Source organism: Neoalteromonas flava (assembly GCF_002807685.1).
GTDB classification, from domain to species: Bacteria; Pseudomonadota; Gammaproteobacteria; order Enterobacterales; family Alteromonadaceae; genus Alteromonas_E; species Alteromonas_E flava.
The window spans coordinates 1-57671 of the sequence record NZ_PEAX01000006.1 but is presented as its reverse complement, the minus strand read 5'-3'; the positions used below and the strand labels follow the sequence as shown (position 1 = coordinate 57671).

The 57671-nt window shown below is 46.8% G+C and carries 49 protein-coding genes and 3 tRNA genes (1 of these 52 running past the window's edge); 32 read left to right on the top strand and 20 right to left on the bottom strand.

The features are described 5' to 3' along the window. The 3 genes in view from CSH92_RS14045 to CSH92_RS14035 are tightly spaced (at most 37 nt apart) and all read right to left on the bottom strand, a layout consistent with a single transcriptional unit that may run on beyond the window. Positions 1-1210: the 5' portion of a CsiV family protein gene (locus tag CSH92_RS14045; protein WP_100658284.1), read on the bottom strand. Its footprint begins 386 nt before the window's first position; 1210 of the gene's 1596 nt are visible here — the first part of the coding sequence; it begins with the start codon at positions 1208-1210; its stop codon lies off the left edge, out of view. Continuing rightward, positions 1207-4704, bottom strand: a complete 3498-nt coding sequence (mfd, locus tag CSH92_RS14040) for a transcription-repair coupling factor (RefSeq protein WP_100658283.1) — start codon at positions 4702-4704, stop codon at positions 1207-1209. Before mfd ends, CSH92_RS14045 begins: the two co-directional genes overlap by 4 nt. A gap of 37 nt (positions 4705-4741) precedes the next feature. After that, positions 4742-5347: a PilZ domain-containing protein gene (locus CSH92_RS14035; RefSeq protein WP_100658282.1), complete on the bottom strand. Its 606-nt coding sequence runs from the start codon at positions 5345-5347 to the stop codon at positions 4742-4744. A gap of 119 nt (positions 5348-5466) precedes the next feature. Here CSH92_RS14035 and CSH92_RS14030 point away from each other — a divergent pair, with 119 nt between their 5' ends. Together CSH92_RS14030 and CSH92_RS14025 are read left to right on the top strand one after the other, a co-directional pair. Beyond that, a complete protein-coding gene (locus CSH92_RS14030; protein ID WP_100658281.1) occupies positions 5467-6660 on the top strand; it encodes a lipoprotein-releasing ABC transporter permease subunit in 1194 nt (397 codons plus the stop codon). 42 nt (positions 6661-6702) lie between these two features. Continuing rightward, positions 6703-7263 carry a phosphoribosyltransferase gene (locus tag CSH92_RS14025; protein ID WP_100658280.1) on the top strand — a complete coding sequence of 187 codons (561 nt, stop codon included), beginning with the start codon at positions 6703-6705 and terminating at the stop codon, positions 7261-7263. A gap of 110 nt (positions 7264-7373) precedes the next feature. Here CSH92_RS14025 and CSH92_RS14020 read toward each other — a convergent pair whose 3' ends face one another. Next, the gene (locus CSH92_RS14020; protein WP_100658279.1) at positions 7374-8018 is read right to left on the bottom strand and encodes an energy-coupling factor ABC transporter permease; all 645 of its coding nucleotides are present in this window, start codon (positions 8016-8018) and stop codon (positions 7374-7376) included. Positions 8019-8021: 3 nt separating this feature from the next. Further along, entirely contained in the window at positions 8022-8828 is an 807-nt protein-coding gene (xthA, locus tag CSH92_RS14015) for an exodeoxyribonuclease III (protein ID WP_100658278.1), read from the bottom strand. Positions 8829-9024: 196 nt separating this feature from the next. On the opposite strand from xthA, the gene CSH92_RS14010 reads away from it, so the two are divergent. Both CSH92_RS14010 and CSH92_RS14005 read left to right on the top strand, forming a co-directional pair. After that, positions 9025-9438: a DUF2750 domain-containing protein gene (locus CSH92_RS14010; RefSeq protein ID WP_100658277.1), complete on the top strand. Its 414-nt coding sequence runs from the start codon at positions 9025-9027 to the stop codon at positions 9436-9438. 6 nt (positions 9439-9444) lie between these two features. Continuing rightward, positions 9445-9846: a SufE family protein gene (locus CSH92_RS14005; protein WP_124916964.1), complete on the top strand. Its 402-nt coding sequence runs from the start codon at positions 9445-9447 to the stop codon at positions 9844-9846. Here the strand turns inward: CSH92_RS14005 and CSH92_RS14000 are convergent. Further along, complete coding sequence (locus CSH92_RS14000; RefSeq protein WP_100658275.1) at positions 9843-11087, bottom strand: glycosyltransferase family 4 protein; 1245 nt, start codon at positions 11085-11087, stop codon at positions 9843-9845. The genes CSH92_RS14005 and CSH92_RS14000 overlap by 4 nt on opposite strands. Positions 11088-11168: 81 nt before the next feature. Here CSH92_RS14000 and CSH92_RS13995 point away from each other — a divergent pair, with 81 nt between their 5' ends. Together CSH92_RS13995 and CSH92_RS13990 are read left to right on the top strand one after the other, a co-directional pair. Then, positions 11169-12227 (top strand): 2-dehydropantoate 2-reductase, encoded by a 1059-nt coding sequence (locus CSH92_RS13995; RefSeq protein WP_100658274.1) that lies wholly within the window; start codon positions 11169-11171, stop codon positions 12225-12227. Further along, positions 12227-13072, top strand: coding sequence for an HDOD domain-containing protein (locus CSH92_RS13990; protein WP_100658273.1), 846 nt, complete (start codon positions 12227-12229; stop codon positions 13070-13072). The genes CSH92_RS13995 and CSH92_RS13990 overlap by 1 nt, the downstream gene beginning before the upstream one ends. On the opposite strand, the gene CSH92_RS13985 is transcribed toward CSH92_RS13990, so the two are convergent. Further along, positions 13069-13884, bottom strand: a complete 816-nt coding sequence (locus CSH92_RS13985; RefSeq protein ID WP_100658272.1) for an acyl-CoA thioesterase — start codon at positions 13882-13884, stop codon at positions 13069-13071. The genes CSH92_RS13990 and CSH92_RS13985 overlap by 4 nt on opposite strands. A gap of 155 nt (positions 13885-14039) precedes the next feature. Between CSH92_RS13985 and CSH92_RS13980 the strand changes: the two genes are divergently transcribed. Continuing rightward, a complete protein-coding gene (locus tag CSH92_RS13980) occupies positions 14040-15362 on the top strand; it encodes a spinster family MFS transporter (protein ID WP_100658271.1) in 1323 nt (440 codons plus the stop codon). A 23-nt stretch (positions 15363-15385) separates the two neighbouring features. Here CSH92_RS13980 and CSH92_RS13975 read toward each other — a convergent pair whose 3' ends face one another. Then, complete coding sequence (locus tag CSH92_RS13975; protein ID WP_100658270.1) at positions 15386-16456, bottom strand: alkane 1-monooxygenase; 1071 nt, start codon at positions 16454-16456, stop codon at positions 15386-15388. A gap of 177 nt (positions 16457-16633) precedes the next feature. Here CSH92_RS13975 and CSH92_RS13970 point away from each other — a divergent pair, with 177 nt between their 5' ends. Beyond that, entirely contained in the window at positions 16634-17689 is a 1056-nt protein-coding gene (locus CSH92_RS13970; protein WP_164084751.1) for an AraC family transcriptional regulator, read from the top strand. 7 nt (positions 17690-17696) lie between these two features. Beyond that, positions 17697-18521, top strand: coding sequence for an alpha/beta fold hydrolase (locus CSH92_RS13965; protein WP_100658268.1), 825 nt, complete (start codon positions 17697-17699; stop codon positions 18519-18521). On the opposite strand, the gene glgC is transcribed toward CSH92_RS13965, so the two are convergent. Then, a complete protein-coding gene (gene glgC / locus CSH92_RS13960; RefSeq protein ID WP_100658267.1) occupies positions 18518-19780 on the bottom strand; it encodes a glucose-1-phosphate adenylyltransferase in 1263 nt (420 codons plus the stop codon). The two genes, CSH92_RS13965 and glgC, sit on opposite strands and share 4 nt — an antisense overlap. Positions 19781-19985: 205 nt before the next feature. Between glgC and CSH92_RS13955 the strand changes: the two genes are divergently transcribed. Genes CSH92_RS13955 through CSH92_RS13945 form a run of 3 tightly spaced genes read left to right on the top strand, consistent with a single transcriptional unit; the run spans position 19986 to position 22676 of the window. Beyond that, positions 19986-20519, top strand: a complete 534-nt coding sequence (locus CSH92_RS13955) for an SRPBCC family protein (RefSeq protein WP_100658266.1) — start codon at positions 19986-19988, stop codon at positions 20517-20519. 14 nt (positions 20520-20533) lie between these two features. Further along, positions 20534-21487, top strand: coding sequence for a fatty acid desaturase family protein (locus CSH92_RS13950; protein WP_100658265.1), 954 nt, complete (start codon positions 20534-20536; stop codon positions 21485-21487). Next, positions 21480-22676, top strand: a complete 1197-nt coding sequence (locus CSH92_RS13945; RefSeq protein WP_100658264.1) for an MFS transporter — start codon at positions 21480-21482, stop codon at positions 22674-22676. Before CSH92_RS13950 ends, CSH92_RS13945 begins: the two co-directional genes overlap by 8 nt. A 17-nt stretch (positions 22677-22693) precedes the next feature. On the opposite strand, the gene CSH92_RS13940 is transcribed toward CSH92_RS13945, so the two are convergent. Genes CSH92_RS13940 through CSH92_RS13915 form a run of 6 tightly spaced genes read right to left on the bottom strand, consistent with a single transcriptional unit; the run spans position 22694 to position 29589 of the window. Next, on the bottom strand, positions 22694-23605 hold the full coding sequence (locus CSH92_RS13940) for a hydroxymethylglutaryl-CoA lyase (protein ID WP_100658263.1): 912 nt from the start codon (positions 23603-23605) through the stop codon (positions 22694-22696). After that, positions 23595-25598: an acetyl/propionyl/methylcrotonyl-CoA carboxylase subunit alpha gene (locus tag CSH92_RS13935; RefSeq protein ID WP_100658262.1), complete on the bottom strand. Its 2004-nt coding sequence runs from the start codon at positions 25596-25598 to the stop codon at positions 23595-23597. Before CSH92_RS13935 ends, CSH92_RS13940 begins: the two co-directional genes overlap by 11 nt. Further along, a complete protein-coding gene (locus CSH92_RS13930; protein ID WP_100658455.1) occupies positions 25595-26395 on the bottom strand; it encodes an enoyl-CoA hydratase/isomerase family protein in 801 nt (266 codons plus the stop codon). Before CSH92_RS13930 ends, CSH92_RS13935 begins: the two co-directional genes overlap by 4 nt. Before the next feature lie 13 nt (positions 26396-26408). Next, positions 26409-28016, bottom strand: a complete 1608-nt coding sequence (locus tag CSH92_RS13925; RefSeq protein WP_100658261.1) for a carboxyl transferase domain-containing protein — start codon at positions 28014-28016, stop codon at positions 26409-26411. 11 nt (positions 28017-28027) lie between these two features. Then, a complete protein-coding gene (locus tag CSH92_RS13920; RefSeq protein ID WP_100658260.1) occupies positions 28028-29197 on the bottom strand; it encodes an isovaleryl-CoA dehydrogenase in 1170 nt (389 codons plus the stop codon). Further along, positions 29194-29589 carry a MerR family transcriptional regulator gene (locus CSH92_RS13915; RefSeq protein ID WP_100658259.1) on the bottom strand — a complete coding sequence of 132 codons (396 nt, stop codon included), beginning with the start codon at positions 29587-29589 and terminating at the stop codon, positions 29194-29196. The genes CSH92_RS13920 and CSH92_RS13915 overlap by 4 nt, the downstream gene beginning before the upstream one ends. 260 nt (positions 29590-29849) lie before the next feature. On the opposite strand from CSH92_RS13915, the gene CSH92_RS13910 reads away from it, so the two are divergent. The 5 genes from CSH92_RS13910 to CSH92_RS13890 all read left to right on the top strand — a co-directional run bounded on the left by CSH92_RS13910 (position 29850) and on the right by CSH92_RS13890 (position 34978). Next, positions 29850-31025: a thiolase family protein gene (locus tag CSH92_RS13910; protein ID WP_100658258.1), complete on the top strand. Its 1176-nt coding sequence runs from the start codon at positions 29850-29852 to the stop codon at positions 31023-31025. Between the two features lie 69 nt (positions 31026-31094). Further along, a complete protein-coding gene (locus tag CSH92_RS13905; RefSeq protein ID WP_100658257.1) occupies positions 31095-31955 on the top strand; it encodes an alpha/beta hydrolase family protein in 861 nt (286 codons plus the stop codon). Beyond that, positions 31948-33195 carry a kynureninase gene (gene kynU, locus CSH92_RS13900; RefSeq protein WP_100658256.1) on the top strand — a complete coding sequence of 416 codons (1248 nt, stop codon included), beginning with the start codon at positions 31948-31950 and terminating at the stop codon, positions 33193-33195. The genes CSH92_RS13905 and kynU overlap by 8 nt, the downstream gene beginning before the upstream one ends. Before the next feature lie 9 nt (positions 33196-33204). Then, a complete protein-coding gene (locus CSH92_RS13895; protein ID WP_100658255.1) occupies positions 33205-34665 on the top strand; it encodes a transporter substrate-binding domain-containing diguanylate cyclase in 1461 nt (486 codons plus the stop codon). Further along, on the top strand, positions 34625-34978 hold the full coding sequence (locus tag CSH92_RS13890) for a hypothetical protein (RefSeq protein WP_100658254.1): 354 nt from the start codon (positions 34625-34627) through the stop codon (positions 34976-34978). The genes CSH92_RS13895 and CSH92_RS13890 overlap by 41 nt, the downstream gene beginning before the upstream one ends. On the opposite strand, the gene CSH92_RS13885 is transcribed toward CSH92_RS13890, so the two are convergent. The 3 genes from CSH92_RS13885 to CSH92_RS13875 form a co-directional block, all read right to left on the bottom strand. After that, positions 34979-36634 (bottom strand): DUF342 domain-containing protein, encoded by a 1656-nt coding sequence (locus CSH92_RS13885; RefSeq protein WP_100658253.1) that lies wholly within the window; start codon positions 36632-36634, stop codon positions 34979-34981. It abuts the gene before it with no gap. Positions 36635-36711: 77 nt separating this feature from the next. Then, positions 36712-38151: an exodeoxyribonuclease I gene (sbcB, locus tag CSH92_RS13880; RefSeq protein WP_100658252.1), complete on the bottom strand. Its 1440-nt coding sequence runs from the start codon at positions 38149-38151 to the stop codon at positions 36712-36714. Between the two features lie 12 nt (positions 38152-38163). Next, on the bottom strand, positions 38164-39768 hold the full coding sequence (locus CSH92_RS13875; RefSeq protein ID WP_100658454.1) for a response regulator: 1605 nt from the start codon (positions 39766-39768) through the stop codon (positions 38164-38166). A gap of 328 nt (positions 39769-40096) precedes the next feature. On the opposite strand from CSH92_RS13875, the gene CSH92_RS13870 reads away from it, so the two are divergent. The 4 genes from CSH92_RS13870 to CSH92_RS13855 all read left to right on the top strand — a co-directional run bounded on the left by CSH92_RS13870 (position 40097) and on the right by CSH92_RS13855 (position 46151). Beyond that, positions 40097-41128 carry an isoaspartyl peptidase/L-asparaginase family protein gene (locus CSH92_RS13870; RefSeq protein WP_100658251.1) on the top strand — a complete coding sequence of 344 codons (1032 nt, stop codon included), beginning with the start codon at positions 40097-40099 and terminating at the stop codon, positions 41126-41128. 131 nt (positions 41129-41259) lie between these two features. Then, positions 41260-41682: a CBS domain-containing protein gene (locus tag CSH92_RS13865; protein ID WP_100658250.1), complete on the top strand. Its 423-nt coding sequence runs from the start codon at positions 41260-41262 to the stop codon at positions 41680-41682. 58 nt (positions 41683-41740) lie between these two features. After that, entirely contained in the window at positions 41741-45658 is a 3918-nt protein-coding gene (gene hrpA / locus CSH92_RS13860) for an ATP-dependent RNA helicase HrpA (protein WP_100658249.1), read from the top strand. 190 nt (positions 45659-45848) lie between these two features. After that, entirely contained in the window at positions 45849-46151 is a 303-nt protein-coding gene (locus CSH92_RS13855; RefSeq protein WP_100658248.1) for a PilZ domain-containing protein, read from the top strand. A gap of 15 nt (positions 46152-46166) precedes the next feature. Here CSH92_RS13855 and CSH92_RS13850 read toward each other — a convergent pair whose 3' ends face one another. Further along, entirely contained in the window at positions 46167-47354 is a 1188-nt protein-coding gene (locus CSH92_RS13850) for a class I SAM-dependent rRNA methyltransferase (RefSeq protein WP_100658247.1), read from the bottom strand. Positions 47355-47439: 85 nt separating this feature from the next. Here CSH92_RS13850 and CSH92_RS13845 point away from each other — a divergent pair, with 85 nt between their 5' ends. Continuing rightward, positions 47440-48426, top strand: coding sequence for an NAD(P)H-quinone oxidoreductase (locus CSH92_RS13845; protein ID WP_100658246.1), 987 nt, complete (start codon positions 47440-47442; stop codon positions 48424-48426). Positions 48427-48436: 10 nt separating this feature from the next. Here the strand turns inward: CSH92_RS13845 and rnhA are convergent, their stop codons facing one another. Then, entirely contained in the window at positions 48437-48898 is a 462-nt protein-coding gene (gene rnhA / locus CSH92_RS13840) for a ribonuclease HI (RefSeq protein WP_100658245.1), read from the bottom strand. A gap of 111 nt (positions 48899-49009) precedes the next feature. On the opposite strand from rnhA, the gene dnaQ reads away from it, so the two are divergent. The 10 genes from dnaQ (at position 49010) to CSH92_RS13790 (ending at position 57427) form a co-directional block, all read left to right on the top strand. Then, on the top strand, positions 49010-49720 hold the full coding sequence (gene dnaQ, locus CSH92_RS13835; RefSeq protein WP_100658244.1) for a DNA polymerase III subunit epsilon: 711 nt from the start codon (positions 49010-49012) through the stop codon (positions 49718-49720). Positions 49721-49760: 40 nt separating this feature from the next. Next, on the top strand, positions 49761-51164 hold the full coding sequence (locus CSH92_RS13830; protein WP_240612827.1) for a TIGR03503 family protein: 1404 nt from the start codon (positions 49761-49763) through the stop codon (positions 51162-51164). A gap of 169 nt (positions 51165-51333) precedes the next feature. Continuing rightward, positions 51334-51410 (top strand) — tRNA-Asp (locus CSH92_RS13825). 24 nt (positions 51411-51434) lie between these two features. Continuing rightward, a tRNA-Asp gene (locus CSH92_RS13820) sits at positions 51435-51511 on the top strand. 21 nt (positions 51512-51532) lie between these two features. Next, positions 51533-51609, top strand: a tRNA-Asp gene (locus CSH92_RS13815). Positions 51610-51748: 139 nt separating this feature from the next. After that, complete coding sequence (locus CSH92_RS13810; protein ID WP_100658243.1) at positions 51749-52141, top strand: M20/M25/M40 family metallo-hydrolase; 393 nt, start codon at positions 51749-51751, stop codon at positions 52139-52141. Between the two features lie 211 nt (positions 52142-52352). Further along, a complete protein-coding gene (locus CSH92_RS13805) occupies positions 52353-53498 on the top strand; it encodes a tyrosine-type recombinase/integrase (protein WP_100643436.1) in 1146 nt (381 codons plus the stop codon). Further along, on the top strand, positions 53495-55150 hold the full coding sequence (locus CSH92_RS13800; protein ID WP_100658242.1) for a phage integrase SAM-like domain-containing protein: 1656 nt from the start codon (positions 53495-53497) through the stop codon (positions 55148-55150). The genes CSH92_RS13805 and CSH92_RS13800 overlap by 4 nt, the downstream gene beginning before the upstream one ends. Then, entirely contained in the window at positions 55147-57015 is a 1869-nt protein-coding gene (locus CSH92_RS13795; protein WP_100658241.1) for a tyrosine-type recombinase/integrase, read from the top strand. Before CSH92_RS13800 ends, CSH92_RS13795 begins: the two co-directional genes overlap by 4 nt. Further along, a complete protein-coding gene (locus tag CSH92_RS13790) occupies positions 57008-57427 on the top strand; it encodes a TetR family transcriptional regulator (protein ID WP_100658240.1) in 420 nt (139 codons plus the stop codon). The genes CSH92_RS13795 and CSH92_RS13790 overlap by 8 nt, the downstream gene beginning before the upstream one ends. Positions 57428-57671 lie beyond the last annotated feature (244 nt).

Sequence of the window (57671 nt, the reverse complement as noted above, 5' to 3'; positions counted from 1 at the left end):
GTTGTTCAAACCAAGTGCTTAAGCTGTCTTCTGCAGGAGTACCAAATTCACCATTAATGGCACTTGGGTTTTCATTGAAAGCTTCGTCGGATGTCAGATTAACTTCAGATTTAGAACTATCGTCTGCGAATTCTGCTGGTTTATCGAACGCTTTGTTTTCTGCTTCTTGCTGTGCCTGCTTATTTGCTTGTTGCGCAGCTTCAAATAGAGGAGCATGTAGGTCTCTACCGGCGATTAAATGAATAGCTTCAGCAACATCGCGACCAAACTCAACTTCCTGACGCCACGCTGTGTGAAGGAGTACGCGATGATTGGCCAGACGATTGATATCGCGCGCGAAATCTTTCAAAGCGAAGACATCATCGGGTAATAAGTGTGCGTCATCCGCGCGAAACCAATCGATACCGCTTAATCTGCTTGGTACACGATCGCGGCGCGGTAAGGCAGTATCAAATGCATACAATTTGATGTCAGTTGCCGGAATTATTTCGCTGTCCATAATGCACAGGACATTGTCCGCTACGACAATTGGCGCATGCGGGGGCATGGCTTCAATGAATGCCTGGCGCTGTTGATTTAACTGCTGAAGTCTCGCCTCATTATCAAACGGCGTATCTGGATCTGAAGCCAGTGGCTCATCAGCTGGCGCTACTGTGTTATTTGGTTCCTCTGCAATGGCCAAATCACTAGAGTTATCAGCGTTGTTTGTGGTGTCTACATTCTCACTGTCAATCAGCGATGATTCTTCTACACTAGCCATTTGCGACGCATTGTTAGCGGCCTCATCGATGATAGCGGAAACAGCATCGTCGACCGGAAGGCTAGCAACGTTTTCGGTATCACCGTTGATTGCTTCTCCCGCATTGGCTAGTGCAGGATCGGCAGCTAGTTCAGCCTCACGTAACTGGGTTTGATAGGCTTGGTAGTCGGCTATAATGCTGTCGATTGTGGGTAAAGTATCTTCAACTGTACACGTTGGAAGCAATGGCAATAAGCGGCTGATATCTGGTGTTAATGCCTGCTCAATTAGATTGAATTGCCAATCCGCTGGAATATTTGCAACCGCATCAAATTGTTCAGCCAGCGGTTCATCATGGCTGCGTTCAAAAACGATCACTTCAATGTCAAACCACCATTCCTGCTCTTGAGCAACGGCACTGCAAATAGGCAATATAGCCAATGCTAACAAGCAAACGCTGATCAACCTCATGAGGGGCGTGATTCCTTTATAAATGATTGCAACAATGAAGATACCATATCCAGACGTTGCTGGGCATCCTCAGGTGTATTGACCAGCTTGAGGCGAGTTGGACCATCAAAACGGAACTGCTTCGACTGGGTTTGTACCAATTGGATAATGTAACCCGGATCCACAGGCGTAGTGGTAGTGAACTCGATGCTACCGGTTTGGTTACCCATTTCAATCTTGCTGATCCCAACTTGTTTAGCGAGCAGCTTGTACTCGGCAATCGCGACTAAGTTTTTTGCCGCTTGTGGCAACATACCGAAACGATCGATAAGCTCAATTTGCAGATTATCAATATCCAATTTGCTTTTGCAGCTCGCCAGCTTTTTGTAAAGTGACAAGCGTGTACTGACATCCGCAATGTAATTATCCGGGAACAGCGCTGGAATGCGCAATTCAATCTCTGTTTGTTCGGCTAGAACTGCATCAAGTGAAGGTTCTTTACCCTCTTTTAAAGCTTCTACTGCTTGTTCAAGCATGTCCATATACAGCGTGAAACCAATGGAAGCGATTTGACCGGATTGGTCGTCACCCAATAATTCACCCGCGCCTCTGATTTCTAAATCGTGCGTGGCCAACTGGAATCCAGCCCCTAAATCTTCCAAATTAGCAATCGCTTCGAGGCGTTTCGTTGCATCCCGGGTCATGCGCTTAGGATGCGGGGTTAAGAGGTACGCATACGCTTGGTGATGCGAGCGCCCGACGCGTCCGCGAAGCTGATGGAGCTGCGCCAAACCGAGATGGTCGGCACGGTCCATAATGATAGTATTGGCCGATGGCACGTCAATCCCGGTTTCGATGATAGTGGTACACACCAAAACATTAAAGCGCTGGTGATAGAAATCACTCATGACTTGCTCTAATTCGCGCTCGCGCATTTGACCGTGACCTATAGCGATGCGTGCCTCGGGTACAATTTGCGCAATTTCGTCAGCCGTTTTTTCAATACTCTCCACTTCATTGTGGAGAAAATAGACCTGACCACCACGTAAAATTTCACGCATGATGGCTTCGCGGATCACTTCTTTGTCGCGCTGCTGGACAAAGGTCTTAATCGACAGACGCTTGGCTGGAGGAGTGGCAATTATTGATAGGTCGCGCATTCCACTTAATGCCATGTTCAATGTTCTAGGGATAGGAGTGGCGGTTAGTGTTAGGATATCCACGTCGGCCCGCAGCGATTTAAATTTATCCTTTTGGCGCACGCCAAAACGGTGTTCTTCATCAATGATTACTAGCCCTAAATCATGATACTTAACATCATCTTGGATAAGCTTATGGGTTCCAACCACTATGTCGACCTTACCGTTGGCAAGCCCATTGAGCACTTCTTGACTCTTCTTAGTTCCGACAAACCGCGACATGACTTCAATGTTGAATGGCCAGTCCGCAAAGCGGTCTTTAAAGTTCTCATAATGCTGCTGTGCAAGCAGGGTAGTGGGCACCAAAATCGCCACCTGTTTGCCGTGATTTGCAGCCAAAAAAGCTGCTCGCATGGCAACTTCTGTTTTACCAAAGCCGACATCACCACACACTAATCGGTCCATGGCACTGGGAAGGCCCATATCATTGATAACAGCACTGATTGCTTGTTGTTGATCCAGGGTTTCTTCAAATGGAAAGCTGTCGGCGAAGCGTTGGTACTCCTGCCAGTCAATCTTATATGCGAAACCGGGTTTGGCCGCGCGGCGGGCGTATACATCGAGCAACTGAGCGGCGACATCACGCACTTTCTCAGCGGCCTTTTTCTTGGCTTTGCTCCAAGCATCACTGCCGAGCCCGTGTAACGGGGCTTGATCAGGATCGCCACCGCTATACCGGCTGATTAAATGTAAACTGGCAACAGGTACGTACAGTTTCGCACCTTTGGCATACTCAATAGTGAGGTACTCGGTGCTAATCCCGCCAGCATCTAGTGTTTGTAAACCAATGTATCGGCCCACACCATGATCGATATGTACGACGGGTTGCCCACTGGTTAATTCCGCTAAGTTGCGAATAACCGCTGACTCATCCGTGGCTTTTTGTTTGTCACGTCGTCGTCGTTGGCTGACTTTGTGCCCAAGTAGTTCGGTTTCGGTGATCAGGAGCAACTGACCATCGGCATTATCCAGGTAAAAACTGTTTTCAACATTACCAACCGTCAGTCCGACTGGCTCATGTTGTTGAATAAAACTATCGAGACTATCAATGCTTGTTGTGCTGATGCGCGCTTGCTTCAGGATCCCTAATAGATTCTCCTTGCGCCCCATTGTTTCCGCACAAAACAACACGCGACCGCCCGCTGCCAATACCTTCTCGAGGCGCTGACGCAATCGTTGTGCCGGTTCTTTGTGCTGAGGTTGTAGCGCGATATCATCGACTAATTGGGCGTTAAAATTTGTTCTGCCAGCTTTTTCTTCAACGTCATTGGCATTAATCTTTACTCGCGGCCAGAGCTTCAGTTGGGCAAATAATTCTTCAACTGACAGGTACAAATGCTGTGGCGCGAGCAACGGCCGTTCTGGATTGTAGCGACGTTGTTCATAGCGATGTTGGATGTCAGCCCAGACAAATTCACAGGCGTCCTGGATATCCCCATGCATGAGGATCTGGGTATTCTCGCTCAGGTAGTCAAATAACGTTGCGGTTTGCTCAAAGAAGAGTGGTAAGTAATATTCGATACCGCCCGGTAAAACTCCATTTCCTGCAGTCACCCGGTGAAAAATTGATTCTTTTGAACTTACCGCATCAAAATGGGTTAAATACTGCTCCCTAAATCGCGCGATCGCGGGTTTATCGGTAGGGAACTCACGCGCCGGTAATAGCCGAATTTCTTCGACTTTATCGGTCGAGCGTTGGTCCTCTGGATCAAATAGACGAATAGAATCGATCTCATCATCAAATAAATCGATACGAAACGGGTGTTCACTGCCCATCGGGAAAAGATCAATGATGCTGCCACGCACTGAAAACTCACTGTGACTCATTACCTGGTTGACGTGCAGATAGCCGGCTTTTTCTAGTTTGCGGCGGAATGCTTGTACGTCGACGGTTTGCCCGGTCTTAAGTAGCAGTAAGTATTGGTCTAGATAGTTGGTCGGTGCTAAGCGCTGGATTAACGTATTAATCGGCACGATGACTAGTGTGTCTGCTGCGTTAGACAGTGCGTCAAGGGTTTCAAGCCGCTGGGAAATTATATCTTGGTGCGGTGAAAACGTATCGTAAGGTAAGGTTTCCCAATCGGGAAACACGTTGATATTCACTTCTTGTGGCAAGCTAAAAAACTGGATCTCGCGTTCGAGACGAAGGGCGCTCGGCGTATCCGCTGTTACTAACAACGTAGGGCCTGAGTGTTGCATTGCTGCGCTTGCGATGGCTAATGCGGCGCTGCTTTTGGGTAGTTGGCCCCATTGCAAGAAATCGACGCTATTGGATTTTTTTTGCGGTAATGCGGGGGAAAATATCGATGCTTTCATGAATACGCAATGGGCCTTGTTACTAACAACGCGGTTACTACTGATTTTGATTGTTTTCAGATCGCTTGCGTAACTGCTGAGTTTGCAAATGCAAACTGGCGCGAACTAACAATTCCTGATCAGTTTCACGGATACGGCTATAAATAAACGCGATATGGTAACCATCTGGGTGCGGGTCGCAAGCAATAACTTCCGCGAAGCAGAAAACAGCGGCCGCTTCCTCTGGTAAAAAGATTTTGAGTTCAACACCTTGGCCCACTTCAAGTGGCTGCTGACAAATCACTTCAATACCACCACCACCAAAACGCAACGTTGCGTAACGCAGCGTTTTATCGTCTTGCTGATGAAGGATATAAGACATCATTAGATCAATTTTACGCGCTTGTGCAGTTAAAAAATCAGCCAACTCAGCAGCATGATTGCTGAGATTGCGTAAAGGACGCAGAGCCTGAGCTTCAATGCTCGAAAGTTCTCCGGCAATCTTGAAGGCATAGGGCATAGACGATTCAAGTTCGTGATGCGCGGGAATTGCTGCTTTTTCAACGGCTTTGATGTTGACGTTTAGCGTATGTTTAAGCAAAAAGAATTCATTAAACCGATCTTTTTTCTGCGCAGCTGAGAGCGTATCGAATGACTGATCCATAGTAGATTACCTTGTATGGCTTTACAGATGTTCGTATCATGCGTTTGCATTGTCGCATTAACCATAACTTTCGCAAGCAATTCAATTGCTTTATTCGAAGTTTCAAGCGTTAGGAAGCTATGTTTCATCCCGTTTTTGCATTTATTGGCCTGCGCTACTCCAAAGCTAAGCAAAGCAGCAGCTTTGTGGCATTTATTAACTTTTTTTCGGTCGCTGGTATTACCCTGGGGATCATGGCGTTAATCGTTGTGTTGTCAGTGATGAATGGTTTTGAAGGGCAGCTTAAGCAACGAATTTTAGGTGTAATGCCGCATGTGGTCGCACAGGCCCCTGCTACACAAATTACCCAGCTGGCCTTGCCTGAAGTTACTGGGGCAATGCCATATACCGAAGCCGAAGGCGTATTACAGACGCCAAATGCATTGCGTGGCGTTATGATCCAAGGGGTAGACCCAGTAAAAATGGCTCAGTATTCGATTATCGACGACAATTTGCTGGTAGGACAATTAAGCGATCTTACGCCTGGCAGTTACCACATTATTATTGGCCGCGCATTAGCATCTCAGCTTGGTATTAGGCCGGGCGAACCGCTACGTTTGTTACTCGCTGGAGCCTCGGTCTATACCCCATTTGGACGTGTACCCAGTCAACGTCTGGTCGAAGTTGTTGGCGTGTTTGATATGGGTTCGGAGTTGGATGACAAAACGCTGTATATGCATGTTAATGACCTCCAGCGTTTGAAACGGGAGACTGGTCCAGTTGCGACATCGCGGTTATTTTTGCACGACGCATTTGCCTATCAAGCAACAGCAGATGTGTTGGCGCGAGAAAGTATTGGGTATGATACTTGGAGGGCACGTCAAGGCCCTTTGTTTGACGCAGTAAAAATGGAAAAAAATATGATGTTTCTGTTGTTGCTGTTGGTTATAGCAGTCGCCGCATTCAATATCATTTCCGCGTTGGTGATGGTGGTCAATGAAAAGCAGGGCGATATTGCGATCCTAATGACGCTAGGTATGCGGCGCACCAGCGTGATGACGATTTTTCTTTTCAATGGCATGTTAAACGGCCTAAAGGGAGCCGCTCTTGGTACACTACTTGGCGTACTTTTAGTGCTTGGGTTAAACCCAATGTTTGCTGCGTTAGGGGTATCTACCGGCTACAGTTTAAGTGGTGGTCTGCCGATTGACCTGCGGTTTGAACAGGTGATAGGGGTTGCTGCTTTTGCGCTATTGCTGTGTGTACTGTCCACTTTGTATCCCGCATTTAAAGCGTTGTCAGTTGAACCGGCAAGAGCCTTACAATACGAGTAAGTTTTCACTATACTTGCGCGAATTGATTTTCTGGGGCTGCTCATGCAAAAAACCTATATTACCGCACAATCCTTACTTGAAGATTCATTTCGACTCGCGCATCAAGTCTATGAAGATGGCTTTCGGCCACAGTTTATTATCGGTATCTGGCGTGGAGGTGCTCCGATTGGTATCGCGGTACAAGAGTTTTTTGAGTTTAAGCAGACACCAACGGACCATATTGCAGTACGTACGTCGTCATATTACGGTATTGATAAGCAATCCAAGGAAATTCGTGTCCACGGTTTGCATTACCTGATTGAGAATGCCAACGCTGATGATGCCATTTTGATTGTCGATGATGTATTTGACTCAGGCCGCAGTGTAGACGCCTTGATCAAGCAAATCAAAGCACAGATGCGCCTCAATATGCCAACAGATGTGCGTATCGCCTGTCCTTGGTATAAACCCGCAAACAATAAGACTCAGTTGGTTCCTGACTATTACATTCGCGAGAGCGATGAGTGGTTAGTATTTCCGCATGAACTGGCAGGGTTGACCGAACAAGAAATCCGTGCAGGAAAAACGGAGTTAAGCAATATTATGGATGTATTGTTTGATTAGAATTGCGTTGCCTATAGTCGTTGTTCTGGGCGAACAAAAGTAATTGACTGCTGAATACCAACCACCGCTATTTAACGGTGGTTTTTTTATTTCAGTTTGCTGCAGCGCTATTATTTACCATCGATATAAAACTTATCGTGGAAAGTGTAGACCCAGTGCGGTCGATAAATCACTAATAGCGTCATCGTCATGCCGTTAAGCATGCCCTCTGGAAACAATAGTAATGGGATCAACACGAGATAATTATCTTTTACGGTTAACCAATCGTAGATCCCGTCCAGGGTATAAAATCCGCCGACTAATGCCATTTTAAGCGCTATCATCAACGCGCCGGGGAAAAAGGCGCAAACGAAGATGTAAACAAATAAATTGCGCGGCAAACGATGGAATGAAATATTGTAAATCAGATGTGTTAGCGCAATGGGTATGAGAATACCGAACAGACCATTGATGCCGAACATCGCCCAGTCTTCTAACCCGATTGCTGTTACACCGAGTAACGCCGCAGTCGCTGCAAGTATGGAGTAGCGCACGCCCAGTGTAAGTGCTAGTGCGGTTAGCCATAGAAAGTGGACTGATAAGCCATCATAGATACCAGCGCGAAAAATCCATAAAAAGAACACACTAGCACTAGCCCCAAAGACCAAATGCTGTTGTAACTTTGACTTTCCGAGCGCGGCAAAGTCTAGGTGGCGCATTGCCCAAATGATGGTCGCGGCATACGCAATTATGCCGATAATCTGCAGCAGCGACATGGGTTATGCTCCAAATGTCGCCCATATCGGGGCATGGTCAGACGGCTTTTCTATCCCGCGTAACTCGTAGTCAATGCCGGTATCTGTCAGACGTTCTAATAATGGCTTCGTCGCCAAGATAAGATCGATACGTAATCCACGATTGTCGTCGAAGCCTTTGGAGCGATAGTCAAACCAACTAAACTCTTGAGCATTCTCAGGGTTTTGTGTGCGGTAGGTATCATGCAGGCCCCAACTTAATAAGGTATTCAGCCATTCGCGTTCTTCAGGTAGAAAGCTACATTTCCCTGTACGTAACCAGCGCTTAGCATTTGCTTCACCGATCCCAATATCGTAGTCAGTATGGGATATATTCATATCACCCATGACTATCAGTGAAGACTGATTGCTACACTCGGTGGCTAGATAATCATTTAAATCTTCATAGAACTTTCGTTTTGCCGGGAACTTAGTTGCGTGGTCACGACTTTCCCCTTGTGGAAAATAGCCATTAAGTACTGTTACTTGTTGCTGATCAATTTCATAACGACCAATAATCATTCTACGCTGTGCATCAGCTGTGTCGGTTTTAAACCCGTATTCTACGGCCACTGCAGGCATTTTGGACATGAGAGCCACGCCATAGTGGCCCTTTTGGCCATGAAAAGCGACATGATAACCCATGCTTTCTATGGCTTTTACAGGGAAAGCATCATTATCGACTTTGATTTCTTGTAGGCCAATGATGTCGGGCGAGTGTTTATCAATAATTGCTTGTAGTTGATGTAAGCGGGCGCGAATGCCATTGATATTAAAAGAGATAATCTTCATTAACTGGATACTGCGTTGAATAAATCATTTACTTGAACGCTATGTTAACAAATTTCGCATAAAAAAACGTCGAATGTGGGCATTCTTTGCGGCGCGTATAGCAACTAAAATGATGCATAATTTTTGTCCAAATTTACTAGCAGTGAATTGATGCAGTCTGTACAATCACGCCACTTTTACAAAGGGAAAGTAAAACATGCAAATCGAAGGACATGACCACAAACACGATCCGTTAGCCTGTGAGGAATTTCTGCGGATTACCCGGCTTACACCGGAACAGCGTTTTGACTACTTTTTAGAACATTTGCAAAAAGTACCATCACTCTGGGGCTTGTTCGGCAAAAATGGTTGGGTCATGGTAGAAAGCGAAAATGAATTGTGTTTACCCATTTGGCCGCATCATGACTTTGTGGTGGGTTGGGAGCGCGATGACTTTCCTGAATGTGAACCCAAATCGATCCCGTTAGATGAGTTCGTCAATGTTTGGGTTGACGGCTTAAGCAACAATAATACGCTATTGCTGATTTTCCCCTGCGGCGAAGAAGAAGAGGGGATTGTGATCACGGCCAATGAATGGCTTGAATGTTGGCAAGAGCTCAACGCTAAGTAAGCTCGATTGAAACACGATAATTCTTTACTTCCATTAGCTAAACAAGTCGCGAGTTGTAATGCGTGGGACAGCATGCTGCGTCAAGTGATGCTGGCCGGCAAATCTTTGCTGGCTGATAGTCCCGCGATCCAAACTGACGCGAACAAAGTTGTGGGCTGTGAAGCCGCGGTTTGGATGGGCGTCACTAAAGCTGATAGCGGTAAACGGATTTATTCGGCTTACTCGCCGGCCAAGATTGTCCGTGGTTTGTTGGCGATTATTTTGGAGAAAGCTAACGCGCTGGCTCCCGCTGAACAGCAAACGTTTGATTATCAGGCTTATCTCGCTGAGATTGGATTACAGCGTTTTTTAAGTCCCTCGAGGCAAAACGGATTGGCGGCGGTTATCCGTCGTATTCAGCAAAGTTAGTCATCTTTAGTCGCAGCTATGGCTGCTTTCAACGCACTTTTCGCCTCTATCCATTGCCCCATGTATTGAGTACTTGCCAAATGGTGATGACGTAACATAGCACCAATAAAGTTGCGTGAGCGACGCCCAGCGAGGTCTTGTTTTGCTTGCTGGATGTATTCGACCAGCCTCTGTTGTTCACGTGCTAGGTCTGTAGCAGTTACGCGTCGCGAGAGCGCTTTAGTGTGCGCCATTTGCCAGCGCTCCTGATTGTTATAAAGCGTTGAAGCTGCCGCAATGATTGCGTCATCATCAGTACAAATCGCACCAGGCCATTCGTCAGTTGGGTCTAACCCTTCGCTCCCAACTGTTGAGGTAACACAGGGAGTGCCTGCTTGAAAAGCGTCTAAAAACTTACCTTTAATTCCAGCACCAAATCGCACAGGTGCTAGGCATACCCGAGCGTTTGCCAGCACCTCTTGCGCATCGCGTGCCCAGCCTTCTATCAAGAAACGTTTACGTGGAGAATGCAATTGAGTTGCTTTGGGGGGCGGATACGCACCATAAATTCTTAGCTTAGCGTGTGGTAATTGTTGGCTAAGGCGTGGCCAAATGTCAGTGTATAAGTAGCGCACACAATCCCAGTTTGGTTCATGCCTAAAATTACCAATAAATGCCAGGTCACTGCGCTGCTCAAAACTGGGTACTGCAGTATTTGACTGAATTGTAGGAAATAGCGGAAAGTGACACAACAACTCATCGCTAATGGCAAAGCTCTGCTGGAGGAATTGCTTTTCTGCATTCGAAACCAACAGGGTAAGATCACTGCGCAAAATACTCGCAATTTCGCGATAAAACTTATCCGTATGCAAATTGATTGTTTCACTTTCTGCTTTCAAGCCTTGATGCCTGGCACTGCGCAATGCATGCAAATCTTCAGTGTTTAAGATGCACAGGGTATGCGGACAATACTTGCGAACACGCCAAGAAAATTGCTCTTCGATCATAAACCGGTCGAAGAGGGCGATATCGGGTTCAAGTTGCTGGATTAGTTGGTCAAACGCTGGATCATTAATGGCCACATGATGCGTAGTGATGCCCAATTGCGGCAAGGATACGGCGTGTTCACTGTCAGCCGCTGCGCAAACGAAGTTCACGTCCCATTGTTGTGCCTGCAGCGCCGATAAAATATTTAACATATTGCGGCCAGCTGCTGAGGAGTTAGGCTCAGGCCAGACATAACCAATCACAACGACACGCATAAATTTGACTCTTTTTAAGGCTAGGCTTGAGAAATATATCGCGTATGATATCAATAATTTGATGCGATATTGATATTTATCATGACTTCTCAATTGGTGTTTGGCGCAGGTCTTATTGGTTGCTATTTGGGTGGATGTTTGTCGCTTGTGGCGCGCAAACAGAAAAAGCCTCACACCGTTTATCTCTATTGCCGCCAGCGTATGGGGCAGGCGTTGCAACAGGGCATGGTTTTGACCGACTACCAAGAGAACCGAGCTGAACTGTCGGACGTCTCAGTGATAACCGAACTCACATCCAACTGCACCGAACCGGTAGACATTATATGGTTAACGGTAAAGTGCACCGCGATAAATCAAGCAATCAGTGATATGGCTCCTTTCGTCGGACCTAAAACAGTCATTTTGTGTTGCCAAAATGGGCTAGGGGTTGATCATCTTTTACGTAAGGCATACCCCCATAATGAAGTGTTGCGGGTCATGGTGCCGTTCAATGTGGTTACTTTAGCTGACGGACATTTTCACCGCGGCTCACAGGGCTCGTTAACGCTTGAGTCGTCGGCTTATGACGAACGTTTAACCCGTTTATTATGCGCTCCGGATGACATAAGTTCGAATCAGGGAAAAGGCTTATTACCAATCGCTTTTACTGCTGATATGACAGCGGTTCAGTGGGCTAAGTTGCAATTGAATCTAGGAAATAGTGTGAATGCATTGGCGAATGTTCCAGTCAAAGCTATGCTTGAACAAAGAGAGTTTCGTCGCATTATTGCTGCAATGATGGAAGAGCTATTATTGGTAACCAACGCGTTAGGACTAAAACTCCCTAAAGTAGCCTCGGTAGAGGGACGTTTTATTCCGTTCATATTGCGTCTGCCGAATTGGTTGTTTAAGCGGGTGGCGAATAAAATGTTAGCGATTGACCCGACGGTTAAAACGTCAATGTGGTGGGATTTGCACAGCGGTAAGAAAACTGAAGTGGATTTTTTAAACGGAGCGGTGTTAGCGCAAGCTGAACAATTGGGCTTGGTCTGTCCGGTAAACGAAAAAATTGTCGAAATGATCCATGACGCAGAAGCTTCTGCTACGATTAATTTGACTATCAGTGCTACAGAGTTATCTCAAAAGGTTGGAATCAAATAATGAATGTTGTTGATTATGCTGCAGAAGCTGCTGACATGTTCGCACTTCCTGAAACCGTTACTGCGTTAAAAAAAGTGATTGATGATGAACAATCTACCGTTGAGGATATTGCTAGTTTAATTACCTTTGATCCGACCCTAACCGCACAGTTACTCAAACTCGCGAACAGCGCACTGTATAATTTCCCTAATCGCATTGATTCTATCGCTAAAGCGATTCAAATCATTGGGACGAAAGCCTTGTATGACCTAGCAGTCTCCTACGGTGTTGCCAAAACCTTTGCCACAGTGAGTAGCAACGTTATTGACTTAGATAAGTTTTGGGAGCAAAGCCTAAGTTGTGCATTACTCGGAAAATATATTGCTGAGCGCAAGCGGATCCCTGAGCCTGAGCGGCTTTTTGTGTCTGGTTTACTGCATAATATCGGTGAATTAGCTATGGTTCAGTCGTATCCCGACCTTGCTTCCCAGTGTTCAGCAATCAACAAAAACACCACACCACGTGTTATGCAACAAACCTTATGCGGCTTTACGTTCTCGCAGTTATCCGCCGAGATTATGAAAAACTGGGGCTTGCCTATGAGCCTGGTTAGCCTCGTTGAAAACGTGCACCACAAACTGTTCCCGGCTGAACAGGCTGATGAAAGGGTAATACAATTGGCCTATGTGTTAGCGCTCGATAATGTGCACCAAGATGTGTATGAACCCTTTGCTAATTTACAGCCCTTCTTAAATGAAGCTGTGGAATTTGATGATACACAGATAGAAACCGCTCTGGATATCACTAATCTGCAATGCATTAATATTATTTCGCTATTTAATCCAAGTAGCTTTATCGTGTATTAATCGAAAACAGCGACCGTTTGTCTGCTCAGTGCGATAAGCTCTCCGGCTGCATCCCAAATGTTTGCCTCAGTGTGTCCATAGCCTTCTCCCGCTTGCCGGGTTTCTGCCTTGTAGGCAAACCAATCAGTGGGCTGTACTGGACGATGAGGATGTAAAAACTCAATGTTCCAACTCACCGTACTGGCAGGAGCGGGCCACTTTAATTGTTGCAATAACGTTGGCGGCCAAGCATCAATTAAAGTGATTAAATGCACATCTGTAATGACTGAAGGGGCTTGCTTAAAGCGCATCCAACCATAGTAATGTGATTTCTTACCATTCATAAAAGGAACACCACCTTCTTCAATAGATAAGTCGAAATGACGCAAAAAGCGCGGTGTGACTTTAGGTATTTGTGGTATGAACTTGGCTTTTTGTGGCTCGGGAAGAGCATGTGTCAGGCCTTTGTTGACCTTTAACTTAGACGCTCGACCAACGCCAAAACAAATCAACGCAGCAAGACACACTTTGTCTTGTTGCAGAATTTGAACCTGTAACTGCGACACATTTTTACCGCTGCGCAGGGTCTTGGCGATTACTGTAAAGGCTGAATCATAAACTAATGGCCCAACAAAATTGACTGACATACTGCGTAGAACTCGATCATCTGAGACCAGTGGTTTAGCTACCGCATAGGCGATCCCTGCAGACACTCCGCCATAGACAGTTCGGCCTTGCGCCCAAGTGTCGTTTAACGCTAGTTGAACTTGATTGGTGTCACCGTCAAGTTGTTGGGTGCTATTGATAGTTTGAATAATTTCATCGATATGCATGCGCGGTCTCTGGTCGGATGAGTTGGGCTTATGGTGCTTGATACGTCATTCAAGTGCAAATAGTTTTAGTGATGATCACAAATAATTAACATTTAGTTGAGCTCTTTTGATTGTTTTCCGTACTATGAGACGTCGAAACAATAATAAGAGCCAACATGAGTAGTGCAAATAGTAACGTTACGACCCCTGCAGAGACCAATCAAGTTTCTAATGGCTACCGCAATTATGTCTTGATCATTCTTACGCTGGTTTACGCCTTTAATTTTATAGATCGGCAAATCTTGGGTATTTTAAGCCCGTTCATTAAGGCTGATTTGGGCTTGGATGATGCTCAGCTGGGCTACCTAAAAGGTATCTACTTCGCCTTACTGTATACGATTGTTGGGATCCCGATAGCATGGTTAGCAGACCGCTATAACCGGGTTAATATTGTTGCCGTATCACTAACTCTTTGGAGCGGATTCACTGCGTTGTCGGGGCTAGCGACCAATTATGCACAATTGGCTTTGGCGCGCATTGGTGTAGGGATCGGTGAAGCTGGAGGCAGTCCACCTTCACACAGTATCATCAGTGATTTATTTCCCAAGGAAAAGCGCGCTGGCGCGTTAGCCATATACTCGTTGGGTATTCCGTTTGGTATTATGGCAGCGTTCTTCGCTTCGGCATTTTTTCTCACTGGTGGTAGTGCTGACTGGCGTATTGTTATGATCAGCGTTGGGTTGCCGGGGATCGCTCTTGCTATCTTAATGAAGCTAACCATAAAAGAGCCGGTGCGCTCTCAGACGGTTTCTTCAGACGACAGCTCCCGGCCAAGTGTTAAAAAGTCTATTAAGATCCTGCTTTCCATCCCAACGTGGTGGGGTATGTGTTTGGGTATCTCATTTGCGTCCTTCGGAAATTATGCGATTTCAACATGGTTAATTGATTTCTATGTTCGCGTACATCCAGATTATCCTATTCGCGATCTTTTAATCGCGTTTGGCATTATTAATGGAACAGCATATGCACTTGGCGTCTGGTTAGGCGGCGTATTGGCTGATAAGTGGGGCAAATATGACCGCCGCGCGTACGCGCTGCTTCCCGCTATAGCATTAATTCTTGGAGTTCCTGCATTCTATTACACATTGCAAGTTGAAAGTGTAACCTTGTCATTGAGTTTGATTACGGTTTTCTTATTCACCAGCGGCTCGTACTTGGGCCCTTCTTTTGCAATGGCACAAACCTTAGCACCGGTTAACGTGCGTGCAATGTCTACAGCACTATTTTTCTTTGTGTTGAATATTATTGCTTTAGGCGGTGGGCCGACGCTAGTAGGGATCTTCAGTCAGTCAATGATACCAGAGCTGGGTGAAACCGTAGCACTAACTACAGCGTTGGAATACTTGGTATTTATGTATGTACTTTCTATTGTCGTGTTTCTTTGGACGAGTACCCAAATCCGCAAGGATTGGCAAGCGGCTGCTGATCGCGGGCATTAAATGCCCGCTCTGCTAAGTAGCGGTTACTCAGTTGGTCTCGAATAAGTGCGGTCCCATTGCGCTAGTTTGGGCCGCATGAGCGCGAACCAAAGTGGCGGGATTAGGGTAAGAAATACGGTTGCCATATACCCGCTGACCATTGCCGGGGCTTCTGGCATAGGGTTTAGCTTGTGAAAAGGCACCGCGCCGTGCGCATGGTGGTGTGAGTGTCTACACAAGTTAAACATACACCAGCTACTTATCCGGCGATTAGAATTCCACGAATGATGAGGCATAACACGTTGCTTGGGGTCGCGTAGCATGCCGTAATGTTCCATATAGTTAACGATTTCAAGTAACGCTTTAGCGATTAGTCCAGCTGCTACAGCAAATAAAAAGCCACTTATACCAAAAGCCATCCACACTGCAGCTAGCCACGTAAGGCTCATAAAGTATCCGCGTAGACAACGGTTATGCGCGCTGATTAATGCAACACCCCGGCGTTCAAGCCTGCGCTTTTCAATGTTCCATGCACTGATATTACCTTTAACGGTTGAATGAATAATATGACTGTAAACATTTCGCCCACGCGGCGCCGTGGCTGGATCAATGGCTGTTGCGACATAGCGATGATGACCATACACGTGTTCGATAGAGAAGTTAGCATCAAAGCTTAAAGCGAGGATCCAGCGCCCAATGGTCACGCTAATGCGGTCCCCCACTCGATGGACTAGTTCGTGCGCACTGATAGTGCCAACACCACCGAGCATAAATCCGCAGAAAAGCACAGCCACAACAACTTCTACACCGTTGCTTGCAACCTGATAATCGGTAATCACGGGTAGATAAATCTTTTCCTCGGCAACCACTTGCACGCCGCACAACACGATCAATAGGGCGATGGGCAAAGCAAGCCAAAGCATCCCGGTTAGTATTTGCGGATAGGCATAATTGGGGGTGCTTAGGTCATCACCAAAAAATGCGTCTCCGATGATAAAAAATAGAACGAGACTTATGTAGCCTAAAAGGACCCATGCACCGCCCAGCAGTAAACAAAGACAACCAATGGAAGCAATGAAATAGTAACTAAAAAACTTTAAATATTTAAACCCCATGCTCAGGTCTCCGCAGTTGCATTACATTGTTCAAAACTAAGTTGGTCAAAGCTTCGCAATTACCGATCGGCGCGGGGAGGGCATTTATTGACAAAGGGGAGTCATTTATTGACAGGATCTTTCTTCCACTGCATCATGACGAGACAATGCAAACTTCCTTTTCGCTTGGAACAGTTCATGGCGGTAATTGACGTAAAGCAGCAAACTTCTGTGGCGTTATATTATTTACACCAAGTCGCGGAAATCATGCGCACCCAGGGATGTTCAATCGAGCGCTGGCTGGCAGCGGAAGATCTGTGTGAAGCGGATCTGATGCGCAATGATTGCAAAATCTCGTTAGCCGCTTATCAACGACTGATTTTGTCAGCAGTGACACAATCACGCTTACCGCATTTGGGGTTATTATTGGGCGCACAATTATCCATTAATCATCACGGTGCTTTAGGGTTTGCGTTATTAAATTGTGGCAACGTTGCGCAAATTTTAAGTCTGTTTGAACGTTATCTCATTACGCGAACGCCATTATTTTCTGTTGAGGTTAAGCGTGAGTCCGAGACGACACAAATTCGACTCCATTCCATGCTCATTGATGAACAAATATTACGGCCATTAACTGAAGTATTGGTGGCAACATTAACGTCAATAATCAATGGTGTAGCGTTTAACCGAGAAAGTGCCATGGCGCAACAATTAGACTGTCGCGATCGGGTCATAACGTGTATCGATTTCTCCTATTCGCCGCCTAATTATGCAACTCGGTATGAGGCTTTGCTGCAACAGAAATGTGTCTTTGTGCAGCCGTATACCTGTATACATTTAGCGAATCATTGGCTGAACAAACCACTGCGACATATTGATCCACAGAGCCTGCAACAAGCCAAAGAGTTTTGTGAACGAGAGCGCATTAATGCACTAGTGCATATCAATTGGCAGACCAAGGTATTGATACAAGTGATAGCGACATCTGCCCAGTACCCAGACTTGAATGCCATCGCAGCGAAGTTGAATGTAACGCCAAGAACCTTGCATCGGCATTTGTTACGCGAGGGGACAAGCTTTAAGCAGATCGTGGAGCATGCTTTTTGCTCACTCGCACAACAATATTTGCAGCAACATTCATCCACAATCAAACAGGTAGCGTATCAGTTAGGTTACTCAGATGTAGCCAATTTTCGGCGTGCATTTAAGCGCTGGACTGGGCAAACACCGCAGCAATTTTTACAGCATTTATAGGCACTACATGCAGAGTCACTCTCCCGTTATACATTTCGCGCATGCCAACGGATTTCCCTCTGGCACTTATCAGAAGCTTTTTACTGAAATCGAGCGCTCGTACCCCGTTTTTGCAATTGAGAAAATGGGACATTCGTCTCGATTTCCGGTTAACGATAATTGGCGCGAACTGGCCCATGAAGTGCTTGATTATATTGCTCAACACGTTGCGCCAGACACTCCAGTTGTTGCAGTTGGACATTCATTTGGGGCGGTGGTTTCTTATTTAGCAGCGTGTATCGAACCACAACGGTTTTGTGGTTTGATCATGCTCGATCCGCCCTTGGCGAGCGGTTTCAGTCGACATCTTTTTGCCTTAGCTAAAAGAGTAGGGGTGATCGACCGAATTACGCCCGCTCAACTAGCCATTACCCGAAGGCGACGCTGGCAGCGGTCCGTGGATTTGGTGGACTACTTCGCTAATAAAGGGTTATTCAGGCATATGGATCGAGATTGTATCGCTGACTACGTTGCGGCTGTTATCGAGCAGTCCGAGCATGAACAGGTGTTAACCTTTGATCCTAATGTTGAAGCACAGGTGTTTCGTACCATTCCGCATAATCTGAATCGCTTTTCGGGTAAGCTTCAATGCCCGGGTGTCATTGTAACCGGTGAACAAACCGACGTCTGTGTCCCGTTTTTACGCAATGCGTTTATTCGGCAAAATAATCTCAAGCACTTAACCGTTCCTGGAGGCCACATGTTTCCATTGGAACGGCCATTAGAAATTGCGCAGCTAATTACGACCCTAACTGAAGAATTAGTGTCGCATGGTGAACGTGTGAGCGCTTAGAAGCCGACCGGTTGCCCGAGCATTTCGCGGGTAACTAAGACGACACCGCCGCCTGAAACACGAAATCCCCGTGCTCGATCCTGTTCGTGGTCGTATCCAATGACCATACCTTCTGGAATTACGCACCCCCGGTCGATAATCGCTTTGCGGACCTTACAGTGCCGATTTATCACGACATCAGGCAGGATCACCGCCTCTTCGATCTGACTGTACGAGTGCACCCTCACGTTAGAGAAACACAGGCTGCGGCGCAGTGTCGAGCCGGAAATAATACACCCCCCAGAGACAACCGAGTTAATGGCTTCCCCCCGTCGGTTTTCTTCTTCCCATACAAACTTAGCTGGTGGAAGTTGTTCTTGATAGGTCCAAATTGGCCATTTGCGATCGTATAAGTTTAGCGCGGGTACAGGAGAAACCAATTCCATATTAGCTTCCCAAAATGAATCGAGAGTACCTACATCTCGCCAGTAGTTTGCACCTGCATCACCAGAAGCAAACGGATACGCATACACCGGATGGTCGGCAATTATACTGGGGATAATGTCCTTACCAAAATCCCGTTGCGAACCACTTTTCTCTGCATCACGCTTTAATTCTGAAAATAGAAACTCGGTGTTAAATACATAGTTACCCATCGATGCTAAACAGTGGGTTGGATCATTGGGCAGTGGAGTGGGGTTGGCAGGCTTTTCTTCAAAACCTAAAATTCGCATGTCTTCATCGACAGATAAAACCCCAAACGCATTCGCAGCTTCTTCAACTTTTACTGGCATACAGCTGACGGTCATTTGAGCACCGCTTTCGGCATGGCGAGCAATCATGGCCCCATAATCCATGCGATAGATATGGTCACCAGATAGGATCATGACATATTTAGGTAACTCATCACGGATAATATCGATGTTTTGAAATACCGCATCAGCAGTCCCTTCATACCAACTTTCTGAGAACCGTTGAGATGCTGGTAAAATTTCTATGGATTCTCCTAATTCTTTTTTAAAGTGGCCCCAGCCTCTAACTAAATGCCGGATCAAACTGTGCGACTTATATTGCGTCACCACGCCCACACGGCGGATGCCAGAGTTAATACAATTAGATAATGGGAAATCAATAATACGAAATTTACCACCAAAATATAACGCAGGTTTGGCTCTCCAATCCGTTAGTTCATGTAACCGGGAGCCACGCCCCCCAGCCAAAATTAGAGCGTAAGTTTCTTTTGTTAAATTACTAATATAACGGGAATTGTTGCCAGCCATCGGTCAGGTTCCATGCAATTAAAGTAAAAGTAAAACTGCTTTTCTGTTCACTAATTACCCTACTCTTACTACAGCTCAATGACAAACGCTAGTTTGATGCGGTGAGTTGGATTATTGGTTGGCCTAGACTGGTCCAATCGTTGTCTTAGCATGTGTTAACAGAATGTTATACACTGGTGGTCAGATTAGTTTAAAAAGGATGGGTATGTTTGTGCTGAAACGCCTAGCCATCGGTGTAGGTATCATACTGGTAGCGCTTTATGGGGTTGGGGTGCTGTTACCTTCGACCTTCGCTATACAGCGTTCGATTATAATCGATGCGCCTGCATCGAGTATTTATGACCGAGTCGTTGACCTACGCCAATGGCAGTTGTGGGGCGTTTGGTTTAAACGTGATCCACATATGCAAGTGACTTACAGTGGGCCCGACCGTGCAGTCGGGATGCGCTCTGAGTGGCAAAGCGAGACGCAAGGCAACGGGGTTATGGTGATCACTGAACTAGAGCACGACAAACGCGTGGAATACTTGTTAACGTTCCCTGATATGGCTATGCAAAGCACTGGAACGTTGATCCTTGAGCCGGTTTCGCAGGGTATAAAGGTAACTTGGCAAGATGCTGGAGATGTCGGCGATAGTGTTGTGTATCGTTACTTCGGACTCTTCATGGATTATCTTCTAGGGCCCGATTTTGAAGATGGATTAGCAAACTTAAAAACCTTGAGTGAAAACGCACCTTAGCGCAGTACAGAAGTATGAATGATCATTTACGCGTTATTAGACAATTCAATTTTCGCCCATTTATGGTCCGCTCTGACTGGCAGGGCGCCTATCTAGTATTGGTGAATTATGCGCTGATCTTATTTGCTTTAACCCTACCTGTAGTCTGGCCACATTGGCTGGCTTACCTGTTGAGTGTGATTTTGTTGGGTAATCGACAATTAGGCTTGGGTATTCTCATGCATGATTGCGCACACTTTGCCCTGTTTAAGTCAAAACAGGCGAATATTTGGGTAGGGCGCTGGCTATGTGCGGCACCTATTTTTGCGCAGTTTGATGGCTATCAACGTTACCATTTACAGCATCATGCAAATGCGGGCACTAAGGACGATCCGGATTACCCCAATTATGCGCCGTACCCGGTATCCTCAGGCTCGTTGCGACGTAAAATTTTGCGTGACTGTTTGGGTATTACTGGATTAAAGAATTTTTTTGCCGTTTTATTAATGCATGCCGGAATACTTGAATATGATATGGCCTATAAAAACACACGGCACATGCACTGGCCTGGATTGCGAAGAGCGCTGCTTAATTTTTCGCAACAACTCTACCGCCCCGTGCTCCTTCACATTATCTTGCTAGGTGTTTGCTTAGCGCTAGATAGTGGCGTTTCTTATGCGCTATTTTGGATAGCTTACCTCACCACGTTTAGCTTGTTTTCGCGCATCAGGAATGCGGCGGAGCATGCTAGCGTGCCAGACTTATTACATAGTGACCCTCGCAAGCACGCGCGCACTGTTCATGCTGGTTGGTTGGCACGCTTAACTGTGGCACCCAATCACGTAAACTATCATATAGAACACCATTGGTTACCGCAGGTTCCGCCGTATCGCTTGGCTGCGTTGCATCGCTATTTGAAAGAACAGGGACTACTAGACGGCGCTGAAGTATTACCGAGCTACACTGCAGTGGTGAAGAAACTTGCCTGACGCAATACGCCTCGTTATTGCCCTAACCGCAAATAAATGTGCCAGCGTCTTGTTCTCGGCAAAGACGCTGTTACCCGGACTTATCCTGGGGGTCGGCTTACCGAGTTGGTTGGTGGGTTGGGTCGTACCCATTCGAGAATCTATCGCGTTATTGCCGCAGGTCGCACTCAGCGTCTATCTTCGCCAACATGGCCAACGCTACAAAGTGTGGCGCTTCGGCATGGCGTTACAAATCAGTGGTAGTGTATTGCTGGTGCTTTTATGTTGGCATTATGCAAGTTATTCGCTGCAGGGGCAGACTTGGTGGTATGCCTTAGGCTTTATGTTGCTGCTCGCCTTTTACAGTTTGGGCCGAGCGTGTTGTTCTCTGACAGTAAAAGACATAGAAGCAGATATCGTTGAGAAAGGAGAGCGCGGCGGACTCATTGGTAATGCAACTATGTTCTCTGGCATTGTTACTTTATTGGTGGCAGTTCCAATCGCGACGTTTTCGCTGTTTCAATCACATAATGCGATGTTGGTATTAGCACTCATATCTGCACTGATGCTCGGCGTGACGTTGCTCATCATGTGGCCGATCAAAACAGAAGTAGACGTTGCAGCGACGAGTGAACACAAAACAACGCAGTGGTACGAACTACTACCTAAGTTATCCAGTGCGGCTCGGCGTTTCATCATTGTGCGTTCGATTTTCGTGCATTCCGCACTGGTTGCGCCTTTTTTTGTTCTCGCCCAATCATCCCAAGATAATCGTTTGCCACTCTATTACTTGGTCGCTGAGGCACTAGCTGCTTTACTGAGCGCCAAGCTCTGGGGGCGATTAAGCGATCGCAGCGCGCGGGCAACACTTAGAGTTTCTGGCATATTCGCTGTACTCGCATGTGGTGGGCTACTCTGGCTGCAACCGCAACAGCTTTGGCTTTCAGTGGGCTTATTTTTCATCTTGTCTGTTGCTCATACCGGCGTACGCAATGGTCGTAAAACCTACACTTTGGACATCGAAGAGGGGCAATCTCGGACAGAACTGGTGGGCAGTGCAAATACCTTTATTGGTGTTGTATTGTTTGTTGTGGGAGCGGTATACGCAGCGCTGCAACCGTGGCTCGGCGACGCCATCATCGCTATTATGGCGGCTATGTTAGTTCTCGGTGTCGCTATGACTTACACCCTTGAAGCGGAAAAGGACTAAACCACGACAAGCACGCACTACTTTGCGAGTAGTGCGTTTGCGACTTTAGACTGATTATTTTTGCCAAGGGCGTTTGTGATCTGGTCTCCGACCTGTACGAGTGTGGCCAGATCAACTCCACAATTAATCCCCATGCCTTGTAGCATATAGACTACGTCTTCGCTCGCAACGTTCCCACTGGCACCTTTTGCGTAAGGGCAGCCACCAAGTCCAGCAACTGCCGCATCAATGGTAGTAACCCCCATTTGCAAAGCCACAAGTAGGTTTGCCAACGCTTGTCCATAAGTATCGTGAAAATGTACAGCCAATGCTTGCGGCGGAACGACATCTATGACCGCGTCTAGCATACGCCGAGTTTTAATCGGAGTGCCAACGCCAATGGTATCGCCCAACGAAATCTCATAGCATCCCATGGCATGCAGCTTTTGGCTAACATCGGCTACCGCCTGGGCGGAAATATCCCCCTCATAAGGGCAGCCCAATACGCAAGACACATAACCACGAACAGGAACATTATGTTGCTTGGCTGCGTCCATGACCGCAGCAAAGCGTTCAAGGCTCTCGGCGATCGAGCAATTAATGTTTTTCTGTGAGAAAGATTCAGAGGCTGCGCCGAAGATCGCAACTTCGTCGACACCACATTCGAGCGCCGCTTCAAATCCTTTTAGGTTTGGCGTCAACGCTGAATATATGACACCTGGCTTGCGCTGAATTTGAGCAAATACAGCATGACTGTCGGCCATTTGGGGCACCCACTTTGGGGATACAAAACTGCCGGTTTCGATACGCTTAAGGCCGGCGTTTGCAAGGCCCTCAACCAAGGCTAACTTATCTGTTAGTGGAATAAGGGCTTGTTCATTTTGTAATCCATCCCGCGGACCAACTTCAACAATACTGACCTCAGCCGGGTAGCTGTGTTCACTTATCATCAGGTTCAAACTCCAACAGTGCCGCGCCACCATCTACTAGCGCGCCAGCGGCGAAGAAAAACTCTTTTACTTGGCCTGTGCTTGGCGCTTTTATCGCGTGTTCCATCTTCATCGCTTCCATGATCATTAACGACGCGCCTTTTTCGACCTTTTGACCAGGCTCAACGAGCAGCGCGACGATAGTTCCGTTCATCGGGGCTGTTAATCCACCGTGAGTATCTTGCGCATCTTCAAGGCCAAGATCAGGCAATACTTGGCTAAACTGCATGGAATGGCGGTCGGTGAATAAGCGATAATTATTGTCTTGATGCGCCAGTGTCAATTGTTGCCGATGACCATCGATGTTGGCATCTAAAATTCCGTTGGAAAGTTGACCGCAGCAGGTATGAGTTTGACCATCGACCTCTATCTTCCAGGTAGGTAACGTCCGCCCAGGAATGAAGCTCGCTGTTACTTCTACATGGCTGTCATCATTTAGCTGCAGCTGCACGATTTGTTGATGCAATTCATTAGCCCGCCAACCATCTAACATGTGCGCAGCCGATACAAATTGGCTTCGCTCACGTTGCTGGTTAACTTGCATTAACAGAGTGCTTAATGCGGCATATACAACCAATTCTTTGCCAGCGCTTAAACTGGCAGAGAACAGCATGTCATAATGAGCATCTATGAAGCCGGTTGTTAGTTCTGCATTCTTAAACGGTGCTGACGCTGCGATATTATAGAGAAACTCAATATTCGTGGTTACGCCGTGAACATGGTATTCACGCAGAGCCAATGCAAGTCTGTTGAGTGCTTTGTCACGATCTTCATCCCACACGATGAGCTTAGCAATCATGGGATCATAAAATACCGACACTGTGTCGCCTTCAACTACGCCGGTATCAACCCGCACAAATGCATTTTCTTGCGGTGGTCGCAATGTTGCTAGCACACCGGTAGCAGGCAAAAACTCGTTGTTGGGATCTTCAGCGTAAATGCGAGCTTCAAATGCATGCCCTTTAATGGCAAGCTGTTCTTGCGTAAGCGGCAGCGATTCGCCACTGGCGACCCGCAATTGCCATTCTACCAAGTCTTGGCCAGTGATCATTTCCGTCACTGGATGCTCGACTTGCAGGCGGGTATTCATTTCCATGAAATAGAAACTACCATCGAAATCCAACAAAAATTCTACCGTACCCGCACCCACATAGTTGATGGCCTTAGCGGCTTTAAGTGCTGCTTCGCCCATCTCGGTGCGTAATGCGTCATCCATTCCAGGGGCAGGGGCTTCTTCGATGACTTTTTGATGGCGACGCTGCACTGAGCAATCCCGCTCGAATAAATACACGCCGTTCCCATGCTGATCACAAAAAACCTGAATTTCTACATGGCGTGGCTGAGTTAAGTATTTTTCAACTAACATGATGTCATCGTTGAAACTTGCCATAGCCTCACGTTTGGCTGCCGCTAGTCCTTCATCAAATTCTGCCGCACTATGGACTTGACGCATGCCCTTACCACCACCGCCTGCTGCGGCTTTTAATAAAACTGGATAGCCAATATCGTCAGCAGCATTGCGCAGCATCGTGGTGCTTTGATCGGTCCCGTGATAACCAGGTACCAGTGGGACGTTAGCGGTTTCCATAATGGTTTTCGCCGCAGATTTGGACCCCATCGCTTCAATTGCAGCTATTGGTGGACCGACGAAGATTATATTGTTGTCATCGCAAAGCTTTGCAAACGCTGCATTCTCCGACAAAAAGCCATAACCGGGATGTATCGCATCGGCACCCGTTTGTTTGGCCGCAGCGATGATCCGCTCACTGCGCAAGTAGCTGTCTTTTGATGCAGAGCCACCGATATGAATGGCTTCATCAGCAAGCTGAACGTGCAATGCTTGGGCGTCGGCATCAGAATAAACTGCAACGGTAGCGATGCCGAGTCGTTGCGCCGTACGAATAATACGGCAAGTAATTTCGCCGCGATTAGCGATTAATAATTTGGTTATCATGGGTTGTCCTTACGCCATGCGGGTTGGCGCTTTTGTAAGAAAGCGTTAAGGCCTTCTTGCCCTTCTTCAGAAACACGAATTTGCGCAATCAATGTGCTAGTGGCATCCATAAGATTAGCGTCAATGGGTTGATTTGCGACTTGAGCCGCTAGCGCTTTTGCAGCAGTAACCGCGGCTGGTCCGTTATTCAAAATATGCGCAACAATCTCGGCTACAGTGCTGTCTAAAGACTCATCATTGACGGCTTCGCTAATCAGACCCAAGCGCCGCGCACGTCGGGAAGAAAATACTTCGGCTGTCATAAAATACCGCTTCGCAACACGAGCACCCATTGCTTCTATTACGTAGGGCGAAATAGTTGCAGGGATAAGCCCGATTTTGACTTCACTGAGACAAAACTTACTTAATTTATTGGCAATGGCGATATCGCAGCAGGCAATAAGCCCAACTGCACCGCCAAAGGCCGCTCCCTGAACGCGTGCAATAGTTGGTACCGGCACACGGTAAAGAGCGTCAAACATCGCGGCGAGCGCTTGTGCATCTTGCTTGTTTTGTTCATAGGTGTAGCTCGCCATGCGCTGCATCCAAGCTAAATCAGCTCCGGCACAAAAGCTTTTGCCTTCGGCAGCCAACACTAATACACGAGCGGAAACGTCTTGAGAAACGGTCTCAAAACACTGATGCAATTCAGCAATCATGCTGTCGTCGAATGCGTTATGTTTTTCGGCGCGGTCTAATGTTACCGTCACTACGCCGCGATCATCTTTGACGTAGCTGACATATTGCAGTTCATTCATTTTAACGCCCATCCTACATACGGAATACGCCAAACTGCGTATCCTCAATTGGTTTGTTTAACGCAGCAGACAAAGATAATCCCAACACGCGTCGGGTATCGGCAGGGTCAATTACACCATCATCCCATAAACGCGCTGACGCATAGTAGGGGTGACCTTGTTGCTCGTAGGTATCGATAATGGGTTGTTTGAAAGCGTTTTCTTCATCGCTTGTCCAAGCTTCGCCGCTGCGTTCTTTTTGGTCGCGTTTGACCTGTGCGAGAACACCGGCCGCTTGCTCCCCTCCCATGACTGAGATACGTGCGTTTGGCCACATAAACAGGAAACGCGGGTCGTAGGCGCGACCACACATGCCATAATTACCGGCACCAAAACTGCCGCCGATCAAAACGGTTAGCTTGGGAACTTTTGCACACGCAACAGCGGTAACCATCTTGGCACCATGCTTGGCTATGCCACCGGCTTCGTATTGTTTGCCAACCATAAAACCGGTGATATTTTGTAAGAACACTAAGGGGATCTTACGCTGTGCGCAGAGCTCAATGAAGTGTGCACCTTTTTGCGCAGACTCCGAAAACAAAATGCCATTGTTCGCGACAATGCCAACGGGAAACCCATAGATCCGCGCGAAACCGCAAACCAAAGTGGTACCGTACAAGGATTTAAACTCATCAAATTCTGAAGCGTCGACAATCCGTGCGATGATTTCACGTACATCGTAAGGTTGGCGGGTATCCTTGGGAACAACGCCGTAAATCTCTTCCGGCGCATAGGCTGGTTCGCGGGCTGGTTGAATATCGATATCGACCTGCTTCTTGCGATTCAAGCGTGCGATTGCGTTACGAGCAAGCGAAAGCGCGTGATGGTCATTGTTGGCTAAATGGTCAACCACGCCTGATGTGCGGCAATGCACATCGCCACCACCGAGTTCTTCAGCACTGACGACTTCGCCAGTTGCGGCTTTAACTAATGGTGGGCCGCCGAGGAAAATGGTGCCTTGGTTTTTAACGATAATTGATTCGTCTGCCATCGCCGGAACATACGCTCCGCCGGCGGTACACGAGCCCATAACGACCGCAATTTGAGGAATGTTTTGCGCTGACAAATTTGCCTGGTTATAAAATATTCGACCAAAGTGCTCACGATCGGGAAACACATCGTCTTGTCTGGGTAGGTTTGCGCCTCCAGAGTCTACCAGATAAACACAGGGTAGGTGATTTTGTTCAGCGATGGTCTGCGCGCGTAGGTGTTTTTTGACCGTTAACGGATAATAGGTACCACCTTTAACCGTCGCATCATTGGCCACGACCATGCACTCAATACCGTTTATAAGGCCGATTCCTGCGATAACTCCAGCACTGGGTACGTAGTCTTCGTACACATCCCATGCGGCGAGTTGCCCGATTTCGAGGAAAGGAGATCCCGGATCAAGCAACACATTAATGCGCTCACGGGGTAATAATTTACCGCGCGAAAGATGACGCTGGTTGGCTTTTTCACCACCCCCTTGCTTGATCTGTTCGACTTTCGCGCGCAAGTCATCAACTTGGTGTTGCATATGCGCTTGGTTGTCAGCAAAACCCTGACTATTCACATTGATTTGACTAATGATGCGAGGCACGCGGTTTCTCCTTAGGCTGATTCTTTAAACAGTTCACGGCCTATCAACATACGACGGATCTCTGACGTACCCGCGCCGATTTCATACAGCTTAGCATCGCGTAACAAGCGTCCAGTTGGGTACTCATTGATATAGCCGTTACCACCCAGCAATTGGATTGCATCCAGCGCCATTTTGGTTGCTAATTCGGCGGAGTAAAGAATCGCACCTGCCGCGTCTTTGCGTGTTGTTTCACCGCGATCGCATGAGCGAGCTACCGCATACACATAGGCGCGAGCAGCGTTCATTTGCGTGTACATATCAGCAACTTTGCCTTGCACCAACTGAAACTCACCAATGGACTGCCCAAACTGTTTACGGTCATGAATGTAAGGTACGACGATATCCATACAAGCTTGCATAATGCCCAACGGGCCACCTGATAGAACTAAGCGTTCATAATCTAAACCACTCATTAGCACGCGTACGCCGCCACCTTCCTCGCCAAGGATATTCTCTGCGGGCACCTCACAGTCTTCAAATACCAGTTCGCAGGTATTGGAGGAGCGCATACCGAGTTTGTCGAGCTTCTGTGCTTGGCTAAATCCAGGCATATCGCGCTCTACGATAAACGCGGTAATTCCACGCGGACCAGCATTTACATCAGTCTTGGCATAGATCACGTAGGTGCTTGCGTCAGGACCGTTAGTGATCCACATTTTATTACCATTGAGGATGTAACGATCACCTTTTTTCTCAGCGCGCAATTTCATGCTCACAACGTCAGAACCCGCATTGGGTTCACTCATTGCAAGTGCGCCAATGTGCTCACCAGAAACTAATTTTGGTAGGTACTTAGCGCGCTGCTCTTCATTGCCGTTTTTATAAATTTGATTCACGCACAAGTTTGAGTGAGCGCCATAACTCAAGCCAATGCCGGCTGATGCACGACTAACTTCTTCCATTGCGATGGTGTGAGCAAGATAGCCCATATCCGAGCCACCATATTGTTCAGAAACCGTAATACCCAATAAGCCCATCTCACCTAATTTGGGCCACAATTCATTGGGAAATGCATTAGCTTCGTCTGACTTTTCAGCTAACGGAGCAATTTCACCTTGGGCAAATTGATAGACATGCTCACGTAGCATGTCGATATCTTCACCGAGACCAAAGTTTAATGTTGGGTAGGGCGTATTCATGCGATTTTTCCTCGTTCTAATTCGGTTAATTCATCGCGGCAACGACTTTCTACTTCATCCAGCTCATTCATCAACATTTGAATGTCGTCGAGCTGTTGACGCAGGGTTGCGCGCTTTTGTTCGGTCATTTTTAACATCGCCGTTAGCTGTGCGGCTGAATTTGGGTTGGAGTCATAGAGTTCAAAGAGATTTTTGACTTCGGCTAGAGAAAAGCCTAGGCGCTTCCCTCGTAATATCAACTTTAAACGTACTTTATCCTTGGTACGATATACCCTTGACTGTCCTACACGTTCAGGCTCAAGTAAAGACTGCTCTTCATAAAAGCGGATTGAGCGAGGAGTAATATCAAACAATTTCGCGAGCTCGCCAATAGTGTAGGTTCTTTCAGTCATATCGAATGGATTCCCGGTTGTTAGTAAAAGTTTACGCTGCCTCGGTAGCAATCTACCGAATGTTGCTTTTTTTAACTTGTCCTAACAGCTGTTAAACGCTAAGTTTACGTTTACGTAAACCTTAATTAACGTAAAGGTAAAGTAGCTGGCAGGCTTCGTCAACTTGATCCTCTCAGATGAGGGCAATAGAACCAAAGTCGGCTGTCAAATTTGCTGTACGAGTGCTAGCGTTAATACCTATTTTTCAAGAGGAAATTCACATGAGCCAAGATTCTGTTGTTATCGTATCCGCCAAAAGAACGGCGATGGGCGGATTTATGGGCGCGTTGTCGGCAGTGCCTGCAACCCAACTAGGCAGTCATGCCATTGCGGCAGCAGTTGCCCCCATTGATAGCAATGAGGTCGACGAGGTGATCATGGGCTGTGTATTACCCGCTGGGTTAGGGCAGTCACCAGCCCGGCAGGCGTCGTTAGGCGCCAACCTGCCACTAGCAGCAGGAGTAACTACCATTAATAAAGTGTGTGGTTCGGGGATGAAGGCAGTCATGCTAGCCCATGACTTGATCAAGGCAGGATCGGCTGCTGTTGTTGTCGCTGGCGGTATGGAAAGCATGAGCAATGCACCGTATCTTTTACCTAAAGCCCGAGCTGGCATGCGCATGGGGCATGGGCAGGTACTTGATCATATGATGTTGGATGGTCTAGAAAATGCTTATGATGGTCAGGCGATGGGATGTTTTGCTCAGGGTACTGCTGATGCTGAAGGTATTACCCGTGAGCAGATGGACGAATTTGCTCTTAGCTCATTGACTAAGGCTACTCAAGCGATAGAAGCTGGTACTTTTACTGATGAAATTGTGCCTGTCACCATCACGACGCGTAAAGGTGATATTACGATTGATACTGACGAAGGCCCTGGTGCCGCGCGTCCGGACAAAATCCCATCGTTACGACCGGCCTTTAAGAAAGATGGTACGGTTACCGCAGCGAACTCTAGCTCGATTTCTGATGGTGCAGCAGCTTTATTGGTAATGTCTGAAACTAAGGCCCACTCCCTTGGACTGCAACCACTGGCAAAAATTGTCGCCCATGCAACCAACGCCATTAAGCCAGAAGATTTCACCGTTGCCCCAGTAGGAGCTATAGAAAAAGTATTGGCGAAATCCGGTTGGCAAAAAGACGATGTCGATTTGTTTGAAATTAATGAGGCCTTTGCGATGGTGACGATGCTAGCGATCAGCAAACTGAGTTTAGATGCAAGCAAAGTTAATATCAAGGGCGGTGCGTGTGCTTTAGGACACCCTATTGGTGCTTCTGGAGCTCGGATTATAGTGACTCTATTACACGCCCTAAAGCAGCAAGGAAAACAGCGCGGTGTGGCAGCCTTGTGTATTGGTGGCGGTGAAGCCACAGCATTAGCTGTGGAACTGTGTTGATAATTGGGTTAGATATCTGTAAAAAAGGGCACCTTTGGTGCTCTTTTTTATTTTTCAGGGAATTTGTTCATGTTACGCACACGAATAATGATAAACCAAGCGGTTAAGACCATTCTTGCCTCTGCATTTTTACTATCAACACATTGTGCACTAGCGAGCGAGTCAAGCTCACAGTATTTACATGGTGTTTCATTTCAGCAAGTCACTGCACTTGCGAGTCGAGCAGCGACAACTACACTAACTTACGGTGAGGATGAGAATCAGTTTATCGAAGTTTGGGCAGCCAAACAGCGTCCAACTGTTAACGCCATGGGAGCAGGCGTTATTTTGGTGCATGGTGGCTGTTGGATGCAGGAATATGGGATTGATCATATTCGCCCCTTAGCGACACAACTCAGTGACGATGGTTTAAACGTGTTTGCGATAGAATATCGCCGTACTGGGCAGCCTGGTGGTGGTTGGCCTGGAAGTTTAAACGATGTGCGCAATGCAATAAAAAAAATTCGCGACACTTATCCGCGTAAAGCGCTAACTTTGATTGGTCATTCTGCAGGCGGGCATTTGGCCTTACTGGCTGCGACTGATGCAACTTTGCGGCTTGAAGCCGTTATTGGTTTGGCAGCAATTACCGATATTACCAGTTATAGTCAACTGGAGTCGGGATGCAGCAAAGCCGCCGTCGCGTTTATGGGGGGAAGTGCAGCAGACCAATCGAGTGCCTATGCACTGGCTGATACGCGCGATAAAAATATCATTCCGCCACTTTATCTATTAACGGGTAAGGCCGACAGCATCGTACCAGAAGCACAGAATCGTCATCCTCAATCAAAACGTTTCCACGGTGAAAACATTGGCCACTTTGATTGGATACACCCAGGCAGTGAGGCCTACCAACATCTAAGTAATACTCTGGGTCGTTTGTATGAATGATGCAGCGTGCTTGCAGACTGCTAGAGAGCATGATGCACAGGATCAGCTAGCTTATTTGCGGAAACAGTTTTTGTTGCCTACAGAGACTGTATACCTTGATGGTAATTCTCTAGGGCCGTTAACCCAAACGGCGCAAGTGCGTGCTCAAGAGGTGATTGCACAGCAATGGGGCAAGGATTTGATCACCAGCTGGAATAAGCATCAATGGATCGACCTTCCGCTTAGTGTGGGCAATAAAATCGCACCGCTGCTGGGGGCTGCGCCGGGACAGGTGATTTGTTGTGACTCGATATCGGTAAATTTGTTTAAGTTGGTGTGCGGTGCAATTTCAATGCAGCCAGACCGTAAACAAATCATCACCACTGCGGATAACTTTCCTACCGATCGTTATATGCTGCAGGGGATTACGCAATTTGCCGCGGAAAAAGGTTTGTCTATCAAGAGTGTCGACGAACAGGACATTCTGCAAAGTATTGATGGATCGGTGGCTGTAATGCTGCTCACTCAAGTTAACTATCGCAGTGGAAATCGCTTAGACATTCAGACAATCACCCAACGTGCGCATGAGCAAGGAGTTATTGTAATTTGGGATTTGGCGCACAGCGCAGGGGTTTTAGCGTTAGAGCTCGATGCCTGGGATGTCGACTTTGCTGTTGGATGTGGATACAAATATCTCAATGGGGGGCCTGGAGCACCTGCGTTCATGTATGTGGCAAAACGCCACCAAGACCGCTTTAAACAACCGCTGCAAGGTTGGATGGGGCATGCGACTCCCTTTACATTTGATCCAGACTATGTACCCGACAGCTCGATTAAGCAAAATTTAGTGGGTACCCCACAAATTCTTTCAATGAGTGTTTTAGATGCCGCGCTTGATGTGTTCCGCGGCCTCGACATGCGACAGGTTGAATCTAAGGCCCTAGCGCTGCGCGATTTATTTCTGCGCTTGCTAGAAGCGTTGGATATTGCGCAATGGTTTGAGATCCATGCAAACCAGGAAGTTCAGCACAGTGGGGCGCAGGTTGCCCTCATGCACGCTGACGCATACGCAATCTGCCAGGCGTGGATAGGTGCTGGGGTAATCGCAGATTTTCGAGCCCCGAATATATTAAGGGTAGGGTTTTCGCCTTTATTCTTGCGCTTTGAAGATATAGCGCTAGCACTTTTCGTATTACGCGATATTATGCGAGAACAGCGATATTTGGACGAGAATTTTCAAACCAAACATCAAGTTACCTAATTAGAGTTAATGAAAGAAAATTTAATTGTAGCGATTGTAACCGCCTTATGGCTATCGCTTCTCAGCCCCGCATTTGCCACGAGTGGTTCACAGTCTACTACGTTACGATATTGTGTGGATCCAAATTGGATGCCGTATGAAGCCATTCGCAATAATGTGCATATTGGGATTTCAGCGGATTATTTGCGTTTGTTAGAAGAATACTCTTCATTTCAATTTGATTTAGTCGCTACAGATAGTTGGACTCAAAGCTTAAGCTATATTGAAGAAGGAAAATGCGATCTCCTACCCATGCTAAATCGAACGCAGGGCAGGGAGCGCCTGCTGCTATTTTCTGAAACCTACTTTACTGCGTCCAACGTATTGGTGGCACCGGTTGGATCAACAGTAGTGCAAGGCTACGAAGCGATAACTGACCAATTGGTTGGTGTCGTTGAGGGGTATCGTCAAAGTGAATATTTGAGTCGCTATTACCCCCATATTGAGCAACGCCGATTCAACAATGAAGCTGAGGTATTGCAAGCTTTAGCCGATGATACAATCAGTTTAGCGGTGGGTTCGTTGCTGGCGGTGAATGCTTTGATCCAAAATAACGGACTAAACAACATTCAAGTTGTTGGTTTGGCACAGCCCCATGATCAGCTCCGCGTGGGTGTAGCGCGAAACTTAGCGCTAACTATTGGAGCAACCACGATTTCCGCAGAGCAAATTGTTGCGGAAATCGATGCGGCTATTGCAGCAATTCCCGAATCGGCTCATGTGAACATTTATCGGCAATGGAACAACGTTAAGTACATTGAGCATACAGACTACTATTTTTATGCTTGGCCGCTGGCCGTATTAATGATGGTCATTGTCGGTATGGTTTGGCGTTACCGCGTTGTTCACCAGTATACTCAGACATTGGCAATGAAAAACCAAGAGCTTGAGTGCTTGCAGAAAGCGTTATTAGAGAAAAACAAAAGCTTGGAGTTTCTTTCAATTCATGATCCGTTGACCACGTTATACAACCGCAATTTCATGTTGCAACGGGCTGAAGAGGCAATTAATACCTTCGAGCGATTTAAACAGCCGGTCAGTATAATCGTGATGGATGTGGATCACTTTAAAACCATTAACGACCGTTATGGGCATGGTGTGGGTGACCGCGTTCTAGTAGAACTAGCACAGTTAGCACAGCGCTGCCTGCGTGAAGTTGACTTAATTGCCCGCTGGGGAGGAGAAGAATTTTTGATTATGTGCATTAACAGTGATGAAGAGGCAGCGAAGGTGTTGGCTCAACGAATTACTGATGCACTACGAAAAGCCCCGCTGGCTTCGATACAAATACCATTAACCTGCAGTTTTGGCGTAGCCCAACTAAATGAAGGGGAAGACTTTTCCACGTGGTTCGATAATGCTGATCGTTGTATGTTCAGCGCAAAGCGTAATGGGCGTAATCAAATTATTGGATATCGAGATGGTTTATAAACAACACAGACATATTTTGCTTGGACTGTCGTTGTTTTTGTTGCTCGCTTGCCAACGCGAAGCTTTGCCGACCATTGGTCGCACGAACGGTGACTTTCCGATGTCCAAGTTATTAACACAACAAGACGACTGCTGGACTTTTTCGCAGCGCGTTTACTTTGACTCAAGTTTTGCCACGGGCATGAGTTTCAGCCCAGAGGATTGCCTCTCTAATGAACGCAAGATTGGGCGCAAAACGGTAGCTGAAATCGCACAGATGCATGTATCTCTGACCTATGATGGTCAATATTACATTATTAAAAATGGCTACTAATTATACCATCGGATCATAATGCCACTGATGGTCATCATACCTAACGACAGAACGAGCATACTCGCGCTCTGAGCGCCAAACACGGTTGTTTAGTTTAACGGATACCCCAGCATAAACACGTTTGAAGGCTTTTAGCATGATGCCATTGGTGTAATCATCTTTTGCTTGTTTCATTTCCAGGTTTTTTACTTCCAACCAGTTTAACAACTGCGCTTCGTTTTCAAACATTTCGATCGCCTCATCAACTTTCTTGCGCAGGCTTTTTGGGATCAATTTTGTTTTGATAAGCTCAATTTTGTCTTTGTGCTTGGAATTATTTTGACGTAGCTGTTTGAGGATTTCATCGAGTAAATCTTTGCGCTCCATCAGTTGATTGAAACCTTTGCTAAAATCGATCGCGAGATTACTCCCGGAGACAGCTCCTAAGGTGCCAGCCATTACCGCTTTCTGACCGACCACGTTGCAAGCAAACAGGTTACCATTCGGATTATCAATTTGGCCGACGATGATATCGCCTTTGCATTCTAAGCGGCTGTAGGCTACTTGGCGTCCTACCGTGATGTTTCCACCACACTTGATATCTAAACCTTGACCATGTTGCACGTGGATACTACCACTTGCCTTTAGTTCGCAGCTGAAATCACTGTGGTCGTCACTGGCTTTGCCCATAGCACCTTCAGTTATAACTATGTCACCACCGGCATGGATTGATGCAGATTCAACGAACCCATTGACGGTAATATCGCCAGTAGCAACAATCACCATTTTTTCGGTGACATCACCATTAACTAATACGGCACCATCGTAATTAATATTCCCCGTGCCCACGTTGACGCCCTGACAGATAAAGGTGTCGTCAACCGTCATAATGAAGTCTTGAAATTTGGGCATGCCAGAAATTGTGGCGACAACTAAGTTTTCATCATGATCACTAATGGCAGTGCCGTCACCCAGTTTAATGCTTTGCCATTCGCCAGTCTTAGCCTCTAACTTGTTGCCTTTAATATTAAAGCCAGAACGACCTTTCGATGGAGCCATACGACGCAGTACCTCGGTACCAGCTTTGACGCAAATAACTTCGCCTAAATTACGCATGTCTACACGCGAGGCTGACGATGTTTGTGGTCGAAGCACGCGTTCAAGGGCGTTTGGTACAAGCGGTTTGACGTGCGAAGAGCGGCCGTCGCGCGCCGGTAAGCCTTTCGCAATGATTTCTTCAACCACTTGGCCGGCTTTGGCTTCTTTGGCTTTACCAAGAGCAAGTCTGATGCGTTTTAACCCTAACCCGCGGGTGATCCCTTGGTTTTTGGCCATCTTAACGATTTGCTGTAAGCTTGGAATTTGACCGCCATAGGGAGCCGTGATCACTAGCGTTGCTGTCATCGCATCTTCTGGAATGCGAAAGTCAATTTCAGCATGTCGCTTTTCACCAATTTTAGCGGTTACTTTGTTGAAATCCTTGGACTTGAACAAATGGTTTGCCTTGTCGCAAGTGGTTTTAATCTCTGCTTCAGAAAGGTACAGTTTTGATAGCTCACTATTGTTAACAAAGGCTAATAGGGCTTTGGATTCTAGCTCTTTTTCAAACTCTGCAGGATTGAGGGTTAGCTCGACTGCATTGGCTTGCTCGTTGTAATTAAGTGAAACACCTTTCATTTGCACCAACCATTGAATTTACGTCGTTTTCTTATCGGCTAACAATCATTAAACCTTTACCATAGCATAGTCAACTGTTAAAGATTTTGCGCATAGTCTGCCAGCGCGCGTAATATGGCCATCTTGTTGCGATCATTTTCATATTCATGCGCGAGTTGTTCTAATTCCTGCATAAAGGACTCAATACTTAACCATCCCGGATGTTCACCGAGGACAAGTCGTGCTTGCCGGTGTGATTGCCACTGATTCATTTCCTCCACCGAAAGTGAAGTTGGATAATTGCGTGCGCGATAACGGAACAAGCGAGTTCGAAACTCTCGATTCGGTGCTTGTTCGGCGAGCAGCGCCAGTCCTTCTGGTGGCGTAGTAATGATCTGTTGGCACCATTGCTTCTGAGTATTGGTTAAGAAACTTTCTTGGTACAAGCTACAGTCTGGGTCAATTGTTTCAGCTGACATTTCGACATCAAACACATCGAGTAGCTTTTGCACCAATTCAGGTTGCGCCAAAATTTGCTGTAAGCGTTGTTTTGCCAAGGGAATGTCAATCTCTAAACTTTCCGCCCGCGTTTCGGTTAAGGTCGACAGCGGCGCGACAAAAGGACATCGATTAATCGCAATGGTCTTTAAGGCTGGCCGAGTTTGGTCATGCTCTAGTTCGTCGCCTTTGGTATAGAGTAATTCTCTGATTTCTGTACTCGAAAGTGAAAATAGGTTGTCTATTGGCTCGCACAAGTTAATGCAGATAACCGCATTTTTATTAGTTGGATGCAAGGCTATCGGAACCACGATAGCACAGCACCCATGCTTTGCTTTAAATCGCGAGCTGATATGAATAAGGGGTTGCTGGGCATGAACATTCAGGCGAGCTAGAACGGTATTTTTATTTCGTAAGCTGAATCCATAGTCATATAACTTGGGTTGTTGTTGTTTTATGAGTCGCGCTAATCCGATGGTTGCATTAACGTCCGATAATGCGTCATGGGCGCTGGTATGCTCGAGCTGATTTGCTTTAGCTAGGTCTTCTAATTTAAACGACGGGCTGCCATCGGCTTTCTTGGGCCATTCAATACCTTCCGGACGAAGTGCATAACATGCACGGACTAAGTCAATCAAATCCCAACGACTATTGCCATTTTGCCATTCGCGAGCGTAGGGGTCGTAAAAGTTTCGAAACAGTGAAAAGCGCGAGACTTCATCGTCAAATCGCAGACTATTGTATCCGACTACACAAGTGTTTGGTTTACTCAGCTCGGCATGCACCAGACGTATAAACTCAGCTTCACGATGACCATCACGTAGGCTTTGTTGGGGCGTAATCCCAGTGATCAAACAGGCTTGTGGGTGCGGTAAATAATCATTGGGGATTTGACAAAACCAGTTCAGTGGTTTGGCGTTTGGTTTGAGTTCAAGATCGGTTCGAATGGCGGCAAACTGACTCGGCCAATCTCTTTTTGGATCAGCACCCCAGGTTTCATAATCATGAAAGAGCAGGGTAGGTGTATGATTGGTGCTCAAACTAAATCCAAGTTAGTCTTCTGCGTTGAGGCCAAGTTGCTCGATATAGCTTTGGTGTTTCGTTGCTTGCGCAGCACCTAACTCCGCACTTTCTAATAGAGCATTCGCTTTCATGGCTTCTTGTAAATGTTCTGGTGATAAGCGTTCTGTTTTGGAAATATTGACCAACACCTTTAATAAACTCATCGCGACTTGTTTGTTTTGTGGGGAGAGTTTTAGCGCTTGTTTTAAGTTTTGGTACGCTGGTCCCATGCGGTTTTCTTTGTAGTTTACGGCAGCCATTTCTTTTAATTCTTTGGCAGTAAAACTGATTTCGCGGCGTTCTATGGATTCTTGTTTGAGATATTCATTGACTACGTTGCTGGAGAATGTGTCGCCAGCAATCTGCTTTCCAAGTCGATCGAGAATTGATAGTGACTTCTCTTTGTGCCCAAGTTCATGAAATGCTTTCATTTTATCGAGATTATCTTCTAGCGAAGCACGGTCATTAATCGAAACCTGCTCATCCATGATTTTTTCTGCGCCTTTTTTATCATCTCTAACGCATAATAGGCGAGCCTGCAGGACTGCGATTTGTTCATTATCCACCGCCATACTGCCACGCGTTTGCTTTAGCCGCTCAATATCGCGATCGGCACGCTGTAAGAATGGAATCGCTTCTTCTTTACTTAAACTGGTCGCTAAATCAATACCTGCACGCACAACATTGAGCATTAATTCAGGGGAATCATGAATTGAATTTTTGGCATATTTTGCCATGTTTTGCGTTGCTTGATATTGCCCCATTTTGTCATGATTCAAGCGCGCTAGATCCCATAACTTTTTATTGCGGTTGATGTTCCGTGGCGCTAGACGGCTCGCTTCTTTCATTTGCTCATATGCTTCCGCATATTGCTCATGTTCAATGTGATATTGGGCCAGTAAATCGTATGTGTTAAAACGTGTATCCTCGCGCTCGAGCATCTCTTCGATCAGGATATCCGCTTCTTCTTTCTTGTCCTGTTTAAGCAGGGCACGGGCGAGTCCTATAGAGACCCAGCCATACTTGTACTCTTGCAACAATTCATTGAAGTGACGCTCAGCTTCAGAAAATTCATGCAACCCTAAGAAGCAATCCCCGATAATGCGTTTAATCCGTGGATAAAGCTCTTTTAAACTGGGATCCAACAATTGCCGTTCGGCATGATAGATTGCAGCGGAAAAATCTTGATGGTCGAGGCAAAATAGGAGTTTGTGTAGTTTGCGACGGATCATCAATAGATAATTGAGTCGCTTTTCAACCTTCGCCCGGTCAAGTGGTTTTACCCAAAAATCATCAGGCTGCAACTCAATGATGCAATTAACCAACTCTTTGCTGGTTTCTGCGCTCAAGAAAACAACGGTTGTTTCTTTGTTGATATGCCCTTTGATTTTTAATTCTTCGTAAAGGTGAAACCCATCTTTGTCAGCATTGACATCGAAGGAAATCATTATGATATGAAATTGATGGTCTTCGCATAAACGCAGCGCATAAAAAGCGTTCTGAGCACTTTTTACATTGGTAATCCCAACTTCCTTGAATGCGTTCTTGATGTTGTCTTGCACCAGACTCTGGCCATCAATGATCAACGCACTCATTTCTTTGGGGTCAAGTGGCGCTGGTATCTTCTTCAATCCGTAATTCTACCTTAATTTACGTTTATGCTGGAGCTAGGATAAAGCGATGAAAATAGCGATAATTCAAGATAATAACGAGAATCGCTAGCGACGACAACCATTGAATTTTCTAGTTCCTGCAGGTTTTCTTAATCGTGCCAAATTGTCGCTACCAATCGCGCAATTTGTAATCAAGCTAACAGTGTTAAATTGCATAGAAAAGTTATCATTTTGTGCGTATGTTAGAAGCAAGTATAGATTAGCAGCTCAATGTTTCGAGCTAGTCTAAATTCGAATGGAGATATCTTTTATGTTACATGCGTTGCGTCCAATTCTGCTGGGTGGACTTACACTGATCATTAACTTATCTGTAGCGGCACATCCTGTACATGAAGTCGCAATTGCTATTCATGGCGGCGCTGGCACTATCACGCAAGCTGACCTAACTCCTGAACAAGACAGCGCTTATCGTGCCGCATTAGCGGGAGCATTAGACACTGGCTATGCGTTATTAAAAGCGGGAAAGCCCGGAGAAGATGCTGTAGTAGCGGCAATTCAGCTAATGGAGGAGTCGCCATTATTTAACGCAGGTGTTGGAGCTGTTTACACCTATGATGAGCGTCATGAGCTCGATGCCTCGATTATGCATGGTCTCATGCGTCAAGCTGGCGCAGTAGCTGCAGTCACTAACGTTAAAAGCCCAATTGCTGCAGCATTGGCGGTTATGCAACATTCTCCGCATGTAATGCTTACTGGTGAAGGCGCTGAACAATTTGCCAAAGAGCAGGGCTTAACCTTGGTGAACAATACATATTTTAATACTGAGCGTCGTTTGCAGGCGTTAAAAAAAGCAAAACTTGCTCTCACTCCCCAGGCTGGGATCCATATTGCGAGCGGAGCTGACTATAAGTTTGGAACCGTTGGAGTGGTGGTATTAGATAAGCAGGGAAATTTGGTTGCCGGCACTTCAACGGGGGGTATGACTGCCAAACGTTATGGACGCGTCGGAGATTCACCAATTATCGGCGCGGGCACCTTCGCTGACAACGCGAGCTGTGCGGTATCGGCAACGGGTCATGGCGAATACTTCATTCGCTACAACGTCGCGGCAGATATTTGCGCTCGTATGACATATCAAAACGTTAGTCTGCAACAAGCGGCTGATGCGGTTATCCATCAAGTACTAAAGCCGGCAGGCGGTGATGGTGGTGTTGTAGCGGTCGATAAGTACGGTAATGTCGCCATGCCGTTTAATACTGAAGGGATGTATCGCGCGAGTATTGATGCAATGGGAACACGTAAAATCGCGATTTATAAAGAAGATCAGAATTTAACTGATTGATGCGCAGACAAAAAATGTGGTCAAAAAGTAGTGGTTTGTTGAATAAGCATCTACGCTTAAAGTGTCTGCGATAAGTGTTTTAACTGTCGCTGCCGATAATAATAAATACGTTGTTAGAAACAGGAGTAGCAATGGAATCTTTATTGGTTTCAGATTACATGAATCGTCGCGCTGTTAAATTGACCATTGATATGCCTATTGCAGAAGCAGTGGAGCGATTGTTGACCAGCAAGCAGGCCGGTGGGCCTGTGGTTGATGGCGCGAATAAAGTCGTCGGTTTTTTATCTGAGCAGGATTGCTTAAGTAAAATGATTACATCGAGTTATTATCGCGAGCAAGTGTGTCGCGTTAAAGATGTCATGCAATCGGTGGTGCTGTCAGTGAAGCCGTATTCATCGGTGCTGGAATTAGCTGAAACAATGATAAAAGCGAAACCGAAAATTTACCCGGTGATTGATGATGATGGCTTTTTGTTAGGCAGTATTAGTCGTTCTGAAGTGTTGAATGCCATTGATGTGCAATTACGCGACGGATATAAAGCAAAAGCTAGCTAGCATTTTACGCTTCGTTCTTCTAGGATCGCGCACCTATTAAGTGATTAGCAGGTGCAGATTGAGTACACCCGATAATATCAGTATCAAACAAGCAGAGACTTTATTATCCCAGTCTCGCTTGGTTGATGCCTATCGACTCTCAAACGAATTCAAGCGTCTTCGCCGCACACTAGCGGCGCTAGAAGCCAAAGAGGTCGCGCAGGACAAGCAATGGCAAAAGTTTTGTCAGCGTTTGTCAAAGTCAGTATTCGCGGTTCAGCAGCGACAACAAGCAATCCCGACAATTAACTATCCTGACTTGCCGGTTAGCCGAGAAAAAGAGGCAATCCAAGCCGCTATAGCCAATCACCAAGTTGTGATTATTGCCGGTGAAACCGGTTCGGGTAAAACCACCCAGTTACCAAAAATGTGTCTTGAGATGGGGCTGGGCACACGCGGAATGATCGCACACACACAACCACGCCGCCTTGCAGCTCGCAGTGTTGCATCGCGCATCGCCGAGGAACTTAACTCACCTATCGGTGAGCATGTCGGATTCAAAATTCGGTTTTCCGATACTGTGAGTGACGCCAGTTATATCAAATTGATGACCGACGGGATGTTACTTGCAGAAATGCAAAACGATCGTTTCCTTAACCAATATGACGCGATAATTATCGATGAAGCGCATGAACGCAGTCTAAACATTGATTTCTTGCTGGGTTACCTCAAGCAGTTATTGGCAAAACGGCCTGAATTAAAACTAATCATCACCTCAGCAACAATTGATCCCGAGCGTTTCTCAAAGCACTTCAATGACGCTCCGATGCTTGAAATCAGTGGACGTACTTATCCTGTTGAGATTCGTTACCAGGAGGCCGCAGAAGACTCAGATATGCTTGACAACATAGTCTACGCGGTGGATGAACTGATGCGTGAACCGCCGGGTGATATTCTGATCTTTTTAAGTGGCGAACGTGACATTCGAGACGCCCAGGAAGCACTCGTAAAACAGCAGTATCGCAATACCGAAATTGTTCCGTTGTATGCACGCTTGAGCGCGAGTGAGCAAAACCGTATTTTTCAGTCGCATAGTGGTCGCCGAATTGTGTTGGCCACTAATGTGGCCGAAACTTCGCTTACCGTGCCTGGAATTAAGTATGTTGTCGATCCGGGGCTCGCACGTCTCTCGCGCTACAGTGCGCGCAGCAAAGTACAGCGACTTCCAATTGAAGCTATTTCACAAGCCTCAGCAAACCAACGTGCAGGGCGCTGTGGAAGGACTTCCGATGGGATCTGTATTCGACTTTACAGTGAAGAGGACTATCTCGGTCGTCCAGAGTTTACGGATCCGGAAATTCTGCGCACTAACCTAGCTTCGGTGATCTTGCAAATGTTGGCTTTGGGTTTGGGCGATATTAGTCGCTTTCCGTTTGTGCAAGCCCCAGATAGTCGCAATATCAAAGACGGATTTTTACTTCTTGAAGAATTACAAGCGATTGAAGACACACCAAAAGGACCAAGGCTCAGTCAGTTAGGGCATAAACTCAGTCGGCTACCGATTGACCCTCGTTACGCCAGAATGGTGCTTGCAGCAGGTGCGTTTGATGCGGTAAATGAAGTAATGATTATTGCCGCTGGATTATCTATTCAAGACCCCCGCGAGCGACCCCAAGATAAGCGGCAAAAAGCGGATGAAGCGCATAAACTCTTTTACGATGAAAGTTCTGACTTTGTCGCATTACTCAACTTGTGGTTAGCGTTTAAGACTGAACAAAAGACGCTGAGTAACAATCAATTACGTAAGTGGTGCAAAACCCATTTTATTAATTACCTGCGGATGCGCGAATGGCAAGATATTGTTAGTCAAATCAAACATTCACTGGTTAATATCGATCTGCGGATCAATTCAACGCCAGCTGACTATGACGCGATTCATCAAAGCATTGTTACCGGATTGCTTTCTCACATCGGGCAGCTTGATAAAGACAAAGCCTATAACGGTGCCCGCAACAGTAAATTTCAAATTTTCCCAGGCTCTGGTTTAGCCAAAAAATCCCCCAAGTGGGTGATGGCAGCAGAGTTGGTGGAAACATCGCGTCTTTTTGCTCGCGTGGTAGCAAAAATTCAACCGCAGTGGATTGAGCCACTGGCGCCACACTTAGTTAAATCCCATTACAGTGAGCCGCATTGGTCGAAGAAACGCGGCGCCGTGATGGCTAAACAACGTGTGACTATGTTGGGGTTACCGATCGTTGCCAATCGCACTGTTAACTACGGCAATATTGATCCGGTTGTTTCTCATGAGTTGTTTGTGCGCGAAGCATTGGTCAATGGGCATACCAACCTCAACTATGCGTTCTTGCGTGACAACCAGGCCTTGATTGATGATATTGACCAGCTTGAACAAAAAACACGCCGGCGGGATTTATTGGTGTCAGAGGACGAGCTGGTTGATTTCTATCAGCAACGCATACCGGAATACCTAGTCAGCGAGGCCAGTTTTAAAAAGTGGTACCGTCAGCAATCGGCGGATGCTGTCGACAAGCTACAATTTACCCGCGAGGCAGTTACGAAATCATTGTTAAACGCGGCAACTGTCGAACAATACCCTGAGTTTTGGCGCCAAGGCGATCTCGTATTGCCATTAAGTTATCAATTTGATCCAACGTCTCAAGAGGATGGGGTCAGCGTGTTGATCCCCTTGCCGCTGTTAAATCAAGTGCAGCCCGTGGGCTTTGACTGGCTCGTCGCCGGTTTACAAGCCGAGCTTGTGGTCGCTTTAATCAAAGGGCTGCCGAAACGTTGGCGGCGACACTTTGTGCCAGCCCCTGACTATGCCAATGCTGTTTTAGCCAAGTTCTCCGAATTGCAGATCAGGAACGAACAAGCATTAACTGTGGTGTTGAGTGAGCAATTAAAACGCATGAGTGGCGTGCAGATCGATGCCGAGCTGTTTAACGATGTCGAATTACCCACGCATTTGCGCATGCACTTCCAGGTTGTCGATACTAAAAATCAAGTGGTGGCAAAGGGCGATGACCTTGTAGCTCTGCAGCGTCAATTGCAAGGACAAGTGCAAGATACGTTAAATCACGCCGCCACACCAGAGTTTGAACGCAGTGGCTTAACGCAGTGGGATTTTGACCAGCTACCGGAAAAATTTTCCCGCAAGACAGGGCAATTTGAAGTACAAGCATACCCGGGACTAAGCGTAGGGAAGAGCGGTGTAGATATTCGTTTGTTCGATTCACGGCAGGAAGCGCAAAGCGCTCACAAAGCAGGATTGGCGGCGTTAGTTCAAGCCGTTATTCCGTCGCCAATTAAGCATTTACAGCAAAAGTTGCCGAATAAATCCAAACTAGGTCTGTATTTTAATCCTTTTGGTTCAATTGCCGCGCTTATCGATGATTGTGTCGAAGCCGCTATTAATGCAATGGTGGTTGACTTATTCAGCGCACCTGAACAGGTCAGAACTCAAGCACGGTTTGAGCAGTTGACCGAACACGCTAGAGCACAGATTAATGATGAAGTGCTGGCAATAGCGGTTCAGGTTGAGCAGGGTTTGGTGATTGCAGCTGGTGTGCAAAAACAATTAAAGGGTAAAATCGATTTTCAATTCGTCCATGCGCTAAATGATGTAAAAGGCCACCTGAATGCATTGGTTTACCCTGGTTTCGTTACTGATATTGGTATCCACCGACTAAAAGACTGGCAGCGCTATGTGCAAGCTTTGGCGCATCGGATTGACAAGCTTAAGGTTGATGTTAATCGTGACCGCATGCACATGTTGACGTTGGAAAAAGTAACTCAGCAATATCAGGCGGTACTGGAGCGTTTTAAGCGTCAACGTGATGTACCTGATGAGTTGTTAGAAACCCGTTGGTTACTCGAAGAGTTAAGGGTTTCTTTGTTCGCACAGCAACTTGGTACACGCGTTCCAATTTCTGCAAAGCGCGTTGAAAATCATTTAAAAAGCTTTTCCCTAGGATCGTGATAGGTTGGTATAGTCAGTTCGTTTGGGTTCGCATAAGCCGTAAATCAAAGCAATTTGTTGCCCTAATATAATCGCTATCGCTCGGCATTGACATTAGTTGCATAGCGGCCTATAACTTGTGAAGTGGTTATGGTCAATCAATACGTTTTGCCTAAAATGTCATGGTCAAAAACGTTCAGGAGATGCAGTAATGCTGGGATACGATGACAAGCGTAATTTTTTCCGAATGATGGTCAATTCACCTTGTGAGTTGGTGCTTGATGACGATGAGTCGAGCCGCACCATCCAAGCGATTTGTCGTGATATAAGTGCGACGGGCATGTCACTTGAAGTCGGAGAGTCTTCGATTGAACTTGGTACTAGTGTGTCCGTTTCGATTGAATCAACCAGCAGTCAAATACCTTCATTATCAGCGAAAGCAAAAGTTGTACGTTGTGTACCCGAAGGTGAGTCAAGCTGCGTTGTCGGGGTAGAAATCCTAGAAATGAAATAAGCACGCGGAGCGTGCTTAAAATACCTGACAAAGTAACCCTTTCAGGTAATAACCCTCAGGATAAGCGCCCGATGTTGCATGGTCTGGCGCTTGAGAAAGACGTTCAATAATCTTTATCTCTCGTTTGGCGTCCAACGCTGCATCCGCTACTATCTTTTGAAACAGATCCGCAGGCATTAGGCCTGAACAGCTGTAGGTAGCTAAATAACCGCCCGGTTTGACCGCATGGATGCCATATAAATTAATGTCTTTGTAGCCCCGTGCCGCTCGATTCAGGGTAGCCTTGCTATCAACAAATTTGGGTGGATCTAGAATGACAACATCAAACTGCACTGTGTTGGCGTTGAATTGTCGCAGTAAATCAAATACGTCCTGCTGCACGTATTGATTGCGGTCATCACCAAATCCGTTGATTTGCGCGTTGTATTTCGCTGTCGCTAGGGCGCTTTCTGAGACATCAACATGAGTAACGTGCTCAGCTCCAGCCTTGAGCGCATAACAGCCGAAAGTGCCGGTATAACTGAAACAGTTGAGTACCCGTTTATTTGCGCAATAGGATGCAGTAATTCTCCGATTGTCGCGCTGATCGAGATAGAAGCCCGTCTTGTGACCATGGACCAGATCCACACTGATCGCGACACCATTTTCTTCAATAGTAACAGCGTTGGGTAACGTACCCGCTAAGGTTGCTATGCGTTGCTCTAAGCCCTCCTTCTCGCGCACTGCAACGTCACTGCGTTCGTGGATGATGGCATCGGGGTAAAAGCGTTGAACTGCCCAAAGGATTTTATCGCGTTGCTTCTCGGCTCCGGCGGACAACAGCTGCAGAACCACTACATTGGCATATACATCAATGGTTACACCGGGCAACCCGTCTGATTCGCCAGCAACCAGCCGATAGGCGTTTGTCTGAGCTCGTTCAATTACGTCTTTTCGTTGCCAACGAGCTCGTTCAATTCGACGGCAGAAAAATGCATTGTCAACGCTTTCATTCTGATCAAATGTCCACACTCGAGCGCGGATCTGTGATTCAGGTGAGAAGGCTGCCCGCGCCAACCACTTTCCTTTGGTCGACACAATGTCGACGGTATCGCCAAGTTGGCAACGGCCTTTAACTTTGGCAACTGCGCCTGCAAACACCCAAGGGTGGTGACGGAGCAAAGATTTTTCACGATCCGGAGCAAGAACAATTGTTGCTGACATAATTTTCGTATTTAATCAAAAAACGTGAGTATATCCCAGATTGTCTGAAATGCGGTGAAAAACCGGTAACCAGGCGGAGAATTTTATGTCAATGACAATGCGATATGTTGCTTATGATCGCGCTCAACCAGAGAGGGCGTTGTGTGTAGAGAATATTGAAAAACCCACCCCCGGTGATGAGCAATTGCTGATAAAAGTAGCTGCTTTTGGGGTAAACCGCGCGGATCTTTTGCAACGTCAGGGCAAGTATCCTCCGCCGGCAGGGGAAAGTCATATATTGGGACTTGAGGTTAGTGGTGAAATTGTAGCGGCGGGCAAAGCAGCCAACGATTGGGTCATTGGTGATCGAGTATGCGGAATAGTCGCAGGTGGTGGTTATGCAGAGTATGCCGTGTTAGATAGTAAGCAAGCGATACCTATCCCAATGGGGATGGATATCCGAATAGCGGCTGGTTTACCTGAAGTGTTCCTAACCGCGTATCAAGCCCTTTTCACGCTGGCTAAGCTAAAATCAAATGAACGGGTATTGATCCATGCAGGGGCAAGTGGTGTTGGCTTAGCTGCAATTCAATTAGCTCGACGCAACGGTTGTGAGGTTGCCGTTACAGCATCTAATGACGAAAAGCTCGAGCAATGCATGCATGCCGGGGCTAAGCACCTAATAAATTATAATTACCATGATTTTGCCATTCGGCTCAAACAGTTGGGTTGGCGGCCCGATGTTATAGTGGATGTAGTTGCGGGTGATTATGTGCAACGCAATGTAGATATATTGGCGCTCGATGGGCGTATGGTTTATTTAGCAATGCTTGGCGGGCGAAATGCAAACTTGGATATGGCCAAAGTTTTAGCTAAGCGGATTACCCTTGTTGGCTCTACTTTACGCAATCGGAGTGCGGATTATAAACGAGCCCTAGTAACTGCCTTTTGTGCAGACTGCCATTTAGCATTTGATAATGGGCAATTAAGCGTACCAGTAGACAGTATTTTGCCCGTAGCCGAGGTGAATGTCGCCCATAACAAGCTTAGCCAAAACCAAAGTAAGGGAAAATTTATCCTGTATTGGGACTAACTTGATATAGTTATTCTTCGAATCCGCTATCGACGATACGGTTGTTGGATTCAGCAGCCGCACGAGCGAGTTCATCACAGCGTTCATTCTCGGGATGACCTGAGTGTCCTTTGACCCAATGCCAATTGACCTTATGTTTCCCAATTGCGGCATCTAACTGTTGCCATAAATCGACGTTTTTAACCGCCTTTTTGGCCGCGGTTTTCCAGCCGTTTTTCTTCCAATTATGGATCCACTGATTGATGCCATTTTTAACGTATTGACTGTCTGTAGTTAGCTCGACTTGGCAGCCTTCATTTAAAGCGTTTAAACCCACGATAGTGGCGAGCAACTCCATGCGATTATTGGTGGTATGGTTATATCCTTGGCTAAGTTCTTTACGAAATTGATTAAATATGAGTACAACACCATAGCCGCCAGGGCCTGGATTGCCCAAGCATGAACCATCAGTATACAGCTGCACTTTTTTCATTCAGTGGCAATCCTTTCAAGTTTTTTGTGGAAATGTGGATCTTCTGCGTGGAGTCACGTTCGGTGTTGAGTATACTATCGCAAATAGAATAAAAAAGTAGAGTGATATCCCATGCGTCAAATCGTACTGGATACTGAAACAACCGGTATCGATCCCAAACAAGGCCACCGTATTATTGAGATTGGCTGTGTTGAATTGGTGGATAGAAAACTGACCGGTAATCACTTTCATGTATATATCAATCCTGAACGTGACATTGAGCAGGAAGCAATTGATGTGCACGGCATTACCAATGAGTTCCTGCAAGACAAACCGCGCTTTGAAGATGTAGCCAAAGACTTTGTGGCATTTATCGAAGGGGCCGAGTTGATTATTCATAACGCCCCTTTTGACGTTGGCTTCATGGATTGGGAATTCGCGATGACACCCAGTGTTACCGAGATTCGTACCGCAAATATCTGTTCAGTGTTGGACAGTTTAGTGCTGGCACGTCAGATGCACCCCGGCGCTAAAAATAATCTCGACGCATTATGTAAACGTTATGGGATAGATAACAGCCACCGCACACTCCACGGTGCATTGCTTGATGCAGAGATACTCGCTGATGTTTATCTGATGATGACCGGTGGTCAGAAGGCGCTTAATCTTGCCAATCAGAATAGCCAAGGTGCTGATGGAGAAACACTCGAAGGACGCCGGCCAATAGACCGCAGTGGATTGAAACTTAAGGTTATTCGAGCTTCTGCCGATGAATTAGCTAAGCATGAATCGCGCTTAGACATTGTTGAAAAACAATCTGGCCAGTGTCTGTGGCGCCAGTAGACGATAGGACAATCGATTGACTCGCAAATGGTGTAAACGAATGAGCAAGGCTTTTTTGCACGCCATTATTGCGACTGCGCTATTTATTGCGTGTATGTCGTATGCACAACAGCCTCCCACAGCCCAAGATGAATCAGCGCAGACAACTAGCCAGCCTTCACCGTTAACGGCCCTCGGTGGTGAGTATCACAATAGCATTAAGTTATTACAAAATCGTTTTCGCATCGATTACGAAGTCGATGAAATTACCTTAGTGTTTTTTCGCGAATTTGGCTCAGCACCCGTAGTCTTGGTGCGCCCTGATGGGTCAAAAATATTTTCTACGCAGGCCGACGGTGAAAATGTGTTTTGGTACGATGCCAATACCTATGACATGATCAGCATTAAGAATCCGGTGCCCGGGCCCTGGCAAGCGGTTGGTCAGATATTGCCTAATAGCCGAGTTATGGTTTTGTCGGATATTCGTTTACACGCTGAGCCCTTACCCCCAATGATTTTCTCGGGCGAGATCCTAAAACAAACGGCGTACCTTACCAACGGTGAAGAACCGATTAATTACAGCGAATTTCGTGATGTAGTTGAGCTAACCATCGAGTTAACCAGTACCAACAACCCTAATTACAACAATTTTGGTGCCAGCAGTGAGTTGGTTGCTACCTTTGTTGATAATGGGTTAGGCATGGATGAGGCACCGCTGGACGGCACATTTACCGGCCAATTCAACCTTGCAATCGCCGCAGGAGAGTGGCAACCCGTGTTCAGAGTGAGCACTCCGATGTTTACTCGTGAGCAAATCGATGAGCCAATTATATTACACCCTAACCCGATTATTATTGATGTAGCATTGGACGATGCGGGAGAGGGGTACCATAAGCTTTTAATCGATGCTGAGCGTGATCTGGTTGACATTTCTTCGTTGCTCATTGATGGAAAAATACGCTTTCCCAATGGCGATATTCAAAATTTTTCTTTGACCGAACTTAACAGTAACGTGCGAGAGCATTTGATTGTCAATTATGGCGATGGGGTTTTCCGCGTTAAGTTGACGGCCTATGGTAAAACAGCTAATGGGCGAGATTTCATTTTAGATGTTCCCGAATATACTTTTGTGGTTCAAGCTCCGCCACCAGAACCGGTGAATATGCCGGAAGCTCCAACAGAAAGTGCGGTTAGTGAAGACAACAGCTCGGTGCTGCCGGAAGTTGATATACAACCTGAACCGCCGGTCGAAGAAAGTGTAGATGTCGTGTTTTGGGTGTTAGTGATTAACGGTAGCATTATCTTTTTGGGTTTAGTTGGGGTTGGCGTTTATTTGTGGCTACAGCGTCCAGCTAAAGTAACATCGTCCAAAAGCACAGACTCCTCTGATGAGGCTGCGGCGACCAACGATACCGCTTCCGCGCCATCTTTACTGCAAAGAATAAAGGGCTTATTACCGTTTTAACTTAACTTTAATTCGGTTTTTGATGGTTTATCAACCAATTGCTCTTTTCCCGCGGTTTTTACCTCAAAAAACCGTTGACTCATTGGGGTGTAACCCGTATCATCTGCGCCGCAATGAGGGAAGGGGGTCATGCTTGATCTTTCAACTTGTTGTTTTTATTGATGATTGTGGAGCGGTAGTTCAGTTGGTTAGAATACCGGCCTGTCACGCCGGGGGTCGCGGGTTCGAGTCCCGTCCGCTCCGCCACTGTCAATACATCAAATAATCGCCGGAGCGGTAGTTCAGTTGGTTAGAATACCGGCCTGTCACGCCGGGGGTCGCGGGTTCGAGTCCCGTCCGCTCCGCCATTATTTGATATCCCCTGATGCGGAGTGGTAGTTCAGTTGGTTAGAATACCGGCCTGTCACGCCGGGGGTCGCGGGTTCGAGTCCCGTCCACTCCGCCATTTTCTTTGTCTAGTCTTCCTACTTTTAGTTTTAAATGCGCATTGTGCGGTGTTGTCACAGTTTTGTCGTGTGATTGTCATTGATCCGTCATTTGCTAATGCCACGATTTATCGGTGTTTTATCGACTCTTAAATCGCCATGCCAATAAAACTTGTTTCAGCAGTTACTAGCGCTCATCCAGCGCTGACTATCGCTAAGAACTTACTCCAATTACCGTCGATTACACCCAACGATGCTGGTTGCCAAGTCTATATTCAACAGCGCTTAAGTGCGTTGGGTTTTGTGTGTGACACACTCAGAGTAAATGGGGTAACTAATATGATTGCTAAGATTGGTAATGGTAATCGCCACCTCGCATTTAATGGGCATACTGATGTAGTTCCGCCTGGCCCATTAAAGTTATGGGATTACCCTCCGTTCGCCGCAAAAACATTCAATGGTTATCTCTATGGTCGTGGCGCAGCTGATATGAAATATCCCCGTCAATATGCAACAAGCATATTGACTAATACCCCCTCCCGTATATACTGAGCAAATATACAGTGATTATATGTTTGTTATTGTTGTTGGGTTGTGTGTTTGTGGAGAATTAGTGTGTGTCTGTTTTGGTAGAAGTTGTGGGTAACTGCCCAAGCAGTTATCCATCAGCTTATACGAAACAGTCCACACGGTGAGCGAAGCGAAAATTCCCACAATCCACAACTGCTTTATTTCTTTTTGGTTCTTTTTCTTTAGGTTAATAATGGATCTCGTCACTAGCACGGAAGACTTTAAAATAAAGGGGATAAGCTGCCCTGACTTTCCCATTTTAGTCGACAAGGATGGCGAGATATTCATGTATGCGGTAGAGTTTCTGGTCTATCACTGCTTGAAACGCGGCAGCGTGCAAAGCGTGCATAGCTGGAAGACGTATGGGCAGGACTTATATGATTTCTTTGGGTTTTGTGAAGGGAATAGTATTGACTGGCGAGAAGTTCGCTGTCGCCAAGATGAAACCATACTGGCTGTTTATCGTGACGCATCAATGAAGTATTTTGGAGCAGCGGCGAGCACCATTAACCGACGTTTACGCTTTCTCATTAAGTTTTATCACTACGCTTATAACCGTGGATGGGTGAATACGCTTCCCTATGAGCTTGAGGCGGTCTTGGTGAGAAAGCCCAAAGGGTTCTTAGCTCATACCGACACATCAGGTGGTGTTAAAGTGCGTCCTGATATCATGCTTAAGCAAAAGAGAACGAAGCTTAGAGTCCTCAATGGTGAACAGGCGACCCAATTACTAAGCGCTATTAAGAACAAGACGCTCAAGCTCATGGTCAGGCTAGGGTTGCTTACCGGACTGCGTAAAGCCGAAATCCTAACCTTCCCATTGTCTTATGTGGTTAATCCACAAAACCTGACTAATCGAAGCCACATCAAGGTATCGCTTAACCCTCAAGAGATGCAAATAAAGGGCAGCAACCCACGCAATATTATGGTGCCTGTAAGCCTCATGTCCGATTTGTGGGATTACGTCCTTCACGAGCGACACCAATTACTTGACGGTCAGGATGAGCCAACCGACAGGCTGTTTGTGACGCGTGACGGCCAGGCATGGAGCCTGAAATCTAAATCATTTAACAACCAGCTTGATGCGCTTACACTGCCTTTTCCCGCTCACCCACACATCTTGAGGCATACATTCGCTACCAACACTTTAAAGTGCTTAGAGGAGCGCAAAAGCGAAGGGACGTTCGGTGGCAATCCACTGATGACAGTGCAGTCATTGCTTGGTCACGCCAGCATTAATACTACCATGCAATACCTGCACTTCCTGCATGAGCTGGAAGATGATTTATCCACCGAATACCAACGCGAAATCGAAGCGCTATGCGAGGCCGTGACATGAGTAAAAAGCAGTTTAACGTCATTACTGATGATAAGATTGACGATGCTAAACGCCCCTCTGAATCAAAAGGCATTAACACCGACAAGCATAGTGTAAGCACCAATGTTGCCCCGAAAACGCCGGCCACCATGAAGGTTCACTTTCCCGAGAACCCTAGTAGTGTTAGAGCCTTCGACTTTGCGCCTTATTATGGACAAGGCTTTGATGCGATTACCACGCTATGTCAGGCGACTATCGAGAAACTCATCCAGCAGAGTGCCGATACCCAACAGGCTGCCATCGCTGTCACAACGATAACGAACTATTGTCGTATCGGCCTTAAACCCTTCTTCGAGTTTTTAACGCTGTGGCACGCTGGTGCGAAACGTGATTTACAGCCTGTCGATATCACACCTGAATTGATTGAAGAGTTTATCCATCACCTGAGAGCGTCGGATATCGGATATACAAGCCAGAAAAATTATTACACAGCCACCAAAGCCACACTGACTGCGTCGCACACGCAGGGCTATTTACCGCACGCAGATATTAAGCGCTTATTCCCGAAAAACCCCTTTCCCAATTCCAATCGCAAAACTAAAGGACAAAGGCCATTAACACAAGCAGAAACCAAACAGCTGGTGTTAGCGCTGAAAATGGAGATGACACGCATTCTGGCAGGCAACGCGCCGCTCGATAGCTTTGATTTAATGGTCTGCGTGCTGGGTATCGGTATGGTCACCGGGATGAATCCCATACCTGTATTATCGTTGCCGACAGACTGCATCCAGCCACACCCACTTAAACATAATCTGCGATTGCTCGTGGCCTTCAAGCGCCGAGGCAATGCCACGCAAGTGGTATCACTTCGCCAGTTTCAGGACATAGCATTACTTCGCAGCGTTAAGCTCAATGCTGCCAATACCATTGAGATGATTATTGAGCGCAACGCCGTCCTTCGTCAGCAATACCAAGACCCGATGCAGTTGTTGGTGTATCAGAATAAACGAGGCACGCACCATAGCGCTATCACGGCCTTAACCACAAATAATTTGAAGAAAAATATCAACACCCTGATTAACAAACATCAATTGACCGATGACGACGGGAAACCGATGCGCCTCAACATGATGCGGCTGCGCAAAACCTTCGTGAATCGCATTTGGGAGTTATCAGGGCAGGACCCGCTCATTGCAGCACGCTATGGCAAGCACACCCCTGAAACCAGTCAGCGGGATTACATGGTCGCTCCACCCGAGGCGGAAACGAACATGCGCTTTATCGGAGAGGCGCGCATTGAAGAGTTGCGCGTCAGCTATGGCCCCAAAGAGAACACTCCGATATCTGGCTGCAAAGACAGTAAATACGGGCATCGCGCCCTCAAAGACGGTTCAGTGTGCACAGAAACGCTTGATTGCTTTCGCTGCAAAAGCTTTGTGGTCACCGAAGAGGATTTATACCGCCTGTTCAGCTTTTATTGGGCGGCAGTGAGGGAGCGTGACAGCTTCGGTATCAAGAACTGGAACAAATACCTTCGCCATATCATTCGCATCATTGATGAGGACATCGCCCCACAGTTTGATGGCGAAAAAGTGACGGCGGCGCGGGAAAAAGCCAAAACCACACCCCATCCCTTCTGGCGCGATTTAACGATGGTGAGGATGGCACGATGAGCAATCGGGTCACCCAAGAGGTTATCTTTGCCGATAAAAACCGTCTCAGAGATGACCTGCGTACCCGTAATGGTCTGCATGGTGTTATCACCTATTTAAAGCTTGATAATGGTCAGTACCACGTACTCTCGCGGTATGAGCAGGATGAGTGGACACTGCCAGGGCATTGGTTTCCAAACGAGGTATCTGAGAACCAAAAAACACTTAACTTCGGACGCATCAACATCCCTGCCTTGCGTGATGCCGCAAAAGTCGTGATGGCGCGACTGCTGTGGGGGGATAACGCGATAAGCGGCAAGCGTCGAGGGGGGACACTTAGTAAACGCTTTAATGATATTATCTTATGGCTAAACTGGCTACCAACACTCGGCGTAACCGAGCTATCTGCGGTTACGCCACTTGTTGCCATGCAGTATGTTACGCATGTGAAATCCTTAACCTCCAATCGGGGTAAACGCAAAGGTAAGCCTCTTGCGCTCGACACAATGAGTCAACGATTCTTGGCAGTGGAGGCGTGCTACCAACAACTTCGTGACACCCAATACGGGTTTGCGCATCCGTGGCCGGAATCCAGCGCTGGCGCGTTATCGGGATTCAAAAGTGCGGGCAAAGCCAAAACCGAGATTATTCCCGATGAGGTATTGGCACCGCTGTTTCAATACAGTGAATCGATGTTACACCGTGCACCAGAATTATTGCGTTTACAGGGTCTGCTGTCAGAGTTTGTGCCGACCAGTAAGCATCAAAACGCTCAAAGCACAAAGCGCACCCAATACCTTAAACAGCACGGCTGGGCGTCAGGTGGCAATGAGTTTAATCAATCCATAAAAGCGCTTCGGGATAGCTGCCTGTTTATTATCCTGATGACCACCGGTATTCGTGTCCATGAGCTATGCAATCTCACGCGGGGTAACTGGTATTCTGAAGTCAGAGACGGTGAGCGGTTTTACTTTTTAGGCTCCAGGTCAGAAAAAACCGATGCAGGCGATACGCACTGGCTGTGCCCTGAAATCGCGATTGAAGCATTTAAAGTGTTAAGCGACCTGATGTTACCGATGCAGCAACTGCTTGAACAGCAGCTTGAAGCGGCGCGTCAGGCAGATGATGCGCAGGAAGTAGCGCGGTTACTGCGCGGCTCTGACTCTGTCGTGCTGGGTAAGACCTCGCATCAGAACAACAAAGTCGATGTGCTCAGTGGGGCTAGTATCAATATAGGTTTACAGAAACTCGCGGATTCGCTTGGCCTTGATATTAAGCTTACCTCGCACCGATTCAGACGCACCTTTGCCAGTTATGTGGTGCATCACAAATTAGGGGATTTACGCTATCTGCGTGACCACTTTAAGCACTGGAGCCTGGAAATGACGGTGCTATATGCTATGAATGAGCAGCAGGACTTAGAGCTGTACGACGAGATATATGCTGCCTTCGATGATGAACGTCAGGGAATAATCGGGCACTGGCTGGAGCCGGACACGCCGCTGTCAGGTGGGCTTGCCAATCAGATACGCAACCTTCGTGACAAGGCGACGCCAACACGAACCTATCAGTCTCGTACAGACATGATCCGTCATATCTCAGAGCAGATTTACCTTCGCTCCACGGGGCTGGCATGGTGCACCAACGATGACGGCTCCTGCGCAGGCGGGCGCTGTGAAGAATGCGAGCACGGCATCATTGATGACAAGAAACAGGCCTTCTGGGAAGGTGTCTACGCGCAGCAAATCGAACTAAGGTTAATTGATGATTTAGGTGATGCGGGTCAGCGCACCGTAGATAAAGCCATTGTTCGCTGCGAAAAGGTGCTGACGGACCTTGGCGCAGATATCGAAGCAATCAAACAGCGAGTCAAATCCAATGGCTAAATCAGCTCCACGTAACCGCGAGAAAACCCATAATAAGATACGCATGGCGATTGTCAGGCTTGAGCAGGGCCGACCTAATGTCGTCAAGCCGGAGCGCAAGATGTCCGTTGCCGCCGTCGCAGAAGAGGCCGGTGTCAGTCGCACGCTTATTATGAATCAATATCCCGATTTGCTTGAGCGTATTCGTGGCGGCGCGAACAAACATATTCAAAAGCAGCGTGACGAGAAGCATGAAGCGCTTAAAAAAGAGCGAGAAAAGAATCGAGAGCTTAGAAGTACGCTGGCTGACGTGATGCAAAAATATCAAGTCATGGTATCTAGAAACGCAACGCTTGAAATGGAAAATCGACGGTTAACAGGCATTGTGGAAAACGAGAATGTGACAGTGTTTAGAGGGAAAATTAAAAACTGAAGTGAAACCAATGCCGACCTATAGCAGTTCTATCAGCTGATTTAGATATAGTGCTTTGTGTCACTTACGGAAGCTGGAAGCAGTCTCTCTGTGCGATCACTTTGTACGTAAAGCCGACAAAGATAAAACTCTTTGAAGAAAAGCAGATAGCGCAAAGCGGACGCTTATGAACCGGAATGAGTGCACCCGAAAGCAGACACTGGTTTATGGATGCTAGTTTAGTATAAGTCGGAGAATACTTCTG

What these genes read in the sequence shown, in the direction of transcription:
- mfd (WP_100658283.1), bottom strand. Translation starts at nt 4,704, where the DNA reads ATGAAAGCATCGATATTTTCCCCCGCATTACCGCAAAAAAAATCCAAT.
- CSH92_RS14035 (WP_100658282.1), bottom strand. Translation starts at nt 5,347, where the DNA reads ATGGATCAGTCATTCGATACGCTCTCAGCTGCGCAGAAAAAAGATCGG.
- CSH92_RS14030 (WP_100658281.1), top strand. Translation starts at nt 5,467, where the DNA reads ATGTTTCATCCCGTTTTTGCATTTATTGGCCTGCGCTACTCCAAAGCT.
- CSH92_RS14025 (WP_100658280.1), top strand. Translation starts at nt 6,703, where the DNA reads ATGCAAAAAACCTATATTACCGCACAATCCTTACTTGAAGATTCATTT.
- CSH92_RS14020 (WP_100658279.1), bottom strand. Translation starts at nt 8,018, where the DNA reads ATGTCGCTGCTGCAGATTATCGGCATAATTGCGTATGCCGCGACCATC.
- xthA (WP_100658278.1), bottom strand. Translation starts at nt 8,828, where the DNA reads ATGAAGATTATCTCTTTTAATATCAATGGCATTCGCGCCCGCTTACAT.
- CSH92_RS14010 (WP_100658277.1), top strand. Translation starts at nt 9,025, where the DNA reads ATGCAAATCGAAGGACATGACCACAAACACGATCCGTTAGCCTGTGAG.
- CSH92_RS14000 (WP_100658275.1), bottom strand. Translation starts at nt 11,087, where the DNA reads ATGCGTGTCGTTGTGATTGGTTATGTCTGGCCTGAGCCTAACTCCTCA.
- CSH92_RS13995 (WP_100658274.1), top strand. Translation starts at nt 11,169, where the DNA reads ATGACTTCTCAATTGGTGTTTGGCGCAGGTCTTATTGGTTGCTATTTG.
- CSH92_RS13990 (WP_100658273.1), top strand. Translation starts at nt 12,227, where the DNA reads ATGAATGTTGTTGATTATGCTGCAGAAGCTGCTGACATGTTCGCACTT.
- CSH92_RS13985 (WP_100658272.1), bottom strand. Translation starts at nt 13,884, where the DNA reads ATGCATATCGATGAAATTATTCAAACTATCAATAGCACCCAACAACTT.
- CSH92_RS13980 (WP_100658271.1), top strand. Translation starts at nt 14,040, where the DNA reads ATGAGTAGTGCAAATAGTAACGTTACGACCCCTGCAGAGACCAATCAA.
- CSH92_RS13975 (WP_100658270.1), bottom strand. Translation starts at nt 16,456, where the DNA reads ATGGGGTTTAAATATTTAAAGTTTTTTAGTTACTATTTCATTGCTTCC.
- CSH92_RS13970 (WP_164084751.1), top strand. Translation starts at nt 16,634, where the DNA reads ATGGCGGTAATTGACGTAAAGCAGCAAACTTCTGTGGCGTTATATTAT.
- CSH92_RS13965 (WP_100658268.1), top strand. Translation starts at nt 17,697, where the DNA reads ATGCAGAGTCACTCTCCCGTTATACATTTCGCGCATGCCAACGGATTT.
- glgC (WP_100658267.1), bottom strand. Translation starts at nt 19,780, where the DNA reads ATGGCTGGCAACAATTCCCGTTATATTAGTAATTTAACAAAAGAAACT.
- CSH92_RS13955 (WP_100658266.1), top strand. Translation starts at nt 19,986, where the DNA reads ATGTTTGTGCTGAAACGCCTAGCCATCGGTGTAGGTATCATACTGGTA.
- CSH92_RS13950 (WP_100658265.1), top strand. Translation starts at nt 20,534, where the DNA reads ATGAATGATCATTTACGCGTTATTAGACAATTCAATTTTCGCCCATTT.
- CSH92_RS13940 (WP_100658263.1), bottom strand. Translation starts at nt 23,605, where the DNA reads ATGATAAGTGAACACAGCTACCCGGCTGAGGTCAGTATTGTTGAAGTT.
- CSH92_RS13935 (WP_100658262.1), bottom strand. Translation starts at nt 25,598, where the DNA reads ATGATAACCAAATTATTAATCGCTAATCGCGGCGAAATTACTTGCCGT.
- CSH92_RS13930 (WP_100658455.1), bottom strand. Translation starts at nt 26,395, where the DNA reads ATGAATGAACTGCAATATGTCAGCTACGTCAAAGATGATCGCGGCGTA.
- CSH92_RS13920 (WP_100658260.1), bottom strand. Translation starts at nt 29,197, where the DNA reads ATGAATACGCCCTACCCAACATTAAACTTTGGTCTCGGTGAAGATATC.
- CSH92_RS13915 (WP_100658259.1), bottom strand. Translation starts at nt 29,589, where the DNA reads ATGACTGAAAGAACCTACACTATTGGCGAGCTCGCGAAATTGTTTGAT.
- CSH92_RS13910 (WP_100658258.1), top strand. Translation starts at nt 29,850, where the DNA reads ATGAGCCAAGATTCTGTTGTTATCGTATCCGCCAAAAGAACGGCGATG.
- CSH92_RS13905 (WP_100658257.1), top strand. Translation starts at nt 31,095, where the DNA reads ATGTTACGCACACGAATAATGATAAACCAAGCGGTTAAGACCATTCTT.
- kynU (WP_100658256.1), top strand. Translation starts at nt 31,948, where the DNA reads ATGAATGATGCAGCGTGCTTGCAGACTGCTAGAGAGCATGATGCACAG.
- CSH92_RS13895 (WP_100658255.1), top strand. Translation starts at nt 33,205, where the DNA reads ATGAAAGAAAATTTAATTGTAGCGATTGTAACCGCCTTATGGCTATCG.
- CSH92_RS13890 (WP_100658254.1), top strand. Translation starts at nt 34,625, where the DNA reads ATGGGCGTAATCAAATTATTGGATATCGAGATGGTTTATAAACAACAC.
- CSH92_RS13885 (WP_100658253.1), bottom strand. Translation starts at nt 36,634, where the DNA reads ATGAAAGGTGTTTCACTTAATTACAACGAGCAAGCCAATGCAGTCGAG.
- CSH92_RS13875 (WP_100658454.1), bottom strand. Translation starts at nt 39,768, where the DNA reads ATGAGTGCGTTGATCATTGATGGCCAGAGTCTGGTGCAAGACAACATC.
- CSH92_RS13870 (WP_100658251.1), top strand. Translation starts at nt 40,097, where the DNA reads ATGTTACATGCGTTGCGTCCAATTCTGCTGGGTGGACTTACACTGATC.
- CSH92_RS13865 (WP_100658250.1), top strand. Translation starts at nt 41,260, where the DNA reads ATGGAATCTTTATTGGTTTCAGATTACATGAATCGTCGCGCTGTTAAA.
- CSH92_RS13855 (WP_100658248.1), top strand. Translation starts at nt 45,849, where the DNA reads ATGCTGGGATACGATGACAAGCGTAATTTTTTCCGAATGATGGTCAAT.
- CSH92_RS13850 (WP_100658247.1), bottom strand. Translation starts at nt 47,354, where the DNA reads ATGTCAGCAACAATTGTTCTTGCTCCGGATCGTGAAAAATCTTTGCTC.
- CSH92_RS13845 (WP_100658246.1), top strand. Translation starts at nt 47,440, where the DNA reads ATGTCAATGACAATGCGATATGTTGCTTATGATCGCGCTCAACCAGAG.
- rnhA (WP_100658245.1), bottom strand. Translation starts at nt 48,898, where the DNA reads ATGAAAAAAGTGCAGCTGTATACTGATGGTTCATGCTTGGGCAATCCA.
- dnaQ (WP_100658244.1), top strand. Translation starts at nt 49,010, where the DNA reads ATGCGTCAAATCGTACTGGATACTGAAACAACCGGTATCGATCCCAAA.
- CSH92_RS13830 (WP_240612827.1), top strand. Translation starts at nt 49,761, where the DNA reads ATGAGCAAGGCTTTTTTGCACGCCATTATTGCGACTGCGCTATTTATT.
- CSH92_RS13810 (WP_100658243.1), top strand. Translation starts at nt 51,749, where the DNA reads ATGCCAATAAAACTTGTTTCAGCAGTTACTAGCGCTCATCCAGCGCTG.
- CSH92_RS13805 (WP_100643436.1), top strand. Translation starts at nt 52,353, where the DNA reads ATGGATCTCGTCACTAGCACGGAAGACTTTAAAATAAAGGGGATAAGC.
- CSH92_RS13800 (WP_100658242.1), top strand. Translation starts at nt 53,495, where the DNA reads ATGAGTAAAAAGCAGTTTAACGTCATTACTGATGATAAGATTGACGAT.
- CSH92_RS13795 (WP_100658241.1), top strand. Translation starts at nt 55,147, where the DNA reads ATGAGCAATCGGGTCACCCAAGAGGTTATCTTTGCCGATAAAAACCGT.
- CSH92_RS13790 (WP_100658240.1), top strand. Translation starts at nt 57,008, where the DNA reads ATGGCTAAATCAGCTCCACGTAACCGCGAGAAAACCCATAATAAGATA.